55 protein-coding genes, 1 tRNA gene and 1 rRNA gene (1 of these 57 only partly in view) are annotated in these 54945 nt (G+C 66.5%); 36 read left to right on the forward strand and 21 right to left on the reverse strand.

Annotated features, from left to right (window positions below; all coding sequences use genetic code 11):
* Positions 1-19 precede the first annotated feature (19 nt).
* A 5S ribosomal RNA gene (gene rrf, locus AB4Z37_RS29190) occupies positions 20-134 on the forward strand.
* 114 nt (positions 135-248) lie between these two features.
* Here rrf and AB4Z37_RS29195 read toward each other — a convergent pair.
* On the reverse strand, positions 249-1739 hold the full coding sequence (locus AB4Z37_RS29195; RefSeq protein WP_441520221.1) for a hypothetical protein: 1491 nt from the start codon (positions 1737-1739) through the stop codon (positions 249-251).
* Positions 1740-2498: 759 nt separating this feature from the next.
* Positions 2499-2592: transfer RNA gene (locus AB4Z37_RS29200), tRNA-Ser, on the reverse strand.
* A 733-nt stretch (positions 2593-3325) separates the two neighbouring features.
* On the opposite strand from AB4Z37_RS29200, the gene AB4Z37_RS29205 reads away from it, so the two are divergent.
* Positions 3326-4894: a porin gene (locus AB4Z37_RS29205; protein WP_441520222.1), complete on the forward strand. Its 1569-nt coding sequence runs from the start codon at positions 3326-3328 to the stop codon at positions 4892-4894.
* A gap of 148 nt (positions 4895-5042) precedes the next feature.
* On the opposite strand, the gene AB4Z37_RS29210 is transcribed toward AB4Z37_RS29205, so the two are convergent.
* Genes AB4Z37_RS29210 through AB4Z37_RS29220 form a run of 3 tightly spaced genes read right to left on the reverse strand, consistent with a single transcriptional unit; the run spans position 5043 to position 10202 of the window.
* Entirely contained in the window at positions 5043-7025 is a 1983-nt protein-coding gene (locus AB4Z37_RS29210; protein WP_441520223.1) for an O-linked N-acetylglucosamine transferase, SPINDLY family protein, read from the reverse strand.
* Between the two features lie 16 nt (positions 7026-7041).
* Entirely contained in the window at positions 7042-7950 is a 909-nt protein-coding gene (locus AB4Z37_RS29215; protein WP_441520224.1) for an alpha/beta fold hydrolase, read from the reverse strand.
* A gap of 41 nt (positions 7951-7991) precedes the next feature.
* The gene (locus tag AB4Z37_RS29220) at positions 7992-10202 is read right to left on the reverse strand and encodes a lytic transglycosylase domain-containing protein (protein WP_441520225.1); all 2211 of its coding nucleotides are present in this window, start codon (positions 10200-10202) and stop codon (positions 7992-7994) included.
* A gap of 235 nt (positions 10203-10437) precedes the next feature.
* On the opposite strand from AB4Z37_RS29220, the gene dapA reads away from it, so the two are divergent.
* The 3 genes from dapA (at position 10438) to smpB (ending at position 12498) form a co-directional block, all read left to right on the forward strand.
* Positions 10438-11328 carry a 4-hydroxy-tetrahydrodipicolinate synthase gene (dapA, locus tag AB4Z37_RS29225; RefSeq protein WP_441520226.1) on the forward strand — a complete coding sequence of 297 codons (891 nt, stop codon included), beginning with the start codon at positions 10438-10440 and terminating at the stop codon, positions 11326-11328.
* Positions 11329-11539: 211 nt separating this feature from the next.
* Positions 11540-11953, forward strand: a complete 414-nt coding sequence (gene mscL, locus AB4Z37_RS29230) for a large conductance mechanosensitive channel protein MscL (protein ID WP_441520227.1) — start codon at positions 11540-11542, stop codon at positions 11951-11953.
* 71 nt (positions 11954-12024) lie between these two features.
* Positions 12025-12498, forward strand: coding sequence for an SsrA-binding protein SmpB (gene smpB, locus AB4Z37_RS29235; protein WP_441520228.1), 474 nt, complete (start codon positions 12025-12027; stop codon positions 12496-12498).
* Positions 12499-12573: 75 nt separating this feature from the next.
* Here the strand turns inward: smpB and AB4Z37_RS29240 are convergent, their stop codons facing one another.
* Both AB4Z37_RS29240 and AB4Z37_RS29245 read right to left on the reverse strand, forming a co-directional pair.
* Positions 12574-13314 carry a uracil-DNA glycosylase gene (locus AB4Z37_RS29240; protein WP_441520229.1) on the reverse strand — a complete coding sequence of 247 codons (741 nt, stop codon included), beginning with the start codon at positions 13312-13314 and terminating at the stop codon, positions 12574-12576.
* Positions 13292-13927, reverse strand: a complete 636-nt coding sequence (locus AB4Z37_RS29245) for a LabA-like NYN domain-containing protein (protein ID WP_441520230.1) — start codon at positions 13925-13927, stop codon at positions 13292-13294. The genes AB4Z37_RS29240 and AB4Z37_RS29245 overlap by 23 nt, the downstream gene beginning before the upstream one ends.
* A 343-nt stretch (positions 13928-14270) precedes the next feature.
* Between AB4Z37_RS29245 and rpoZ the strand changes: the two genes are divergently transcribed.
* The 8 genes from rpoZ to recO all read left to right on the forward strand — a co-directional run bounded on the left by rpoZ (position 14271) and on the right by recO (position 21927).
* Entirely contained in the window at positions 14271-14663 is a 393-nt protein-coding gene (gene rpoZ / locus AB4Z37_RS29250) for a DNA-directed RNA polymerase subunit omega (protein ID WP_211970662.1), read from the forward strand.
* A 182-nt stretch (positions 14664-14845) separates the two neighbouring features.
* A complete protein-coding gene (locus AB4Z37_RS29255) occupies positions 14846-17128 on the forward strand; it encodes a RelA/SpoT family protein (RefSeq protein ID WP_441520231.1) in 2283 nt (760 codons plus the stop codon).
* 24 nt (positions 17129-17152) lie between these two features.
* Positions 17153-17920 carry a pyridoxine 5'-phosphate synthase gene (locus AB4Z37_RS29260; RefSeq protein WP_441520232.1) on the forward strand — a complete coding sequence of 256 codons (768 nt, stop codon included), beginning with the start codon at positions 17153-17155 and terminating at the stop codon, positions 17918-17920.
* Positions 17917-18336 carry a holo-ACP synthase gene (gene acpS, locus AB4Z37_RS29265; RefSeq protein WP_441520233.1) on the forward strand — a complete coding sequence of 140 codons (420 nt, stop codon included), beginning with the start codon at positions 17917-17919 and terminating at the stop codon, positions 18334-18336. Before AB4Z37_RS29260 ends, acpS begins: the two co-directional genes overlap by 4 nt.
* 324 nt (positions 18337-18660) lie before the next feature.
* Positions 18661-19419 (forward strand): signal peptidase I, encoded by a 759-nt coding sequence (lepB, locus tag AB4Z37_RS29270; protein ID WP_441520234.1) that lies wholly within the window; start codon positions 18661-18663, stop codon positions 19417-19419.
* Positions 19416-20234, forward strand: coding sequence for a ribonuclease III (gene rnc, locus AB4Z37_RS29275; RefSeq protein WP_441520235.1), 819 nt, complete (start codon positions 19416-19418; stop codon positions 20232-20234). Before lepB ends, rnc begins: the two co-directional genes overlap by 4 nt.
* Positions 20224-21156: a GTPase Era gene (gene era / locus AB4Z37_RS29280; protein WP_441520236.1), complete on the forward strand. Its 933-nt coding sequence runs from the start codon at positions 20224-20226 to the stop codon at positions 21154-21156. The genes rnc and era overlap by 11 nt, the downstream gene beginning before the upstream one ends.
* A 15-nt stretch (positions 21157-21171) precedes the next feature.
* Positions 21172-21927 carry a DNA repair protein RecO gene (gene recO, locus AB4Z37_RS29285; protein ID WP_441520237.1) on the forward strand — a complete coding sequence of 252 codons (756 nt, stop codon included), beginning with the start codon at positions 21172-21174 and terminating at the stop codon, positions 21925-21927.
* Positions 21928-22017: 90 nt separating this feature from the next.
* Here the strand turns inward: recO and AB4Z37_RS29290 are convergent, their stop codons facing one another.
* Positions 22018-22314 carry a hypothetical protein gene (locus AB4Z37_RS29290; protein ID WP_441520238.1) on the reverse strand — a complete coding sequence of 99 codons (297 nt, stop codon included), beginning with the start codon at positions 22312-22314 and terminating at the stop codon, positions 22018-22020.
* A gap of 199 nt (positions 22315-22513) precedes the next feature.
* On the opposite strand from AB4Z37_RS29290, the gene parC reads away from it, so the two are divergent.
* Together parC and tsaA are read left to right on the forward strand one after the other, a co-directional pair.
* Positions 22514-24796, forward strand: a complete 2283-nt coding sequence (parC, locus tag AB4Z37_RS29295) for a DNA topoisomerase IV subunit A (RefSeq protein WP_441520239.1) — start codon at positions 22514-22516, stop codon at positions 24794-24796.
* A gap of 156 nt (positions 24797-24952) precedes the next feature.
* Entirely contained in the window at positions 24953-25450 is a 498-nt protein-coding gene (gene tsaA, locus AB4Z37_RS29300; RefSeq protein WP_441520240.1) for a tRNA (N6-threonylcarbamoyladenosine(37)-N6)-methyltransferase TrmO, read from the forward strand.
* Between the two features lie 59 nt (positions 25451-25509).
* Here the strand turns inward: tsaA and AB4Z37_RS29305 are convergent, their stop codons facing one another.
* The 4 genes from AB4Z37_RS29305 to AB4Z37_RS29320 all read right to left on the reverse strand — a co-directional run bounded on the left by AB4Z37_RS29305 (position 25510) and on the right by AB4Z37_RS29320 (position 28629).
* Positions 25510-25800 carry a DUF2798 domain-containing protein gene (locus AB4Z37_RS29305; RefSeq protein ID WP_441520241.1) on the reverse strand — a complete coding sequence of 97 codons (291 nt, stop codon included), beginning with the start codon at positions 25798-25800 and terminating at the stop codon, positions 25510-25512.
* Between the two features lie 41 nt (positions 25801-25841).
* A complete protein-coding gene (locus tag AB4Z37_RS29310; RefSeq protein ID WP_441520242.1) occupies positions 25842-26606 on the reverse strand; it encodes a class II aldolase/adducin family protein in 765 nt (254 codons plus the stop codon).
* Complete coding sequence (locus AB4Z37_RS29315; RefSeq protein WP_441520243.1) at positions 26603-27223, reverse strand: PadR family transcriptional regulator; 621 nt, start codon at positions 27221-27223, stop codon at positions 26603-26605. The genes AB4Z37_RS29310 and AB4Z37_RS29315 overlap by 4 nt, the downstream gene beginning before the upstream one ends.
* A 158-nt stretch (positions 27224-27381) precedes the next feature.
* Positions 27382-28629, reverse strand: a complete 1248-nt coding sequence (locus AB4Z37_RS29320; protein ID WP_441520244.1) for an MFS transporter — start codon at positions 28627-28629, stop codon at positions 27382-27384.
* 157 nt (positions 28630-28786) lie between these two features.
* Between AB4Z37_RS29320 and AB4Z37_RS29325 the strand changes: the two genes are divergently transcribed.
* On the forward strand, positions 28787-30163 hold the full coding sequence (locus AB4Z37_RS29325; protein ID WP_441520245.1) for an Nramp family divalent metal transporter: 1377 nt from the start codon (positions 28787-28789) through the stop codon (positions 30161-30163).
* On the opposite strand, the gene AB4Z37_RS29330 is transcribed toward AB4Z37_RS29325, so the two are convergent.
* Positions 30160-30591 (reverse strand): DUF1772 domain-containing protein, encoded by a 432-nt coding sequence (locus tag AB4Z37_RS29330; protein WP_441520246.1) that lies wholly within the window; start codon positions 30589-30591, stop codon positions 30160-30162. The genes AB4Z37_RS29325 and AB4Z37_RS29330 overlap by 4 nt on opposite strands.
* Positions 30592-30634: 43 nt before the next feature.
* The gene (locus tag AB4Z37_RS29335; protein WP_441520247.1) at positions 30635-31051 is read right to left on the reverse strand and encodes a winged helix-turn-helix transcriptional regulator; all 417 of its coding nucleotides are present in this window, start codon (positions 31049-31051) and stop codon (positions 30635-30637) included.
* A 103-nt stretch (positions 31052-31154) separates the two neighbouring features.
* Between AB4Z37_RS29335 and AB4Z37_RS29340 the strand changes: the two genes are divergently transcribed.
* Complete coding sequence (locus AB4Z37_RS29340; protein WP_441520248.1) at positions 31155-31790, forward strand: FMN-dependent NADH-azoreductase; 636 nt, start codon at positions 31155-31157, stop codon at positions 31788-31790.
* Positions 31791-32037: 247 nt separating this feature from the next.
* Here AB4Z37_RS29340 and AB4Z37_RS29345 read toward each other — a convergent pair whose 3' ends face one another.
* The 3 genes from AB4Z37_RS29345 to hemB all read right to left on the reverse strand — a co-directional run bounded on the left by AB4Z37_RS29345 (position 32038) and on the right by hemB (position 34955).
* A complete protein-coding gene (locus tag AB4Z37_RS29345) occupies positions 32038-32811 on the reverse strand; it encodes an arginyltransferase (RefSeq protein ID WP_441520249.1) in 774 nt (257 codons plus the stop codon).
* A 308-nt stretch (positions 32812-33119) separates the two neighbouring features.
* Positions 33120-33737 (reverse strand): RDD family protein, encoded by a 618-nt coding sequence (locus tag AB4Z37_RS29350; RefSeq protein ID WP_441520250.1) that lies wholly within the window; start codon positions 33735-33737, stop codon positions 33120-33122.
* 156 nt (positions 33738-33893) lie between these two features.
* A complete protein-coding gene (gene hemB / locus AB4Z37_RS29355) occupies positions 33894-34955 on the reverse strand; it encodes a porphobilinogen synthase (protein ID WP_441520251.1) in 1062 nt (353 codons plus the stop codon).
* Positions 34956-35258: 303 nt separating this feature from the next.
* On the opposite strand from hemB, the gene AB4Z37_RS29360 reads away from it, so the two are divergent.
* The 3 genes from AB4Z37_RS29360 (at position 35259) to AB4Z37_RS29370 (ending at position 37874) form a co-directional block, all read left to right on the forward strand.
* Positions 35259-35675, forward strand: a complete 417-nt coding sequence (locus tag AB4Z37_RS29360) for a DUF6163 family protein (protein WP_441520291.1) — start codon at positions 35259-35261, stop codon at positions 35673-35675.
* A gap of 476 nt (positions 35676-36151) precedes the next feature.
* Complete coding sequence (gene ldtR / locus AB4Z37_RS29365) at positions 36152-36667, forward strand: transcriptional regulator LdtR (RefSeq protein WP_441520252.1); 516 nt, start codon at positions 36152-36154, stop codon at positions 36665-36667.
* Positions 36668-36926: 259 nt separating this feature from the next.
* Positions 36927-37874: a LysR family transcriptional regulator gene (locus AB4Z37_RS29370; RefSeq protein ID WP_441520253.1), complete on the forward strand. Its 948-nt coding sequence runs from the start codon at positions 36927-36929 to the stop codon at positions 37872-37874.
* A gap of 19 nt (positions 37875-37893) precedes the next feature.
* Here AB4Z37_RS29370 and AB4Z37_RS29375 read toward each other — a convergent pair whose 3' ends face one another.
* From AB4Z37_RS29375 to AB4Z37_RS29385, 3 genes are all read right to left on the reverse strand, one after another.
* Entirely contained in the window at positions 37894-38646 is a 753-nt protein-coding gene (locus AB4Z37_RS29375) for an alpha/beta fold hydrolase (RefSeq protein ID WP_441520254.1), read from the reverse strand.
* 575 nt (positions 38647-39221) lie between these two features.
* Positions 39222-39650: a hypothetical protein gene (locus tag AB4Z37_RS29380; RefSeq protein WP_441520292.1), complete on the reverse strand. Its 429-nt coding sequence runs from the start codon at positions 39648-39650 to the stop codon at positions 39222-39224.
* A gap of 412 nt (positions 39651-40062) precedes the next feature.
* Positions 40063-40347, reverse strand: a complete 285-nt coding sequence (locus tag AB4Z37_RS29385) for a hypothetical protein (protein WP_441520255.1) — start codon at positions 40345-40347, stop codon at positions 40063-40065.
* Positions 40348-40606: 259 nt separating this feature from the next.
* Between AB4Z37_RS29385 and AB4Z37_RS29390 the strand changes: the two genes are divergently transcribed.
* The 13 genes from AB4Z37_RS29390 (at position 40607) to AB4Z37_RS29450 (ending at position 51914) form a co-directional block, all read left to right on the forward strand.
* The gene (locus AB4Z37_RS29390) at positions 40607-40993 is read left to right on the forward strand and encodes a thiol-disulfide oxidoreductase DCC family protein (protein WP_441520256.1); all 387 of its coding nucleotides are present in this window, start codon (positions 40607-40609) and stop codon (positions 40991-40993) included.
* 278 nt (positions 40994-41271) lie between these two features.
* On the forward strand, positions 41272-42573 hold the full coding sequence (glyA, locus tag AB4Z37_RS29395; protein WP_441520257.1) for a serine hydroxymethyltransferase: 1302 nt from the start codon (positions 41272-41274) through the stop codon (positions 42571-42573).
* A gap of 12 nt (positions 42574-42585) precedes the next feature.
* Complete coding sequence (gene nrdR, locus AB4Z37_RS29400) at positions 42586-43068, forward strand: transcriptional regulator NrdR (protein ID WP_441520258.1); 483 nt, start codon at positions 42586-42588, stop codon at positions 43066-43068.
* Positions 43065-44222 (forward strand): bifunctional diaminohydroxyphosphoribosylaminopyrimidine deaminase/5-amino-6-(5-phosphoribosylamino)uracil reductase RibD, encoded by a 1158-nt coding sequence (gene ribD / locus AB4Z37_RS29405; protein ID WP_441520259.1) that lies wholly within the window; start codon positions 43065-43067, stop codon positions 44220-44222. The genes nrdR and ribD overlap by 4 nt, the downstream gene beginning before the upstream one ends.
* Complete coding sequence (locus tag AB4Z37_RS29410; RefSeq protein ID WP_441520260.1) at positions 44222-44833, forward strand: riboflavin synthase; 612 nt, start codon at positions 44222-44224, stop codon at positions 44831-44833. The genes ribD and AB4Z37_RS29410 overlap by 1 nt, the downstream gene beginning before the upstream one ends.
* A 46-nt stretch (positions 44834-44879) precedes the next feature.
* Positions 44880-45479, forward strand: a complete 600-nt coding sequence (locus AB4Z37_RS29415) for a demethoxyubiquinone hydroxylase family protein (protein ID WP_441520261.1) — start codon at positions 44880-44882, stop codon at positions 45477-45479.
* Between the two features lie 107 nt (positions 45480-45586).
* The gene (gene ribH / locus AB4Z37_RS29420; protein ID WP_441520262.1) at positions 45587-46078 is read left to right on the forward strand and encodes a 6,7-dimethyl-8-ribityllumazine synthase; all 492 of its coding nucleotides are present in this window, start codon (positions 45587-45589) and stop codon (positions 46076-46078) included.
* A gap of 4 nt (positions 46079-46082) precedes the next feature.
* Positions 46083-46586, forward strand: coding sequence for a transcription antitermination factor NusB (nusB, locus tag AB4Z37_RS29425; protein ID WP_441520263.1), 504 nt, complete (start codon positions 46083-46085; stop codon positions 46584-46586).
* A gap of 3 nt (positions 46587-46589) precedes the next feature.
* Positions 46590-47591 carry a thiamine-phosphate kinase gene (gene thiL / locus AB4Z37_RS29430; protein WP_441520264.1) on the forward strand — a complete coding sequence of 334 codons (1002 nt, stop codon included), beginning with the start codon at positions 46590-46592 and terminating at the stop codon, positions 47589-47591.
* 277 nt (positions 47592-47868) lie between these two features.
* Positions 47869-49989 carry a sodium-translocating pyrophosphatase gene (locus tag AB4Z37_RS29435; RefSeq protein ID WP_441520265.1) on the forward strand — a complete coding sequence of 707 codons (2121 nt, stop codon included), beginning with the start codon at positions 47869-47871 and terminating at the stop codon, positions 49987-49989.
* A 142-nt stretch (positions 49990-50131) separates the two neighbouring features.
* Positions 50132-51097 carry a helix-turn-helix domain-containing protein gene (locus tag AB4Z37_RS29440; RefSeq protein ID WP_441520266.1) on the forward strand — a complete coding sequence of 322 codons (966 nt, stop codon included), beginning with the start codon at positions 50132-50134 and terminating at the stop codon, positions 51095-51097.
* A 126-nt stretch (positions 51098-51223) separates the two neighbouring features.
* Positions 51224-51514, forward strand: coding sequence for an HdeA/HdeB family chaperone (locus tag AB4Z37_RS29445; RefSeq protein ID WP_441520267.1), 291 nt, complete (start codon positions 51224-51226; stop codon positions 51512-51514).
* A gap of 85 nt (positions 51515-51599) precedes the next feature.
* Positions 51600-51914 carry a hypothetical protein gene (locus tag AB4Z37_RS29450; RefSeq protein WP_441520268.1) on the forward strand — a complete coding sequence of 105 codons (315 nt, stop codon included), beginning with the start codon at positions 51600-51602 and terminating at the stop codon, positions 51912-51914.
* Positions 51915-52068: 154 nt separating this feature from the next.
* Here AB4Z37_RS29450 and AB4Z37_RS29455 read toward each other — a convergent pair whose 3' ends face one another.
* Positions 52069-52620 carry an outer membrane protein assembly factor BamE gene (locus AB4Z37_RS29455; RefSeq protein WP_441520293.1) on the reverse strand — a complete coding sequence of 184 codons (552 nt, stop codon included), beginning with the start codon at positions 52618-52620 and terminating at the stop codon, positions 52069-52071.
* 74 nt (positions 52621-52694) lie between these two features.
* On the opposite strand from AB4Z37_RS29455, the gene AB4Z37_RS29460 reads away from it, so the two are divergent.
* From AB4Z37_RS29460 to plsX, 3 genes are all read left to right on the forward strand, one after another.
* The gene (locus AB4Z37_RS29460) at positions 52695-53249 is read left to right on the forward strand and encodes a ubiquinol-cytochrome C chaperone family protein (protein ID WP_441520269.1); all 555 of its coding nucleotides are present in this window, start codon (positions 52695-52697) and stop codon (positions 53247-53249) included.
* A gap of 14 nt (positions 53250-53263) precedes the next feature.
* Positions 53264-53914 (forward strand): YceD family protein, encoded by a 651-nt coding sequence (locus AB4Z37_RS29465; RefSeq protein WP_441520270.1) that lies wholly within the window; start codon positions 53264-53266, stop codon positions 53912-53914.
* Between the two features lie 183 nt (positions 53915-54097).
* Positions 54098-54945 carry the 5' portion of a phosphate acyltransferase PlsX gene (gene plsX, locus AB4Z37_RS29470; RefSeq protein ID WP_441520271.1) on the forward strand. The gene runs 214 nt beyond the window's last position, so only the first 848 of its 1062 coding nucleotides appear in the window; the start codon lies at positions 54098-54100; its stop codon lies off the right edge, out of view.

Genomic DNA, 54945 nt, shown 5'->3' on the forward strand with positions numbered 1-54945 from the left:
TGTTTCTGTCTTTCGCCGGCCTGGTGGTTCTTGCGAGGAGCCCATACCCGATCCCATTCCGAACTCGGCCGTCAAATTCCTCCGCGCCAATGGTACTATGGCTCAAGCCCTGGGAGAGTAGGTCGCTGCCAGGCCTGCAAAGGACAGACACTTCCTCTTTACGACACTCAAACAAAAACGCCGCTTCCTCACGGAAGCGGCGTTTTTGCGTTTGAACGGACATGTGCGCGGGTCCGAACTGTGCTGCGCTATTGAATGATGGCCCGTGCGCCGCGCAGCCGATCGTTCCCGTCAAAACTTACGCTGACGCTTTGCACCGCTTGCCCCGCGAACCGGGCAGGCAGCAAGAAAGCGAAGCTGCCGTCTGCCGTGGTCGTGCTGCTGCCAAGCGAGGCCTCGGTCGTGACGAGCCGAAGCATGCGGCGCTGGACCTCGTGGCCCGCCGCATCCACGAAGATGATGCCGATGCTGGCAGCCCGCTCGGCTGCCGTGCGCGCGGCGAGTGATGCGTCGAAGCGGAAGGTTGCTCCGGCCGTGGCGGGAAAACGCGCCGAGTTGGTGGCGAGGCCTTGCGCCGCGGTGACATCGATTCGCGCCGGCGGGAAATTCCGAGCGGGGCCGTCGCCCTCGCGATAGCGAGCCGCAGCGATGCTGGCGGTCACCGCTCCGGTGCAGGCCGTGCAATTCAGCTCGCGGTTGGCGCGCAACGCGAACACTGCGGCACTGGCTGTGGCCGGCACCTTGCCGGTGATGTCTTGGTGGACGACGGCGCCGGCATCGACATCGCCGAGCGCGCTCAGGGTAATGGTGGCGTGAGCGACCGGCGCTCCACGCTCGTCGAGCAGGCGCCCGCTGATGCGCGGGCCATCGCGATTGACGCCGAGGTTGCTATGCGGCTTCAGATAGTGAAGTGCGACGTTGGTCAGGGTGCCGCTCGCCGTCTCCGGCAGCAGCCGACTCGGAAATGGTTCCCAGGTCTGGAACAGCGCGTCGTCCGGCCGCAGCCCGAGCTCTGTTTCCACCTGGTCCGCATGCCGGATCGCGGCCTGCGCCCATTGCGTGTCGCTGGTCGCGGCGGGACCGGCGTTGTAGATCACGCCGAAGCGGACTTGCCGGCTCCTCAGAAAGCCGGCGAGGGACACCAGGTGATGCGTCGCCTGAGGCGACCAGCTCTCGTCGACATGAAGAAAGGCGAGGCGATCGCCCGTTGCCTTGGCGTAAGCGTCCACCCAGCCTTTGGTGGCTTCGAGGAAATCGCTGGCGTCATAGACCACTTCGACGTCGCCGATTCTGATGTTCGGAAAGATCCGTTTGGCGATCGCGACATTGGGCGCCAGATCTTGCGCGAGCTGGGCTGCGGACAGCTTGCAGGCATCAGGTCCGGTATACTGGTGGCCGTAGTAGAACGGCTCGTCCATCGCAATGTAGGCGAGGTCGCCGCCCAGCCGCTGGATGAGTGACAGCACACGCTCCACGAGGCCAGGCTCGCCATAGGCTTCCGTTGTCTCATGACAATGATCGGATACGCTGAGCATGCCGATTTCCAGGGCGAGCGCGATGTGTCGCCGGCGCAGCTCTGCGAAAATCTGTTTCAGGTCGTCCTCGCGGCCCTGCGAAGCGAATCCGGGCCCGATCTTGAACACCTGCGTCTGGCTCGCGACATTGGGCCAGGCGGCGTCGGGCCGGAACAGGTCCATGTAATCGGCGCCGGCATCCCACTTGTGCGCGGCGCGGACCACCGGATCGACGGCGGCGAGCCAGATCTCCGCCGCGCGGGCAGCCCGCGGCACGCTGCCGAGCGTCATCGCGCCGATCATCGCGAGTGTGAGACCGCGCTGCATCTTGAGCCGGCCGTTTCCTCGCATGCGTGGCCTCCCAAACAATCTCGATTGCGCCGGCATCGCGCTACTGCCTGGGCAACATCGCGAGGCAGCAGACCGCGACAGAATACATCGCGAATCTGACCGAAAATGCAGTCTCGGCTAGAAGCAGCGTTTGGGTGCTCAGATGTTTGGAGCGCGCGCATTATGGTGATCTGCGATCATCACGGCCGCGATGTTCCGCGGAGGCGTCGCGGACGGCAGAGGTGTGTTCGCTACGGCCGCTTTGGGATGGTGGCAGATGCGCGCCTTGTTCGCTCCGCGCTGCCATTGTGGTGCATGTGACGGCGCAACGGCGTCGACGCTGTCTCGCGTCGTTTCGTGCTCGTCAGGGGCGAGAGGGCAGGCGCTTCGGGACTATCAATCGTTCGCTCGCGCTCGCGGCGCGCGATCCCGGAGAAGTCCTGGGAGTGGCTTCTGGAGGCGCGTTTGCGACTGCGACGGGGGCCATGTAGGGCCGAGGATGGCCTTTCGACGCCCGCTGAACCCGTGCCGGCGCCTGCGAGGCATGATGAGTCGCCGGTCCCAGCCGGTCCGATGGGCGCCCGCAAGGACGGCAACGGCGAGCGGTGCGCGTCTGAAGCGCGCGATATTTTTCAATGATTTCAAAGAGATGGATGGCGGAGACAGAGGGATTCGAACCCTCGATAGGGCTTTACAACCCTATAACGGTTTAGCAAACCGCCGCCTTCAGCCACTCGGCCATATCTCCGTTACGGCTGCATATGCCCGACAGCTGTGGCATCTGCAAGTCGGAGATTGCGCGACCCACGTCTTAATTGTCGATCGCGGTGATCGAATTGCCTTGCCATTCCATGGCGTTGAAACGTGGCATGGCGTCGCCCGGATCTCTGGAACCCGATGACAGGGGGCTTCTCCGGGAACGGGCCTGTCGCGGCGCCATTTGGCGCACGAGCGGGGAGGGCGCGGACCCCACCCGTTCCCGGCGACAGGGATGGAACCCGATGCTCCACCGGCATCCGCCCGGCACCGGAAGAGCGGCGATTAAGGCAGCGATTCTGCCATTTGATTCGACCTCAAACGGTGCAGCGCGCGTGCGCGGCGGTGGACAGCCCAATTGTGGCATCTGAGCAGGTGCACATCGGGCTTCAAAAAATGCGCAGTTAAATCAATGAATTACGGGCGTGGTTTGTCAGCGTCTGCGTGTTATTTGTGCAACACATCTCCAAAAACGGCGGCGCCGGGCCGTTTATAGGGCGGTCCTTTGTTGCCTGTGCAGAGGCGTTAGGTAATTGTCGTGGTGCGACGGAGGGGGGCATCCCGAGGTCGTCCCGTCTAGATGTTTCGCTGAAGTCCCTCGCGTTATGCGGGAGTGTCCGAAAGCGCGAGGCAACCAGGCGGTCAGCGGGGACAGGGAACCACCCAGAGTGTTTTCAGCACGACGGAACTGGAACTCTCCCTATAGAGCAAACTTGGAGGTTTACATGAAGATGGTTAAGAGCCTCATGCTCGGCACCGCGGCGGGTTTCGTCGCGCTGTCCGGAGCTCAGGCGGCCGATCTTCCCGTCAAGGCCAAAGCGGTCGAGTACGTGAAGATCTGCTCCCTCTACGGCGCGGGCTTCTACTACATCCCGGGCACCGACACCTGCATCCGCATCGGCGGTGCGCTGCGTTTGGACACCTCGTTCAACGGCACCACCTATGACGTGCCGTTCTGGCAGGGCAGCACCGGCGGTGCCAACGCCTACAACCGCAACTACTTCACGACCCGCGAGCGTCTGAACCTGTTCATCGATACGCGCACCGCCACTGAATACGGCGTTGTTCGTACCTATGCCAACTTGCAGTTCGACTTCGCTCAGGGCCGCGAGAGCCTGGCGGGCGGCTACATGGAGAACGACTTCCTGTTCATCCAGTTCGCCGGCTTCACCTTCGGTAAGGCGGTGTCGCAGTTCGATCCGCAGTGGGCGCTCGCCAAGCCGTGGATCGCCTCGGGCGTGCTCGGTGGCTCGAACAACGCGACCGGTATCCCGCAGCTCGCCTACACCGCTTCGTTCGGTAACGGCGTGTCGGCGACGATCTCGCTCGAAGACGCTCAGCCCTACCGTTCGGCCGGTGTCGTGAACGCCACCGCGGGCCTCCTCGGTCCGTTCGGCGCCAACATCGCCGCCAGCGGCCTGCAGAACGCCTTCTACGGCGCTGCGTCGAACACCTTCCTGGGCAACACCCAGGCTGGCGACCACGTGCCGGATATCGTTGCCAACCTGCGCCTCGACCAGGCCTGGGGTTCGCTGCACTTCGGCGCTGCTGCGCATGAAGTTCACGGCACCTACTACACCAGCTCCAACAGCGACAGCGGCCGTCCGTCGTCGGCCTGGGGCTATGCCTTCACCGGCGCTTTCGAGCTGAAGAACCTGCCGACCGGCGTGGGCGACAGCTTGAAGGTTGAGGCGAGCTACGCCAAGGGCGCTGCCAAGTACGTCTGGGGCGGCACCGTGGACACCACCGGTGGTGGTCGTTTCGCCAAGATCGGTTCGGGCGTGGGCTCCGCGGGCAGCATGGCGTTCGGCTATGTGCTTGATGGCGTCTACACCGGCACCAATTCGGGCAACGGTTCGAGCATCGACCTGAGCTCGGCCTGGGAAGTCAGTGCTTACTTCGAGCACTACTGGAACCCGGCCTGGCGGACCTCGGTGTTCGGTTCGTACACCTCGATCACCTACGGTTCGGCTGGCAATGCGGCGCTCCTCGCTGCGGCGAACGGCGCGGGCTTCCTGTCGAATACGGCGACCGGCGCGGTCACCGGCTCGTTCCTCGGCACCAACACCGGCAACTTCAACTTCGCGGTTGCTCAGGTTGGTACGCGTACGGCCTGGACCCCCGTTCAGAACCTGACTCTGTCGGCTGAGTTCGTCTACAGCCGCCTGATCCAGAACCAGAACGGCGTCTACACCACCGCTGGTGGTATCCCGGGCGTTTCGGCCGGCAACACCTTCGAGATGAAGAACCAGAACCTCTACAACGGTTCGGTTCAGATCCTGCGCAGCTTCTGATCGTCATCGTCTAACGACGATCGAGATCACGGCTCAGCCCCCGGCGGTTCTCCGCCGGGGGTTTTTCTTTGGCTGGACTGTTGTCTTCGGCGGGCAAGGGAAACGTCGATCGTCATCGCGGCGTGCTTCGTTTCGAAGATTGGGGTCTTCAGCCGGGGACGGCGATATGGTCCGGCGCCAGTCCGGCTTGCCGGCGCTGCATCATTGCAATGAACGCCGCCTCGAGATGGCGCGTGAACTGCGCGGTGTCGAACAGCGGCGTGGTCAGGCGGTTGTCTGCGAGCTTGTCTCTGAGCGCGGCCAGGCGCGCGGGCTCGCGCGCCAGTGCGATGGCAAGGCTCTCGTAGTCGTCGAGGCTCGCCGTGACCAGCTCCGGCAGGCCGACAGCCTCCAACAGGCTCGTGGCCACCCGGCCGGCGAAGGTGGTGCCGCGGCAGGTGAGCAGCGGCAGGCCGGCCCACAGGGCATCGCTCGCGGTCGTATGGGCGTTGTAGGGCAGGGTGTCGAGGAAGAGATCCGCGCAGCGGTGCCGGGCAAGATGCTCCGCCGGTGGCGCGCGGTCCGCGAATACCAGGCGGCTGCCGTCGACGCCGCGCGCCTCGGCTTCACGCCGTAGATTGGCTGCGGCCTGCGGATGGTCGGCCAGCAGCCACAGCACGCTGCCATCGACTTGCGCCAGGATCTTCATCCAGCGATCGAACACCTCCGGTGTGATCTTGTAGGCGTTGTTGAAGCAGCAGAACACGACGCCGGTGGCCGGCAGGCCGCAATCGACACGGTCGACGCCGGCTGCGGCGATCGTGCGCGCGCGGTCGTTGGCCTGGTAGCAATGGGGCAGGGTGACGACCTTCTCGGCATAGAAAGCGCGTTCGGCTTCCGGCAGCACGTAGCGGTCGGCGACGATGTAGTCGACGTAGGGTGCACCCAGCGTGCCCGGAAAGCCGAGATAATTGACCTGCAGCGCTGCGGCCCGCCGTGCGAACACCCGCGTGCGCTCGTCGCCGAAATAGCCGTTGAGGTTGACCAGCACGTCGATGCCGGCCGCACGGATCGCCGCGACCGCTTCGGGATCGCCAAGGCCGCGGATCGGCAGGACGCGATGGACGGCCCGCTCGATCCGCCGGCGGGTGTCGCTGCCGTCGTCCCAGCCATTGTCGATGGCGGTGATCTCGAAACGGCTGGGGTCATGATGCTCGAGCACGCCGACCAGCAGCAGGGATGTCGCCTGCTGGCGAAACTCGCCCGAGAGATAGCCGACCCGGATCCGGCCGTCGCTTGCCGGCGACGGCGCCGCGGTGGGGGCGGCGGCGGCCGGAAATCGCAGAGCGCTGAACAGCGCGGCGCATTGCTGCAGGCTGGCCGGTGAGGTCGCAAGGCCCTGCCAGCCGAATGGCTCGATCGCCGGCTTGCCGGCGGCGAGATCGCGCTCCACCTCGACGGTCAACGCGGCAACGCCACGCCAGTCGCAGGCCAGCATCTTCTCGTGCAGCAGGCTGCCCTTGAGGAACGGCAGATCCGGGGCGATCTGCAGGGCCGCCGTATAGGCGCGCACCGCTTCGTCGTGGCGCTGCAACTGGTGCAGCACGAACGCCTGTCCGAACCACGCCTCCGCAAGCCGCGGCTGCAGCGCCAGCGCCTCGCCGTAAGCTTGCAGCGCAGCGTCGTACTGCCTGAGCTCCGCCAGTGCCTTGCCCTTGTTGAACAGCGCGCCGGCATGGCGGGGATGGATCGCGAGGGCTCGGTCGAAGTCGCTGATCGCCCCGGGATGATCCTTCAGCTCGTTGCGGACGGTACCGCGGTTGTTCCAGGTGTCGGCGTTGGCTGCGTTGAGCGCCAGCGCCTGGCTGAAACGCTCCTGGGCTTCTTCTGGTCGCCCGAGCGCCTTCAGCACCAGCCCGTAGTTGTAGAATGTCGCATCCGAGGTGGCGTTCAGCTTCAGCGCGGTCTGCAGGTACGGCTCGGCCTCGCGGTATTTCTTCTGGGCCGTGAGCACGACGGCGAGCACGTTGAGGCCGCCGAGATGGCGCGCCTCCTTGCGCAGCAGCTGGCGCAGGGACCGTTCGGCGTCATCGAGGCGGCCCTGCTGGAAGGCTGCGAGCGCGCGTTGGAACAGCTCTGTGCTGGTGGCCATGGTGCGTCAGCGGTCGTCAGGCCGCACCGGCGGCGATGCGGTCGCAGCGGGCGCAGAAGGCGGCAATCCGCGACTGGCTCGGCCGGTCGCCAAGCAGCGGCGCGTGCCCCTGATCGGCAACCGTGACGAGGTCGAGATCGGGGCGCCGCGCAGCCACGGCACGCACAGTGTCATGGCTCAGCAGGTCCGACAGGCCGCCATGAACCAGCATCAGCGGATGTGGCCGCAGGGCGTCGAACGCCTCCCACAGCGCTGGAAGCGGGGTCTGCGGATCGAGGCCGGCGAGCGTCTGCGCCAGCGCCGGATCGTAGGTCTGGGTGAAGCGGCCATCATGCTCGCGCCAGGAGCGTTGCGCCCAGGCGCGCCAGTCGTCATCGCCGAGCGATGGGAAATCGCGGCCGAACATCTCCTTGATGCCGTGCGCAGCGTCAGCCCATGACAACGGCTGGGGACGTTCGCCGACATAGCCCTTGATGCGCAGCAGGCCGGCCATCTCCAGCACGGGACCGATGTCGTTGAGGACGACGCCGGCGAGCAGCGGCGAGCCCGTCGCCGCCATGGTCATTGCGATCAGGCCGCCGCGCGACGTGCCGACCACGATGGCGCGGTCGATGCCGAGATGGGCCGCGATTGCCAGCACGTCGCCCATTTCCACCGGCACCGCATAGTTGGCGACATTGGCGTCGTGGCCGGACAGGCCGCGGCCGCGATAGTCGACGGCGACGACGCGGCGCGGTGCCTGCGCATCGGATGCGAGCGCCTGTGCCAGCGCGTCGAAATCCGCCGTGGTGCGGGTCAGGCCGGGCAGGCACAGCACCGGCAGCGTGTCCGCATCCGGCCGCGGGTTCGCAGGAACGGTTTCGCGGGCGTGCAGTTGCAGGCCATCGGCCGACACGCAGAACACATCACGGGACTGGACGGGCATGGGCGAGGGGATCTCGGGGTCGAGGGGATGATCCCCTCACTTTAGTCCACCCCGCCGCCGCGGCGCAAATCGGCCTCGATCTGCAGCCGCGAACCGCCGCCGAAGCGAGCGCGGTAGACCTGCAGGTTCTCCATCACCCGCTGCACATAGTTGCGGGTTTCGGAGAACGGGATCAGCTCGACCCAGTCGACCGCGTCGACCTTGGGGTCGCGGGGATCGCCATAGCGCTCGATCCATTTGCGCACGCTGCCGCGGCCGGCATTGTAGCCGGCGAAGGTCAGGATGTAGGAGCCGCGATAATCCTCGATCAGGCCGCCGAGTTCGGCGGCGCCGAGCGAAGCGTTGTAGGAGGGATCCGACAAGAGGCGCCGCTGATCGAAGGTCTCGCCGTATTTCTTGGTTACATATTTGCCGGCCGCCGGCGTCACCTGCAGCAGGCCCATGGCGTTGGCGCTGGAGACGACCTTCTGGTTGAAGGCGCTTTCCTGCCGCGCGATCGCAAACACCACGCTGCGCTCGACGTCGGGCCCGATGGTCTTGTAGCGCGGAATGCCGGAGACCGGATAGGCATAGTGGTCGAACGGCAGGCCGCGATTGAGCGCCGCCTTGCCGACCAGCAGCATGCCGCGGGCGTCCTCGTTGCGCTGGGCGAGCTCGCACAGCGCAGCCAGCCCCTCGGGATCGTCGGCGCGCTCGCCCATCTCGGCGAGGATCGGCACCGCGATCTCGCCTTCGTCGAGTGCGTACAGCAGCTCGACCGCGCGCACGATCTCGAGGCGATCGGCGCCGCGGGAGCGGGACGGCGCCTCGCGCAGGCCGAGTTGCGGCAGGCCGAGCTTGGCGCGCGCCAGCTGACCATAATAGCTGGTCGATTGCGCCGCTGCCGACTGGTAGGCCGCACGCGCCTCCTGGCTGCGCCCCATCGCCTCCGCCGCGCGACCCTGCCAGTAGCCGGCGCGGGCGAGCGCGGTCGGGTTGCTGCTGCCCACTCCGATACGCGCGAAGTGCTGGGCCGCGGTGGCCGGATCATTGAGGAAGCGCAGCGCGATCCAGCCGGCGGTGAACTCCTGCTCGGTCTTGTAGATGTCGCGTGCGGGCAGCGCGGCGTCGCGGGCGATGAGGTAGGCGTTGCGGTTGTCGCCCTCGTCGAGCAGCTTGCGGGCGAGGAGCCGCCGTTCGACCCACCACTCATCGAGATTGATCAGCCGCGCCGGATCGCGCGGCGCTGAGAGCATCAGCTGGGCGGCCTCGGCGAACTTCTCCTCGCGCCGCAGCAGCTGGATGCGGCTGAAGATGAAGCCGGGATCGCTGTGCAGGTCGCGTGGCACGGCTTCCAGCAGCGCCCTAGCGTTGTCGGCCTTGCGGTTGGAGGCAAGGCGCGCGCGCGCCAGCGTCACATAGGCCGAGCCGAGCCGCTGCGCCGCACGCAGCGCGGTGTCGGCGTCGTTGGCATAGAGCGCGAAGTCCATCCGCGCCTTGTGGTCGCCGCCGGTGATCAGCGCGCCAAACAGGTCGAGCGCGGTGGCCTCGGTGTCGCCGGACATGGTGTCGTTGCGCCAGGCGTCGCGGACCAGTTGCTCGGCGCCGCGGCGATCGCCGCGTCCCAGCAGCACGCGCGCCAGCGCCAGCTTGCCTTTGGCGGACACCGGCTCCTCGCTCGCGAACCACGTCGCGACGGCGGCGTCGTCGCGCTTGTCGTCCCACAGCGCAGCTTCACCCCGGCGGCGCAGGAAGCTGAGGCTCGGCCAGCTCGGATTGGCGGCGATGAAGGCGCGGTAGCGCTCGGCCGAGGCGCCGTTGTTGTCGCTGCGCAGGATGATCCACTCGGCGAGCTTGCGTGCCACGGAATCGCCGATTGTGCCGGCGATCTGCGTCGCGCCGGCCGGATCCTTCTTGCTGCGGATCTGCTCGATGACGTTCTCGACCGCCTCGGCGTCGGCCTGCGGTGTCGCGGCGCTTGCCGACATCGCGAGCGGCGCGTGCGGCTTGCGCGGGCTTGTTGCGGCACGGCCGGCGGACTGCGCCGGCGTGATCGTCGCCGGCGCGGCGCGGCCGGCTTCGACCTTGGCGGGGGTCGGCTGCGCGATTGTGCCGCGGGGGATCGGGCGCGGCCGCGGCAGCGGCACGGCGGAGGCGGCTTCGCACACCACCAGCGGCGCGGCGGTGATAAGAAGCGTCGCGGCCAGCAGGCGCGCGCCGCGATGAGACAGAAAAAGGGATTGCGGGGCGGATGCACGGGCCAATGGCGTCACCTTGAGCCTCAATGGCGAATCACGCTTACGCTCTCAGGGAACGTTGTATTTCATTGAGTTTTTCGACAAAACATTAAATATGTTAGCATGTCGTTATCGCCTCGCACCGCGGCGAAATCACGGCCTTGCCGGGCGGTCTTCACTGGCATAGACCCGGTTCCAGAACCGGCCCGGCCCCGGGCCTTGAATTCAACCTGCAATTGATGAAGCCGCCAAAAACGGCCGGAGAGAGATGATGGCTGCCAAGACGAATTTTCGGGGGTCTTACACCGCGTTGGTCACGCCGTTCAAAAATGGCGCGCTCGACGAGGCGGGCTTCCGTGCATTCGTGAACTGGCAGATCGCGGAGGGAACCCATGGGTTGGTGCCGGTGGGCACCACCGGCGAGAGCCCGACGCTGAGCCATGATGAGCATCGCCGTGTGGTGGAGTGGTGCATCGAGGAGGCCAAGGGCCGCGTGCCCGTGATCGCGGGCGCCGGCTCGAACTGCACCGCCGAAGCGATCGAGCTCGCCCAGCATGCGGAGAGCGCCGGTGCGAGCGGCGTGCTGGTGGTGACGCCGTACTACAACAAGCCGACCCAGGAAGGGCTCTACCAGCACTTCAAGGCGATCAACGATGCGATCGGCATTCCGATCATCATCTACAACATTCCCGGTCGCTCGGTGATCGACATGTCGGTCGACACCATGAAGCGGCTGTTCGAGCTCAAGAACATCACCGGCGTGAAGGACGCGACCGCCAATCCGGTGCGAGTGTCGCAGCAGCGCGCCGCGCTCGGAGAGGGCTTCAACCAGTTGTCGGGCGAGGACGCCACCGCGCTCGCCTTCAACGCCCATGGCGGTCACGGCTGCATCTCCGTGACCTCCAATGTCGCGCCGCGGCTGTGCTCGGAGTTTCAGAAGGCCTGTCAGCGCGGCGACTATGCCGAGGCGCTCAAGCTGCACGACAAGCTGATGCCGCTGCATACCAACCTGTTCATCGAGACCAACCCGTCGCCGGCGAAGTACGCGCTGTCGCTGCTCGGCAAGATGAGCGCGGACGTGCGCCTGCCGATGGTGCCGGTGTCGGACGCCACCAGAGCCGCGGTGCGCAGCGCCATGGTCCACGCCGGGCTGCTGAACTGATCCGCTGATTTCGCGGGCGCTGCCGTGCGAGGGGGGTGCGAAAATTTATCATATAAAACAATGCATTAATCCAGTTTTCAGCTGCATTGTTCGAGGTCGGCGCGGAAAACCCGACAAAACCGGATTCCCCTTTTCCGGATCATGTTTTACGGTTTCAGCCACGGCGCGAAAGTCGTTCGCGCCGGTGTGACCGTGACAGGGAGGCCCGCCCGTGCTGAAGGAATTCCGTGAGTTCGCCATGAAAGGCAACGTCGTCGACCTTGCGGTCGGCGTCATCATCGGCGCGGCGTTCGGCGCCATCGTCACGTCGATGGTCGGCGACATCATCATGCCGATCGTCGGCGCGATCACTGGCGGTCTCGATTTCTCGAACTACTTCACGGCGCTGTCGGCCAAGGTCACGGCAACCAACCTCGCGGATGCCAAGAAGCAGGGCGCCGTGCTGGCCTGGGGCAACTTCCTGACGCTGGTGCTGAACTTCATGATCATCGCCTTCGTGCTGTTCGTGGTGATCCGACTGATGAACCAGCTGAAACGGCAGGATGCGCCGGCGGCCCCGACCGGGCCGACCAAGGATCAGGAGCTGTTGACCGAGATCCGCGACCTGCTCAAGCAGAAGGCGTAAGGGCGAGAAGCGTCATTGAGAGAGCTGGTGCGGACGATCGGCGTCCGCACCCGGCTTGAAAGTATTGAGAGATGAGTGAGCAGAACAAGCGGCCGGTGAAGATCGTGGCTGAGAACCGCAAGGCGCGGTTCAACTACGCGATCGAGGATACTTTCGAGGCCGGCATTTCGCTGACCGGCACCGAGGTCAAGTCGATCCGCGGCGGCAAGGCGACGATCGCCGAGTCGTACGCGGATCCGCGCGCCGGCGAGATCTGGCTCGTCAACGCCAACATCCCCGAATATCTGCAGGCCAACCGCTTCAACCACGAGCCGCGGCGGCCACGCAAGCTTCTGCTGCACAAGCGCCAGATCAACAAGCTGATCGGTGCCGTGGAGCGCGAGGGCATGACCCTCATCCCGCTGAAGATCTATTTCAACGAGCAGGGCCGCGCCAAGCTCGAGCTTGCGCTGGCCAAGGGCAAGAAGCTGCACGACAAGCGCGAGAGCGAGAAGAAACGCGACTGGAGCCGCGAGAAGGGGCGCCTGCTGCGCGCCCGTGGCTGACGGTTACGGGACTATATTCCCAGAAGTTGACGAGGAGGATGCGGCTGCGGCCGAAAGGCGCAGCCGCTGCGTGCGTTATTTCGCGTCGAGATGCTCCCGCACCCGGGCGAACACGGCTCTGAACATCTGCGGCGTCAGCACGCGGGTGTTCGTGTTGTAGCGGGAGCAGTGATAGCTGTCGAACAGCCTGAAGGCGCCGACCTGGTGCTCGGCGCCATGGCTGAATGGGGCATCGGCGGCGCGGACGCCGAAGGCCTTCAGCGTCGAATCATGGGCGACACGGCCGAGCAGCACGACCGCGCGCAGCCGCGGCATCTCATCGCGGACGGCGGTGAGGAACTGGCGGCAGGTCCTGATCTCGATGGGCAGCGGCTTGTTCTGCGGCGGCACGCAGCGCACCGCGTTGCCGATGCGGCAGTCGATCAGCCGCAAGCTGTCGTCGGGACGGGCCTCGTAGGTCCCTTCGGCGAAGCCATACGCATGCAGCGTGTCGTAGAGCAGGTCGCCGGCGTAATCGCCGGTGAAGGGACGGCCGGTGCGATTCGCGCCCTGCAGTCCAGGTGCGAGGCCGATGATCAGGAGTGCCGCGTCGCGGTCGCCGAAGGGTGCGACCGGACCATTGAACCAGTGCGGCTCACGCGCGCGGATGTCGTTGCGGAAGTCGGCGAGGCGGGGGCAGAGGGGGCAGTCGTGGCCGGGCTCCGTGGAGCCCGGGCCGTGGGCATTGACCGGTGTGCGGGCAGGATGGACCGCAGGGCCGGCGGATATCCGCCGGCTCCGCTCAGTGGCCGTTTCAGTCGTCGAATTCTTCCTCATCAGCCTTGGGCGCGATCGTGCTGCGATGCAGGAACTGCGGGGTGTGGCGCGGCTCGCGGTGCTCACGCGGAGCGGGACGCTCCGACGGGTCGCGGCCGATCTTGGACTGCAGCTCCACCAGATCGGTAAACACATCGGCCTGCCGACGCAACTCGTCTGCGATCATCGGCGGCTGGCTGGCAATGGTGGAAATCACGGTGACGCGGACGCCGCGGCGCTGCACCGCCTCGACGAGGGAGCGGAAGTCGCCGTCGCCGGAGAACAGCACCATCTGGTCGATGTGCTCGGCGAGCTCCATGGCGTCGACCGCGAGCTCGATGTCCATGTTGCCCTTGACCTTGCGGCGGCCGGTCTGGTCGACGAACTCCTTGGTGGCCTTGGTGACGACGGTGTAGCCGTTGTAGTCCAGCCAGTCGATCAACGGCCTGATCGACGAGTATTCCTGATCCTCGATGATGGCGGTGTAGTAGAACGCGCGGACCAGCGTCCCCCGGCTTTGAAATTCGCGCAGCAATCGCTTGTAGTCGATATCGAACCCGAGCGTCTTGGCGGTAGCGTAGAGATTGGCGCCGTCGATGAATAGCGCGATCTTGTTGGAGGAGGCAGAAGGCATCAGTTGTGGTCCCGCTTTTTTGTCGTTCTGGGTGTGCATTGGCGCAGCCCCACCGGCCGCGCGCAACCGGTCAGGTCTTGGAAAACTTCCAGGTTGAATCCATTTGCGTTAACCAATCCGAGGCTGCGAAATCAGCGCCAAGCGACGGACCATGATCAAGCAATGAAGCCTTTTGGTGTCCATGCGACCAATCGCTCACCAAAAACCCAGTCTAGCAGAGCCGCCGCTCAGGCTCCAGCTTGGCGAGAATCTGAAAAATTGCTGCTTGCGAATTGAGGCTCGCCACTATACCTAGCGTCCATAAATCTGAAGATTTTGGACCCAATTAACGGAGCGACAGTCGATGGCTCGCGTCACCGTGGAAGACTGCATTGACAAGGTCGACAACCGGTTCGACCTGGTTTTGTTGGCCGCGCATCGGGCGCGGATGATCTCGTCCGGTTCGCAGCTCACCGTCGATCGCGACAACGACAAGAATCCCGTTGTTTCGCTGCGCGAAATCGCCGAGCGGACGATCTCGCCGGAGGACCTGCGCGAGGAACTCGTGCATTCGCTGCAGAAGTTCGTCGAGGTGGACGAGCCCGAGCCGGACACCGTGCCGCTGATCGGCTCGGCTGGCGCCAGCGTCGATGCCGACGACACCGAGGTCGCCGTCGAGCGCATGACCGAGGAAGAGCTGCTCAAGGGCCTGGAAGGGCTGGCTCCTCCGGAGGAGCAGCCCGAAGAGGAAGAATAAGCCGACGCGTCCGCGAACCGGGCCGTTGCGCCAAACCTGCCAAAGGCCCGGATCGTGATCCGGGCCTTTTGCATTTCACCGTTGCATTTATTGACGTTTTTTGAGGTTTTGTTGCGCTAAGGTCGAACGATCGACACAATGAAATCGTCGGGTTCCACGACGGAACCCCTTGAGGTTGGAAGATGGCGTATTGGCGCCGTAACGCACGTCAGATGGAAGCCGCGGCCGGGGGCGTCGCCGCGGCGCCGGCGCTTGCGCCGGCCGCAAAGCCCCCCAAACGGTCCCCGACCCGGATGATGCGCCAGTACGATCTGGTGGAGCGGGTGAGGGCCTACAATCCCGACACCGACGAGGATCTGCTGAACCGGGCCTATGTCTACGCCATGGTTGCCCATGGCGAGCAGACGCGGGCGTCGGGAGATCCCTACTTCACGCATCCGCTCGAGGTCGCGGCGATTCTCACCGACCTCAAGCTCGACGATGCAACCATCGTTGCGGCGCTGCTGCACGACACCATCGAAGACACCGAGGCGACCCGCACCGAGATCGACCAGATCTTTGGCCATGAGATCGGCGCGCTGGTCGAGGGCCTCACCAAGCTGAAGCGCCTGGAGCTGGTGTCGCGCGAGGCCAAGCAGGCCGAGAACCTGCGCAAGCTGCTGCTGGCGGTCGCCAACGACGTCCGCGTGCTGCTGGTGAAGCTCGCCGACCGGCTGCACAACATGCGTACCCTCGAGTTCGTGCCGCCGGCGTCGCGCCGCCGCATCGCCGAGGAGACCATCGACATCTATGCGCCGCTTGCCGGCCGCATGGGCATGCACGAGATGCGCGAGGAGCTCGAGGACCTGTCGTTCCGCGAGCTCGATCCCGAGGCCTATGCGGTGGTCAACGGCCGACTCAGCGGGCTGGCCGACCGCAACCGCAACCTGATCGGCGAGATCGAGGCACAGCTCACCGCCAACCTCACCAAGAACGGCATCGCCGCCGGTGTCATCGGCCGGCGCAAGCGGCCGTTTTCGATCTGGACCAAGATGGAGCGCAAGTCGGTCGGCTTCGAGCAGTTGTCCGACATCTTCGGCTTCCGCGTCATCGTCGGCACGGTCGAGGACTGCTACCGCGCGCTCGGCATCGTGCACACGGTGTGGCCGGTGGTGCCAGGCCGTTTCAAGGACTACATCTCGACGCCGAAGCAGAACGACTACCGCTCGATCCACACCACCGTGATCGGTCCGGGCAACCAGCGTGTCGAGCTGCAGATCCGCACCGAGAACATGGACCGCATCGCCGAGTACGGCATCGCCGCGCATGCCTTCTACAAGGAGGGCGTGGGCTCGCCGACCGAAATGCTCAACCGCGAGTCCAACGCGTTCGCCTGGCTGCGCCACACCATCGAGGTGCTGGCGGAGAGTGCCAACCCGGAGGAATTCCTCGAGCACACCAAGCTCGAATTGTTCCATGACCAGGTGTTCTGCTTTACGCCGAAAGGCAAACTGATCGCGCTGCCGCGCAAGGCCAACGTCATCGACTTCGCCTATGCGGTGCACACCGACGTCGGCAACAGCGCGGTCGGCTGCAAGATCAACGGCAAGTTCTCACCGCTGTCGTCGGAACTGCAGAACGGCGACGAGGTCGAGGTGCTGACCTCGCGCGCCCAGTCGGCGCCGCCGTCGGCCTGGGAATCGCTCGCCGTCACCGGCAAGGCGCGCGCGGCGATCCGGCGCGCCACCCGTGCCGCGGTGCGTGACCAGTATGCCGGCCTCGGCCGGCGCATCGTCGAGCGGCTGTTCATGCGCGCCAAGATCGCCTACGACGACGACAAGCTGAAGGGCGCGCTGCCGCGCCTGGCCCGCACCTCGATCGAGGATGTGATGGCCGCCGTCGGCCGCGGCGAGATGAAGGCCTCCAACGTCGCCCGCGCCATGTACCCGGACTACAAGGAGGAGCGGCTCGGGGCGTTCGGCGCCAAGAAGGACGGCGCGGCGAAGCCGAAATCGGCCGAGGGGCCGGCCAAGGCCGCGATCCCGATCCGCGGCATCAACAGCGACCTGCCGGTCAAGTTCGCGCCGAATGGCGGCGCGGTGCCGGGCGACCGCATCGTTGGCATCGTCACGCCGGGCGAGGGGATCACGATCTATCCGATCCAGTCGCCGGCGCTGAAGGACTTCGAGGACATGCCCGAGCGCTGGCTCGACGTGCGCTGGGACGTCGACGAGAGCACGCCGCAGCGCTTCCCGGCGCGGCTGTTCGTGCAGAACGTCAACGAGCCAGGCAGCCTTGCGCAGATCGCGACCGTGATCGCCGAGCATGACGGCAACATCGACAACATTTCGATGAGCCGCCGCTCGCCCGACTTCACCGAGCTGACCATCGATCTCGAGGTCTACGATCTCAAGCATCTCAGCGCGATCATCGCCCAGCTCCGCGCCAAGGCGGTGGTGGCGAAGGTCGAGCGCGTCAACGGCTAGAGTTCAGCTTCACAGGTTCCTGCCATGCCCACCGTTCGTTCGCTGCGCCTCGGCGTCAATGTCGACCACGTCGCCACGCTGCGCAATGCGCGCGGCGGCTGTCTGCCCGATCCGGTGCGCGCCGCGCTGCTGGCGATCGAGGCTGGCGCCGACGGCATTACCGCGCATCTGCGCGAGGATCGCCGTCACATTCGCGACGACGATATGGCGCGACTGAAGGCCGAGATCTCCAGGCCGTTGAATTTCGAGATGGCGGCGACGGAGGAGATGGTGCGAATCGCGCTGGCGACGAAGCCGCACGCCGTCTGCCTCGTGCCGGAGCGGCGCGAGGAGGTGACCACCGAAGGCGGCCTTGACGTGGTCGGGCAGCACAATGCTCTCGCGCCCGTCATCGCCCGCTTCAACGACGCCGGCATCCGCGTGTCGCTGTTCATCGCCGCCGATCCCCGCCAGATCGAGACGGCGGCGCGGCTGCAGGCGCCGGTGATCGAGATCCACACCGGCGCCTGGTGCCATGCGGTGATCGACGGCAAGCAGGATGTCGCCGAGGCGGAATGGCAGCGCATCGTCGACGGCGCTGCGCTGGCGCAGTCTGCGGGCCTCGAGGTGCATGCCGGCCATGGCCTCGACTATGCGACCGCCGAGACCATTTCGGGCCTGCCGCAGATCGTCGAATTGAATATCGGTCACTTCATGATGGGCGAGGCGATCTTCGTCGGTCTCGGCGAGACGGTGCAGGCGATGCGGGCGGCGATGATCCGCGGCCGCCGCAATGTCGGGCTCACGGCATGATCATCGGCATCGGGTCGGACCTGATCGATATCCGCCGCATCGAGAAGGTGATCGAGCGCCACGGCGAGCGCTTCCTCGACCGCATCTTCACCGATGCCGAGCGCGCCAAGGCCGAGCGGCGCGCCAAATCCCCCAAGATGGTGGTGGCGACCTACGCCAAGCGATTCGCCGCCAAGGAAGCCTGCAGCAAGGCGCTCGGCACCGGCATCCGCCAGGGTGTGTGGTGGCGGGACATGGGGGTGGTCAACCTGCCGGGCGGGCGGCCGACCATGAACCTGACCGGCGGGGCCAAGGCGCGGCTGGATACATTGGTTCCGGCCGGGTTCCAGCCGCGGATCGACCTGTCGATTACCGACGACTGGCCGCTCGCCCAGGCCTTCGTGGTCATCTCGGCGGTCCCGTCCGGCCAGCCCTGACGGCATGCGGCCGAGGTCGCTTCCAAACTAAAAATGACAGGATTGTCAGGTAATTAGCAAGTTTTTGCGGGTTTCTTGATTGCGCGGTGGCGGGCAACCGTCTACAACGCGCGCGGGCGCTGTTGTGTGGTGATTTGTGGTGGTTCGGAAATTCCCTTTGCGTCCTGGTTCCGCCGGGAGGGGCATTTCCGAACCCGCCACAGGGTACACAAATTGATCTGGTGAGGTTGCGACGCTGTCGGACGTCGCAGGCATGGCCGGGTGGGCGCAGGCGCAGGACACCAGAGCGGGCCGTTGTCGGCTCCCACAGGAACAAGAGCGGCGATGAGCGTGACATCCGGGACCAAGAGCGAAGGCGGCGTTGGCGAGACCGTCAAAGTCGTCATTCATGCACTGATCATCGCGCTGGTGATCCGCACCTTCCTGTTCCAGCCCTTCAACATCCCGTCGGGCTCGATGAAGGCGACGCTGCTGGTCGGCGACTACCTGTTCGTCTCGAAATACTCCTACGGCTACAGCCACTATTCGATCCCGCTGTCGCCGCCGCTGTTTTCCGGCCGCATCTTCGGCTCCAATCCGGATCGCGGCGACATCGTCGTCTTCCGCCTGCCCAAGGACGACACCACCGACTACATCAAGCGTGTCATCGGCCTGCCGGGCGACCGAATCCAGATGAAGGACGGCCTGCTCCACATCAACGACAAGCCGGTGCAGCGCGAGCGCCTGTCGGACTTCGTCGGCGAGGACCCCTGCGGCTCCGACGTCACCGCCAAGGTCAAGCGCTGGAAGGAGACGCTGCCGAACGGCGTCAGCTACGAGACCCTCGACTGCGTCGACAACGGCTTCTACGACAACACCAACGTCTACACGGTGCCGCCCGGCCATTTCTTCATGATGGGCGACAACCGCGACAATTCCACCGACAGCCGCGTGCTGTCCGCGGTCGGCTACGTGCCGCAGGAGAACCTCATCGGCCGCGCGCAGATGATCTTCTTCTCGATCGCGGAAGGCGAGCAGGCCTGGCAGATCTGGCGCTGGCCGTTCGCGGTGCGCTGGAATCGCATCTTCCACATCGTGCGATGAGTGACGATACCCCGCTCATTCCGCCTGCCGCCGATGTCGACGATCCTGCTGGCCTGAGCAACGACAAGCCGGCGGCGGCGCCGGCCAAGAAGCCGCGCCGTCGTGTCAGCGCCAAGGTCGCCGCCAAGGCGATCGAGGAGCGCATCGGCCATGCCTTTGCCGATCCGGCGCTGCTTGCGACCGCCTTCACCCATGTCTCGGCGCTGAAGTCGGCACGCAACCGCACCGAGAGCTATCAGCGTCTCGAATTCCTCGGCGACCACGTGCTCGGCCTGATCGTGTCCGACATGCTGTACCGGGCGTTTCCGAAGGCCGACGAGGGCGAGCTGTCCAAGCGCCTCGCCGATCTCGTGCGCAAGGAGACCTGCGCCGACGTCGCCAAGGGGCTCGGACTGCACGAGGCGATCAAGCTCGGCACCGTCGGCGCCGGCGTCGGCGAGCGCTTGCGCAAGTCCGTGCTCGGCGACATCTGCGAGGCGGTGATCGGCGCGGTCTTCCTCGACGGCGGGTATGCCGCCGCGGCGCAGTTCGTCGAGACCAACTGGACCGAGCGCATGCGCAAGCCGCTGCGGCCGCTGCGCGACGCCAAGACGGTGCTGCAGGAGTGGGCGCAGGGGCAGGGGCTGCCGACGCCGCTCTACCGCGAGGTCGAGCGCACCGGTCCCCATCATGATCCGCAATTCCGCGTTGCCGTCGAACTGCCCGGGCTCGCGCCCGCCGAAGGCATCGGCGGCAGCAAGCGCGCCGCCGAGAAGGTGGCGGCGCTGGCGATGCTCAAACGAGAAGGCGTGCCGAGTGGCAACAATGACGGCTGATCCGACCGGCGAGGACAATGGCGCGGGCGGCGAGACCCGCTGCGGCTTCGTCGCGTTGATCGGAGCCCCGAACGTCGGCAAGTCGACGCTGGTCAACGCGCTGGTCGGCTCCAAGGTGACGATCGTGTCGCGCAAGGTGCAGACGACGCGCGCGCTGATCCGCGGCATCGTGGTCGAGGACCGTTCGCAGATCATCCTGGTCGACACGCCCGGCATCTTCGCGCCGCGTCGCCGGCTCGATCGTGCCATGGTTTCGACCGCATGGAGCGGGGCGCATGACGCCGATCTCGTCTGCGCGCTGCTCGACGCTCGCGCCGGCCTCGACGAGGAGGCCGACGCCATTTTCAAGAAGCTCGACAGCGTCGGCCATCCCAAGATTCTGGTGATCAACAAGGTCGATATCGTCGCGCGCGACAAGCTGCTGGCGCTGGCGCAGGCGGCCAACGAGCGCTTGGCGTTCGAGCAGACCTTCATGGTGTCGGCGCTGTCCGGCGATGGCGTCGACGACCTGCGGCGGGCGCTCGCGGCCGCGGTGCCGGCGGGGCCGTTCCACTATCCCGAGGACCAGATGTCGGATGCGCCGATGCGGCATCTGGCGGCGGAAATCACCCGCGAGAAGATCTACCGCAACCTGCACCAGGAGCTGCCGTACCAGTCCACGGTCGAGACCGAGACCTGGACCGAGCGAAAGGGGGCGGTGCGGATCGAGCAGACGATCTATGTCGAGCGCGAGAGCCAGCGCAAGATCGTGCTCGGCAAGGGCGGCGCGACCATCAAGGCGATCGGTGCCGAGGCGCGCAAGGAGATTTCCGAGATCGTCGGCCAGCCGGTGCACCTGTTCCTGTTCGTCAAGGTGCGCGACGGCTGGGGCGACGATCCCGAGCGCTATCGCGAGATGGGGCTGGAATTCCCCAAGGAATGAGCGTTTGCTGGCCGCATGGAATGGACCGATGAAGGCATCGTTCTGGGCGTGCGCCGGCACGGTGAGGCCAACGCCGTCGTCGAGCTGCTGACGCGCTCGCACGGTCGCCATCTCGGTCTCGTGCGCGGCGGTGCCGGCGCACGGATGCGCCCGGTGCTGCAGCCCGGCAATACAGTCAGCGCGATCTGGCGCGCACGGCTCGACGAGCATCTCGGCTACTATCAGCTCGACGGCATCCAGCTCCGCGCGGCCACCATGCTGGCGGCGTCGCACGCGGCCTACGGCATCACTCATCTCGCCGCGGTCGCCCGGCTGCTGCCGGAGCGCGATCCGCACGAGGACATCTACGAGATGCTGGAGGCGATCCTCGATGACTTCGAGGAGGCGGGCCATGCCGGCGTGCACACCGTGCGGTTCGAGCTTGCGATGCTGACCGAGCTCGGCTTCGGCCTTGATCTTGGCAACTGCGCCGCGACCGGCGTCACCCACGACCTGATCTATGTGTCGCCGAAGTCCGGCAATGCGGTGTCACGGCAGGCGGGCGACCCCTGGCGTGATCGGCTGCTGCGGCTGCCGGCGTTCCTGCGTGAGGATGCAACTGTGGAGGTCGGCTGGTCTGACGCCGATCTGCTGGATGGCTTCAAGCTGACCGGCCTGTTCCTGCTGCGCCATGTGCTGGAGCCGCGCGGCCAGGGGCACTCCGACGCGCGCGAGGGCTTTATCGCCGCGGTCATGCGCGGCCGCGCGCGGCTGGCCTCCGGCGGCGCTTGAGGACGGTCTCATTAGACAACAGGCCGGCAACGGCCGGCCTGAGGGCGCGCGCCGGCCTGCTGGATGCGGGCCGGGAAATGCCGGGTCGGCTCAGTAGTAGCCGTAGTAGCGCGGGCGGGGACGCCAGCCGCCATAGTAGCCGTAGCCTGGGCCGTAATACCCACCACCATAGCCCGGGCCATAGCCATAGCCCGGGACCACATCGACGCAGCGACGGACCCAGTTCCAGCCGTTCCACACCCGGGTGCAACGCAGATAGACCTGCTCCGTCGCCGCCGGAGCGGCGAGACCGCTGTTCAGCGGCATGGCTTCGGCGCGGCTGCCGGCCATCAGCCCGGCGCCCGCCAGTGCCGCGACGGCTGCGGCGGCAAACATGAAACGACGCATCTTTTCCTCCTCCTGATCCAGCCGCCCGCCGGGGGGACGCCGTCGGGCTGGTCGACAATAGCCCGGAACCGGGATGTCTGACACTGACGGTTCCGTAATGCTGCGAGCAAGCCGATTTTATGGCACGGCCAACCAGAACAGCGGATGTCTGAAAAATTCATTTCTTGTTCATTGACGACGCAGCGGTTAACCCCGTCCCATGGGAAAAAGAGTGATTCCGCCTGAACCGGCCCCGGTCGAAGACGTCGCCCTGCGCGAGGCGCTGGAAGAGCGCTACCTGGCGTATGCGCTGTCGACCATCATGCACCGGGCGCTGCCGGACGCCCGTGACGGCCTGAAGCCCGTCCATCGCCGCATCCTCTATGGCATGCGGCTGCTGCGCCTCGATCCGGGCGCGACCTTCAAGAAGTCCGCCAAGATCGTCGGCGACGTCATGGGCAGTTTCCATCCCCATGGCGACCAGTCGATCTACGACGCGCTGGTGCGTCTCGCCCAGGATTTCGCCGCGCGCTACCCGCTGGTCGACGGCCAGGGCAACTTCGGCAATATCGACGGCGACAACCCCGCCGCCTACCGTTACACCGAAGCGCGCATGACCGACGTCGCGCGCCTGCTGCTCGAGGGCATCGACGAGGACGCGGTCGAGTTTCGCCCGAACTACGACGGCCAGGCGAAGGAGCCGGCGGTGCTGCCCGGCGGCTTCCCGAACCTGCTCGCCAACGGCGCGCAGGGCATCGCGGTCGGCATGGCCACTGCGATCCCGCCGCACAATGCCGCCGAGCTCTGCGACGCCGCGCTGCATCTCATCGAGAAGCCGGACGCCAAGTCCAAGGCGCTGCTGCGCTGGATCAAGGGCCCGGACTTCCCGACCGGCGGCATCATCATCGATTCCAAGGACAGCATTGCGGAGGCCTATACCACTGGCCGCGGCTCGTTCCGCACCCGCGCCAAGTGGCACCAGGAAGAGGGCGCCCGCGGCACCTGGACGGTGGTGGTCACGGAAATTCCGTGGCTGGTGCAGAAGTCGCGCCTGATCGAGAAGATCGCCGAGCTGCTCAACGACCGCAAGCTGCCGCTGGTCGGCGACATTCGCGACGAGTCCGCCGAGGACGTCCGCATCGTCATCGAGCCGAAGACGCGGGCGGTCGATCCGGCGCTGCTGATGGAATCGCTGTTCAAGCTCACCGAGCTCGAAAGCCGCATTCCGCTCAATCTCAACGTGCTGGTGAAGGGCCGCATCCCCAAGGTGCTGGGCCTTGCGGAAGCGCTGCGCGAGTGGCTCGACCATCTGCGCGACGTGCTGCTGCGCCGCTCCAACTACCGCAAGCAGCAGATCGAGCATCGCCTCGAGGTGCTCGGCGGCTACCTGATCGCCTATCTCAACCTCGACAAGGTCATCAAGATCATCCGCACCGAGGACGAGCCGAAGCCCGTGCTGATGAAGGCTTTCTCGCTCACTGAGATCCAGGCCGAGGCCATCCTCAACATGCGCCTGCGCTCGCTGCGCAAGCTCGAGGAGATGGAGATCCGCCGCGAGGACAAGGACCTGCGCACCGAGCTCAAGGGCATCGAGGGCATCCTCGCCTCGGAGGCCAAGCAGTGGGCCAAGGTCGGCGAGCAGGTGCGCACCGTGCGCGACATGTTCGGCCCGAAGACGCCGCTCGGCAAGCGCCGCACGACGTTCGCGGATGCGCCGGAGCACGACCTCGCCGCGATGGAAGAGGCGCTGGTCGAGCGTGAGCCGATCACGGTGGTGGTGTCTGACAAGGGCTGGGTCCGCACGCTGAAGGGGCAGGTCGCCGATCTCTCCAACCTGACGTTCAAGACCGACGACCGCCTTGGCTATGCGTTCTTCGCCGAGACCACCTCGAAGCTGCTGCTGTTCGCCACCAACGGCCGCTTCTACACGCTCGACGCCGCCAAGCTGCCCGGCGGCCGCGGCCATGGCGACCCGATCCGCATGTTCATCGACATGGAGCAGGACGCGTCCATCGTGTCGCTGTTCGTCTCCTCCGGCGGGCGCAAGTTCCTGGTCGCGGGCCATGACGGCCAGGGCTTCATCGTCAACGAGGACGACTGCCTCGGCAACACTCGCAAGGGCAAGCAGGTGCTGAACGTCACGCCGCCGAACGAGGCGCGCGCCTTGACGACGGTCGACGGCGACACCGTCGCGGTGATCGGCGACAACCGCAAGATGCTGGTGTTCCCGCTCGACCAGGTGCCGGAGATGGCGCGTGGCCGCGGCGTGCGGCTGCAGCGCTACAAGGATGGCGGCCTGTCCGATGTCGTCACCTTCAATCTCAAGCAAGGCCTGACCTGGAAGGACTCCGCTGGTCGCGAGTTCAGCGTCAGCGCCAGGGAGCTCGCCGACTGGCGCGGCGCCCGTTCCGATGCCGGCCGCCTGCCGCCGAAGGGCTTTCCGAAGTCCAACAAGTTCGGCAAGACCATCGAGCCGCCGCCACCGCCCGAGCCGGCGTCCTGACGGCCGCCCGTTACATCATCGCATCCCTTCATGCCCGGCCTTGCGCCGGGCATGTGCGTTTTGAGAGGCGAGCGATCGAGATGCGACACACTGATTTGCGTGCGACGGGCAGGCGGCGCTAGATTTCCCATCTGGAATGACGGGAAGGACATCGCGATGGTCCGCGAGAACGAAATCCGCGAGGGCGAGGTGGTGGTGGAGTTGCCGCCGCCGACCGATGCCGGCCTGATTTTTATCGGCCGCATTCGTACGCCCTGGAACTCGCGACTGGAGACGCCGCGGCAGGGCCGCCAGGACGGGCCGGTGTGCCGCATCGAGATCTTCGATCCGTGGGTGCCGGCGCTGAAAGGGCTTGATCTCTACGGGGAGGTCGAGGTGATCTACTGGCTGCATCAATCGCGCCGGGATCTCGTGCTGCAGAGCCCGGCGAGCGACAAGACGACCCGTGGCACGTTTTCGCTGCGCTCGCCGGTGCGGCCCAATCCGCTGGGCACGTCGATCGCCAAGCTCGTCGGCATCGAGGGATCGACCGTGCTGGTGCGTGGCCTCGATTGTCTCGACGGCACGCCGCTCGTCGATCTCAAGCCGGACCGTTGCGCGTTCACGCCGATCGCTCCGCCACAGCCCGGTGATTTCGAGGTCGGCGACCATTGACACGGCGGCATTCGACACCGTGAACACGAGATGCGCGCGGGCGTCGCGGCGCGGTGGTGTCAGGACCGGTGGGCGTAGGCGTCCGGCTCGAGGCGGATGATGATCCGCCGGATCATCGGCAGGGCGGCGCACAGCACCGGCAGCGCGATCATCCAGGACATGATCCATGCGACCAGCCAGCGCAGCAGATAACCCTCGCGCAGGCCGAAGCCGACGGTGGTCGAGACGGCCGCGGTCACCAGCGACATGATGAGGGACAGCAGCACCGCGGCAACGATGGTGGCGTAGCGGCGCGGCAGGTTGGCGGGGTCGAAGGCCGACGGCGCGAGGCGCGTGGTATCGATGGCCACGGGCACGGAGCCCGTGGGCGGAAGGTGGGTCGAAAGAGTGTTCATGGGTCTGTGTGGTGTTGAGTAATGTTGATGGGATGAGCCAGGCCACGCCTGTAGAACGCCCAGAATGTCGCGAGCAGCGTGTCGTCGAGGATCTGCGCCTGCTTGGCGGCGATCTCGGCCGCCGGTGTCGCGGCGTAGGGAAGTCCGGTGGCCAGCAGGGCGAGTTGTGAGCGGCAGGCGCGCTCCAGGAACACGCCGGTCAGCGTGCAGGCCGCGATGGAGCGGCCGACGAAGGCGATGCCGTGGTTGCGCATCAGCACCGACGATGCGTCGCCAAGCGTATGCGCGAGCGCGGCGCCGAGCTGCGGGGTGTCGATGAGGCCGGTGGTGTCGTTGAAGCGCGGAACGCGCGGACCGAGATAGACCGCCTCGTTGGTGACGGCGCGGAGCTCGACGTCGAGCGCGGAAAACGCAGTGGCGTGGAAGGGATGGCTGTGGCCGACGACACTGATGTCCGGCCTTGCGCGCAGGATCTCTGTGTGCAGCGGCCATTCCTTGTGGAGACGGCCGTCGCCGGCGAGGCGTCGACCGTCGAAGTCGATCAGCACGAAGTCGCTGGGATCTCGCACCTCGCCGAGGCCGATGCCCGAGCGCTTCAGCCACACGCCGCGGCCATCGGGATCGCGCAGCGACAGATGGCCGAGGGGCATGTCGGCGTGGCCCTGCTGGTGCAGGATGCGGCAGCCGCTGGCGAGTTGAAGCAGGTCGCGGGCGAGGGCGTCCGCGATCGGTGGTGCGCCGGCTGCCGCGCTGTCAGTCATTTCACGTCCTCGATCGCGACCGCGGCGGCGTCGAGCGCGGCGGCGATGGCGCGGACCTGTTCGGGTGTCAGCGGTCCCCGCGACTGGCGCAGTTGCAGCGCGAGCCGCAGGTTCTCCATGGCGCGGACGAGCTGTGGCGCGGGTCCGGGCCGTTCCGCGGCGCTTGCCGCCTTGAGGCGGGCCAGCACCTCGTCGACGATGGTCTTGTTCTCTTCGAGATAGGCGCGCCCGGCGTCGGTGATCTCGTAGAGCTTGCGCGGGCCGTCCGGGGCGGTGACCGTGGCGAGGCCCATTTCCTGGAGCAGGGTGAGGGTCGGATAGACCACGCCCGGGCTCGGGCTGTAGGCGCCGCCGAGGGTCTCCTCGATGTCCTTGATCACCTCGTAGCCGTGGCGCGGACGCTCGGCGATCAGGTGCAGGATCAGGAAGCGAAGCTCGCCATGGCCGAACAACCGTCCGCCACGCCGGCCGCGTCCACGGCCAAAACCATGTTCGCCACGGCCGAAGCCGCCGTCGTGTTCCTCGCCGCGGTGGTGCCGTCCGTGCCGGCGATGTCCGTGCTCCGCGTCCTCGTGAAAGCCTTCGTGCCGATGCCGGCCGCCAAATCGATGTCTCATGTGTCTTCTCGCTATAATTTAGATATATCGAAATATGATCTAGATAGCACAAAAGTCAAGGCCCCCGCGAGCCGCTGCACGCGGGGGCCAGTTGGAAACGGGGAAATCGCAGCGGGATCCGCTGGTTAGTGCGTGCGCAAGGGGATGCGGCCGGCCGCTTACGGCCGTCCGGCGGCCGCCTCGCCCGCATCCACCATCGCCGGCTGGCGGAGCAGGCCGACGGCAGGGGACAGCAGGATGACCAGCGCCTGCAGGCCGAAGCCGGCGACGGCGAGGCACAGGCACGCTTCGGCGCCATAGACGGCACCGACGATTGCGCCGATCGCTGCGCCGAGCGGGCGTGCGCCCCAGCTCATGATGTTGATCGCCGAGACGCGGCCGAGCAGGCGTGCGGGCGTCACCGCCTGGCGCAGCGTCGTGGTGCTGATCACCCACAGGATCGGGCCAGCGCCGAGAAGGAAGAAGCCGAGCCAGGCGACCGGCGCCAGCGGCACGACAATGGTCAGCGCCAGGATCGCGGCGGCGAGAAAGCCGGAGACAGGGCCGAGCGCGATCACCGTGCCGAACGACAGGCGCGCGAGGATGCGTGTCGCCAGGAGCGCGCCAATGATCATGCCGACGCCGTACATGCCGAGCGTGACGCCGACGCCGGACGCGGAGAGCTGCAGGTGCCGCACCGCGTAGGGCACGAACACCGCCAGCACCAGGAACGACGAGCTGTTGAAGATGAACTGGGTGATGAACACCGGCCGCAGCAGCGTGTGGGTGAACACGAACGCCGCACCTTCGCGGATGTCCTGCAGCGGATGGCGTTGTGCGGCCGGCGGTCGCGCCGGCTCGGCGACGCCCGACAGCGTCACCACCGCAATCGCCGACAGCGCGGCGGCGACTCCGAACGCCGGCGCGGCGCCGACAAAGCCGACCAGCGCGCCGCCGAGCGCGGGACCGGCGGCGAATGCCACGGTGCGCGCGAGCTCGATGCGGGCGTTGGCGGCGGCGAGCGCGTCCGCGCCGACGAGGGCCGGCACCAGCGCCGGCGCAGCGACGCTGTAGACCACGGTGCCGCACACCGAGACGAAGCCGAACAGCGCGAGCAGCGGCATGCTGAGCGAGCGAGTGGCGATCAATGCGAGGATGACGACCAGCGCGGCGGCGCGCAGCGCCTCGGCGCCGGCCATCAGCCAGCGCCGTGACATGCGGTCGGCGAGCAGGCCAGCGGGGATCGCAAACAGCACGAAGGGCAGGGTGAGCGCGGTCTGCAGCACGCCGGTCTCGCCTTCGCTGACGCCGAGCAGCAGCACGGCGACGATGGGCGCAGCGGCGAGCGCAATCTGCTCGGCGGACTGGGCGGCGAGGTTCGACCAGGCGAGGCGGTTGAAGGCGGGAGGTAGTGATGGCTTGGGCATGATTCCAGGTCCTGCGGGGGGAACTGGTCCAGGCTTAGGCCTCGCACCGGGGGGCGACCCACCCGTTTCCGGACGAACGGCGACGGAAAACGGGTGGCGAGCTAGATGCAGTTGCAAATTAGTTGCAATTAGTTTCGGCCTATGCTGTTCTCCGAGCATGGATGCGAAAACACCTTTTCCTGCGCCGGTGCCGTCGGCGAGCGGTCCGGAGCAAGCGGGCGGCTGGCGTGCCGCGCGGGGTGAGCCGTCGCTCGCCAACGTGTTCGGCTCGGTGCGGGTGGCGAAGGGCGGCTCGTTCTGGCGCAAGCTGCTGGCCTTCCTTGGCCCCGGTTATCTCGTGGCCGTCGGCTACATGGATCCGGGCAACTGGGCGACCTCGCTCGCCGGCGGCTCGAAGTTCGGCTATGCGCTGCTCGCGGTCGCGCTGATCTCCAACATCATGGCCATCGTGCTGCAGGCACTGTGCACGCGGCTCGGCGTCGGCTCGGGGCGCGACCTCGCGCAGGCCTGCCGTGACGCCTATCCGTCCTGGGTGGCCTGGCCGCTGTGGCTGTTCGCCGAGATCGCGATCGGCGCCACCGATCTCGCCGAGATCATCGGCACCGCTATCGGCCTCAACCTGCTGTTCGGCATTCCCCTCGAGATCGGCGTGCTGATCACCGCGGCGGACGTGTTCGTGATCCTCACCCTGCAGGCGCTCGGCTTCCGCTATGTCGAGGCGTTCGTGGTCGCGCTGCTCGGCGTCATCGCCGCATGCTTTGCGGTGCAGATCGCCATGGCCGATCCGGACTGGGGCGCGGTGATCCGCGGCTTCGCGCCGACCATCGAGATCGTCTCCAACCGCGACATGCTGTATCTCGCGCTTGGCATCCTCGGCGCCACGGTGATGCCGCACAATCTCTACCTGCATTCGGGCCTGGTGCAGACCCGCGGCTATGGCCAGAGCGAGGCGGAGAAGCGCGAGGCGATCAGGCTCTCGACCATCGATTCCACCGTCGCGCTGTGCCTTGCGCTGACCATCAATGCCTCGATCCTGATCCTCGCGGCAGCGACCTTCCACAAGGCGGGCAGGACCGACGTCGCCGAGCTTGACCAGGCGCATGCCTTCCTGTCGCCGCTGCTGGGGTCGACGCTGGCGCCGTCGCTGTTCGGCATCGCGCTCTTGTGCTGCGGCCTCAACTCGACGGTGACCGCGACGCTGTCCGGCCAGATCGTGATGGAGGGCTTCATCCACATCAAGGTCGCGCCCTGGCTGCGGCGGATGATCACCCGCATGATTGCCATCGTGCCGGCGGCGCTGGTCACGCTGTGGTATGGCGAGAAGGGCACCGCGCAGCTCCTGATCCTCAGTCAGGTGGTGCTGAGCCTGCAGCTGCCGTTCGCCATCGTGCCGCTGGTGATGTTCACCGCGAGCCGCGCCAAGATGGGCGTGTTCGTCGCGCCGCGCTGGCTGACCGCGGCCGCAACGCTGATCGCCGCCATCATCATCGTGCTCAACGCCAAGCTGGTGTTCGACTTCGTGACCGGCGGCTAGCTTGCGAGCACCCACAGGTCGGCGATGACAGCGGCAACGCCGAGCGCGGTGCGCACCGCGTGCAGCCGTCCCCAGGACGCGATGAGGGCGCGGGAGGCCGCGCCGGCCTCGGTCTCGGGGATGGCTTTCAGGCGATTGTTGGTGGGCAGCATGGCGAACAGGGTCCACGGCCAGTTGGCGAGCATCAGCACGGCGCCGAGCGCCCAGCGGGCGTCGCCCTCGACCCACCACGCGGCGAGCGCCAGCAGGCCGGAGATGATCGCAAGGCTCGCCTGCATGGCGAGCCCGCGGGCGTAGCTCGGCTTCCATTCGGCCAGCAAGGCCCGGTCGTCCAGCCGGAGGCGGGCCGGCTGCTCGGCGACGTTGATGTAGAACGCGGCGCCGGCGAAGGCGGCGGCGGTGGTCAGCGCGAGGTATCCAGCCAGCATGATGCGTCCTCCGTGAAGCGGTGTGCGCGGCGCCGTCGTCGTGTCAGTCGCTCTTGCTGCGGGTGTCGAAGGCCTGCCGTGCCTGCTCGATGTCGGTCATGTTGTCGAACGCCCATTCGCCGAGTGCCTTGACCGGCTCGGCCAGCGAACGGCCTAGGTCGGTAAGGGCATAGTCCACCCGCGGCGGAATGGTCGGGTAAATGGTCCTGGTCACGAGGCCATCGCGCTCGAGGCCGCGCAGCGTCAGCGTCAGCATCCGCTGCGAGATGCCGTCGACGGTGCGCTTGAGCTCGTTGAAGCGTCGCGGGCCGCCCTGCAGCAGCATGATCACCAGCACGCTCCACTTGTCGCCGACCCGGGCGAGGACCGTGCCGACCGCCCGGCAATCCTCGATCCGGTGGGGAAGCTCAGGGGCGGTCACATCGGTGTGCGTGGGTTTCGTGGCTGTGCGCGAGGTCAAGGGCTGTTCCCAGGTTCAGAAAATGTGCCTTCTTGCGGGAAGTAAGCACAGTCACTCATATAGTCCAGGGCACAAAATTATACCAAAACTCAAAAGGTGACTAATGAGCGAGACCACGAAACTGCTGCACATCGACGCCAGCATTCTGGGCGGCCATTCGGTGTCGCGGCAGCTGTCCGCGGCGGTGGTGGACCGGCTGCGGGCGACCCATCCGGACCTCGCGGTGACCTACCGCGACATCGGCAGCGCGCCGCCGTCCCATCTGTCGGCAGTCCATCTCGCCGCGGCCCACGGTGCCGCCGTCGAGACCGAGGCGCTGGCGCGGGATCTGGCCGAGGGCCAGGCGGTGCTGGACGAGTTCCTGGCGGCCGACATCGTGGTGATCGGCGCGCCGATGTACAACTTCACGATCCCAAGCCAGCTCAAGGCCTGGATCGACCGCATCCTGGTCGCCGGCAAGACGTTTCGTTATTCGGCGACCGGCGTGGAGGGCCTGGCGGGCGGCAAGCGGGTGATCGTCGCGGTCTCGCGCGGCGGCTTCTATGGGGCCGACACGCCGATGGCGGCGGGCGAACACCTCGACACCTACCTGCGCTGGGTGTTCGGCTTCATCGGCATCACCGCGCCGGAGATCATCGTCGCGGAGGGGATCCAGGTCAGCCCGGAGCATCGCGCGAAGGCCCTCGCCGGCGCGCTGGACACCGCCAGCCGCCTTCAGGCGCTGCCGCAGGTGGCGTGAGCGATATCTCAGGAAGTTCCTGTAGATTGCTGATTTTTATGATGAAATGACCGTTCATGATGCGTCGTTGCCGGGCTTGACCCGGCAATCCAGCCTCCTTGCCTTATGGCACGACCGTTAAAGCTGGATCACCGGGTCTCGGCGCTGGCGCGCCGCCCGGTGATGACGCGGAGAGGGTCAAAGTGCAGGTGCTTTGGACAGGCCAGCAGAGCGGGGTCGGCGAGGCGGCGTTCGACCGTCGGCACGCTCAGTCCTGCGGCTCCGCCGCGCCGCCGCCGGCATCGATGCGCAGCCAGCCGCTGGGGGCGAGGCGCTGCTGCGGCAGGAAGCGGCCCTTGTAGTCCATCTTCTTGGAGCCTTCGATCCAGTAGCCGAGGTAGACATAAGGCAGCCCCATCCGCCGCGCCCGGGAGATGTGGTCGAGGATCATGTAGGTGCCGAGCGAGCGGTCGTGCTCGGTCGGCTCGAAGAACGAGTAGACCATCGACAGCCCGTCGCTGAGGATGTCGGTCAGCGCCACCGCGATCAGGCGCTCGCCGCGGCCGGTGATGCCGCTGTCGGGGCCGCGGGTGCGGTACTCGATCAGCCGGGTCTGGACATGGGTGTCCTCCACCATCATCGCGTAGTCGAGCACCGTCATGTCGGCCATGCCGCCATGGCGATGGCGCTCGTCGAGATAGGCGCGGAACACCGAATACTGCTCAGACGTCGGCGCCGCCGCCCGCAACTCGCCAACGATATCGCTGTTGCGCGCCAGGACCTTGCGGAAGTTGCGGGACGGGCGGAATTCATTGGCGATCACCCGCACCGAGACGCAGGCCCGGCAGTTGTCGCAGGCCGGGCGATAGGCGATCGACTGGCTGCGGCGAAAGCCGCCATGGGTCAGGAGGTCGTTGAGGTCGCCGGCCTTGTCGCCCACCAGGTGGGTGAACACTTTCCGCTCATGACGTCCCGGCAGGTAGGGGCACGGCGAGGGCGCCGTCAGGTAGAACTGCGGGGTGTCGCGGGAGTGTTGCGTCACGGAATCTCGTCAGCCTCCGCCGAGAGCACTTTTCCAGCGAAGTGGATCGCGATTCGCGTGAACAAAATGCTCTACTTCGACAATACTGCAACCGCCGGTTCCGGTTCCGGTCTGGGAACCGGGGCCCGGACCTGACGCCCGGCCACGGACGGCCTCRCTTCCAAGGCGGGCCGCGGGACCCGCCAAGCTTCCAAGGCGGGCCGCGGGGCCCGCCAAGCTTCCAAGGCGGGGCCGCAGGGGCCCGCCAAGCCATGATCCCATGATCGCCGCCGGACCGCTGACGGTCAACGGAAGTTTCGCGTCACCGCTCAGACAGTGCGCATCGGCCGGGTGGCGACGCCGTAGGACGAGCGGTTGATGACCACGGTGCCGAGCACGATGTCGTGCAGCAGGCGCTTGCGGCCATTGAACAGGCCGACCACCAGCACCAGCGGGCTCAGCACCGAGATCGACACCCAGAACAGCACGGCATGGACGGCGCCGAGTACGAAATAGCCGGGCTCGCCGTACCAGGTGCGCAGCTGCAGATCCATCGCCCGCATGCCGACGGTCGCCGAGTGCGGGCCGCCGAGCGAGCTGCCGTAATAGACCAGCGCCCAGATCACCGAGGCCGGCCACACCAGCCAGAACAGCGCCCAGCCGAGGCCGAGCGTGATCAGGCCGAACACGGCCACGAAGACGTAGGCCAGCGCCACCGGGATCGCGAGCACGACGAGGTCGATCAGGAATGCGAACACGCGCCGCAACAGCACGCCGCGGAACAGCTCCGGCTGCGTGACGGGGTCATAGGCGTGGGGCCGCGCCTCGAATCCGCCGGGGCTGCGCCAGGTTGAATCCTGTCTCGAATCCCGATTTGAATTCCAGGCCGAATCCTGCCGCGCGCCGTCGGCGCGCCAGTTGCCGTTACCCTGAGATTGATCCGACATCGCTCATCCCTCCGACGGCGCAACACATGGCGATGCGCCATTTCCGGCACAAGAGGGAGACACGGGGCTCCCCGGCAAGTTCCCTGCGACAAGACGCGCAGATTTTACGGCGCCATTGTGGCGAAATGGTCGTCAGATGCGGCGCCGCCGCGCCGGTCAGCGATGGCCGGCCAGCATCGCCGCGATCTGCGGTGCGAAGTAGGTCAGCACGCCGTCGGCGCCGGCGCGCTTGAACGCGGTGAGGCTCTCGAGCATCGCGCGGTCGCCGTCGATCCAGCCATTGGCGGCGGCGCCGGCGATCATCGCGTATTCGCCGGACACCTGGTAGGCGAAGGTCGGCATGCCGAAGGTGTCCTTCACCCGCCGCACGATGTCGAGGTAGGGCAGGCCCGGCTTCACCATCACCATGTCGGCGCCCTCGGCGATGTCGAGCTCGACCTCGCGCAGCGCCTCGTCGGAATTGGCCGGGTCCATCTGGTAGGTGCGCTTGTCGCCGGTCAGCGTCTTCGACGAGCCGATGGCGTCACGGAACGGGCCGTAGAACGCCGAGGCGTACTTGGCGGCATAGGCCATGATCTGCACGTCGAGCAGCCCGGCATGGTCGAGCGCCTCGCGAATCGCGGCGACGCGGCCGTCCATCATGTCGGAGGGAGCGATGATGTCGCAGCCGGCCTCGGCCTGCACCAGCGCCTGCTTGACCAGGACCGCCACGGTCTCGTCGTTGAGGATCACGCCGTCGCGCAGCAGGCCGTCATGGCCGTGGCTGGTGAACGGATCGAGCGCGACGTCGCAGAGCACGCCGATGTCGGGGAATGCCGTCTTGATGGCGCGGGTGGCGCGGCACACCAGGTTGTCGGCGTTGAGCGCCTCGCTGCCGGTGTCGTCGCGCAGCGACGGGTCGGTGAACGGAAACAGGGCGATGCAGGGGATACCGAGCTTGGCGGCGCGTTCGGCATCGCGCACCACCTGGTCGACGCTGAGGCGGTCGACACCCGGCATCGAGGCCACCGGCTGGCGCTTGTTGTCGCCGTCGATGACGAACATCGGCCAGATCAGGTCGTCGGTGGTGACCACGTTCTCCCGCACCATGCGGCGAGCCCATTCGGCCTTGCGGTTGCGGCGCGGCCGGATCGTGAGGTCGAGCGACGGTGCGGCGGTGCCCGTCTCCCGGCGCGCTTCGCCGCGCATCTCGATGGGCCGTCCGAACTTGATCGCCATGATCTGGTCTCCCTTGAACTTTTGCAGACTTAGCATCCCGCGCCGCGGCCGTCACCGCATTCGCCGGGCGGGCCGTGGCGAGACGGGCGGGCCGCCGAATCCCGTTGATGGGGGTTCCAGGCCCCGCATGGGGAATTCCTGAACCGGTCTTCAGTTGATATAGATGGGCCGATGGTCGCTCCCATGGACATATTGTCCATGGGGCCGATGCGGCCGGCAATGCGAGACGCTAATAGCAAGTCAATGGCAAGCCTGATGAGCGATCCGACCGGCCAAGATCGCGCCACGCGCGACGCGACGCCGATGATGTCAGCCATCACGGCGGGCGTCAGCGAATCCGGCGATGGCGCCTGGACGCGGCGGCTGGTGATCTTCCTGCGCGTCATGGCGGTGCTCGCCATCGCCAAGGGCCTCTACCACTGGGCGCAGGTCACTGGCTTCGTCGGCGGCGAGGACGAGGCGTTCGAGAACCAGACGCTGCCGTGGCAGACGGCCACCATCTATTTTGCCGTCATCGAGCTCGTGGCCGCGGTCGGGCTGTGGCTGGCGACGCCGTGGGGCGCGGTGGTGTGGCTGACCTCGGTGGTGTCGATGGCGGTGATCGAGCTGATGTTTCAGAACATCTATGGCGGCAGCATTGCGATCGTCGTCGTCGAGGGCGTGCTGCTGCTCGGCTATCTCGCGCTCGCCTGGATGGCCGCGATGGAGCGGCCGCCATAGCCCGCAGGCGAGGGCGCTGCCATTTTCGCAGCGCGTCGCGTTGTTTTGGAGGGCTGTCTCGAAATGACACTGAACGCGCTGCGGCGCACAGTATTTTCATCACGTCGTTGATCGCAGGCCGTTGACGGCCGGACGTCGCCGAACCGGTTCATTTAAAATCCCATCGACCTATAGTTATCGATCGTTGAACGGGTCTGGGGACAGGTCTTACCGCAATCTTTCGAATTTGAACGGTCCTGTTCCGGAACGCGACAGCGCGCGCGACGAAGCGTGAACAGGGCCTCCATTTGCTCAATCAATCATTACAAAACGCCCTGATTTTGCTGGCTTAATCGACGATTCACTCTCTCAAATTCATGATCTCTTTATGGTGTTGTTTAAGCTGATCTTCAAAAGCGACCCTTACGTTGGCGCTATCAGACGAGACAAAAGTTTCGTCGAATAAGTCGATAAAAACGACGACAGGGGAAAGTGTCATGATCAAAGCCGTAGCGACGGCGGTCGAGCCCGTTGAACGCGATGCCGGCAAGCCGGCCATCCAGTCGCTCTACCTCGAAGCCCTGACTCTGGTGGAGCGGCTGCATCGCCGCCTGCTCGACGTCATCAAGGACGAGTTCGATCGCCGTGGCCGCTCCGACATCAACTCGGTGCAGGCGCTGCTGCTCTACAACATCGGCGACAAGGAGCTGACCGCCGGCGAGCTGCGCACCCGCGGCTACTATCTCGGCTCCAACGTGTCGTACAATCTCAAGAAACTCGTCGAGATGGGCTTCCTCGATCACCAGCGTTCGCGCGTCGATCGCCGTTCGGTCCGCATCCGCCTCACGGCGCAGGGCCAGGAGATCCGCCGCATCGTCGAGGCGCTGTACCAGAAGCACGTCAAGACCGTGGAGCTGGTCGGCGGCATCTCGAACGAGGAGTTCGCGGGCCTCAACAAGTCGCTGCACCGCCTCGAGCGGTTCTGGACCGACCAGATCCTGTATCGTCTCTGAGCGCAGGTTGTCTTCCGACAGATCGGGCACGGCGGCATCAGACCGCCGGCCCCACACAACAACAACAATTTCCCCTTCTTGCGCGCCGATCCGGTTCTCCGGGTCGGCGTTTTTTTGCGCGTGCCGGCGAGGCGGCGCCGCGTGATCCGAACAGCGGTCGTCCTTGTGGTGCCCGCCGCTCTTTTCAGATCTGAACCGGCTGGGTTAACATGACAGCTTACCGTCAAGTCCGTCTCTATCTGCCTGCTTTGAGCCCGCGATGAATCTGAGACAGTTGGCCTACTTCCGCGCGGTGGTCGAACACCAGTCGTTGGCCGCGGCGGCCGACGTCTTGCGGGTCGCACAACCCAATCTGAGCATGGCGATCAAGCAGCTCGAGACGGAGTGGGGCATCTCGCTGTTCGAGCGCGCCGGGCGCGGCCTCACCGTGACCGAAACCGGCAGGGCGCTCTACGAGCGGGCAGCCGAGCTCCTCAGCGGCGCATCGGCGCTCGATCAGGAAATGCGGGCGATCGGGCGAGGCTTTACCGCGCGCTTGCGGGTCGGCTTCACGCAGGTGTCGATCGAGATCATCACGGAAATGGTGGCCCGGATCCGCGAGGAAGGCGTCGCCGTCAGCTTTTCGCTCCAGCAGGGCGAGCCGCAGCTGCTGGAGATGATGGTCGAGGCACGGCAACTGGATTTCGCTGTCACCCACATGCCGGTGGCGAATTCCGGGCTCGGCGTCGAGGCATTGGCGCCGTTGTCGATCGTCCTGCTGTGCCGCGAAGGCGACGACCGCTGGCGGACGGGCGACGAGATCACGCCCGCCGCGCTTGCCGATGTGCCGCTTGTCCTGCTGCGCCGGCGATCGGGGGGCGGCATCTATGAGCGGATCATGGAGGCTTTCACCGCCGCCGGCGTGTCCTGTTCTGTCGTCGCCGATTCGACCGATATCTCGGCGATCTACACCTTGGTCGAGCGCCATGTCGGGCTTGGACTGCTGCCGGTTCATGCCATGCACAAGCCGCGTCCGGGATTTGCGATGCATGCGGTGGCTCTGCTCCCCACACCGGAGCGGCTGGCGCTGATCTATCCGCGTGGCCGCCGCCAGCTTCCCGCGATGCAGCGGGCGATGGATCTGTGTCGCGCAATTCTCCGGTCTGGGGAGATCGTCGAGCCGGGATCTGCGCCACGCTCCTGCGGCGCAGATCTGACCATGCCCTGATCGACGACCTCGCATTCCTCTACTTCGCGTCCTTGGCGGCCTGCTCGATCAGCTTGGCGACCGCGTGAGGCTGCGACATGTAGATGGAGTGGCTGCCCTTCACCTCGATCGTCGTGCTGCCGGCGCGCTTGGCCATGAAGCGTTCCAGGTCGGGATTGATCATGCGGTCTTCGGTCGCGACCGCGTACCAGCTCGGCTTGTTGTGCCAGGCGGCGTTGGTGATCGGGGTGCCGAACCCCGTGACGCTGATCGGCACCTGGGAAATCGCCATGAAGCGGGCTTCCTTTGCGGGGAGGTCTGCCGCGAAATCGGCGTGGAATGCCTTCGGGTCGACGATCACATAGCCTTCGCCAGCGGGGATCGCGCTGTTCGCCGCCGGCGGCATTTGCTTGAGCAGGCCGCCGAGCGCCTCCCCCGTGTCGGGCTGGAAGGCTGCGATGTAGACCAGACCGCGCACCTGCGGCTCGTTGCCGGCCTGGGTGATGACCGCACCGCCGTAGCTGTGGCCGACCAGGATCAACGGCGCGTTGACGCGCTCGATGATGCGCTTGGTGGCGGCGGCATCGTCGGCCAGCGAGGTTTCCGGCTCCTGCACGATCGAAACCGAATATCCATCGTGCTCGAGGATGTCGGCGACCGCGCGCCAGCCCGAGCCGTCGGCGAACGCGCCGTGGACCAGGACGACATTCTTGATCGGTTCGGCTGACACCGCCGCAGACATGCCCAGGGCGAGCGCGGCAACGGCAACGGATGCAGTGAGGAGACGTTTCATGGCTGTTTCCTTATCTGGCTTTGCTGCCAGGCTGTGCTGACAAGGCAGCTGGTTGGGACAAAGCTCCGCCGGCCGCTCCGAACGGAGCTGCTGAAGCGAGCGGTGAAGCGGGAGAGGTGCCGCTAGGGAGGAAAAGCTCCTTCTGGCGGCGCGGTTTCCCCATCATCGCGGATGGGAAAGGTTGCGAACAAAGCGCGAAGAGTTGCGTCTGCTCGGTGAAGGTTGTCGCCTCCGACCGCCACCTCGCCGAGGAGCGTCAGCTCGGGCCAGCTGTGCAGCGCTGCCGAAATGATCCGGATGGCGCCGTTGTGATCAGCGGGGGCCCGGTCCGTGAGGGGGGCCCGGACGGCCTCGATGCGCGAGGAGTTGAGGTGGGAGGAGGTGTTTTTCATGACCCGTACGATGATGCATAATTCATTATCGGGCCAATACATCATGCATTATAATTCATATGAAAATCATAATAGTTGCACGCGAAGCTAATCAGGGTCGGCAGGCCGAAACGCTCCGGTCGTTGAGAGGCGGAAGGCGCGGGGACACCGCAAGCCGAGCGCGGCTTTGTTCGTCAGACCGGATCAGGCCGGGGCGGCGGCGACATAGGGAATGCTGGAGATGACAACGGCGAGCTGAACGGCGTTGCCGAGCATGCCGCCCCAGTGCAGCTGACGCAGCCGGCGCGGGGCATCGGCGTCACCGGCCTCGCGGTCACGAAGGCCAGCATCCATCTGGCGCAGGAACCAGCGGCGCGATGCGATCGTCAAGGCTGCGATCAGGCTGATGCCGACGGTGAGGGCGAGACGGCCATCCAGCGCAACGACAATGGTCGCGAGGACTGCGGCGACGCTCAGTGTCAGGAAATAGCCGTTGAACATCGCGCGGAGCAGCAGGCCGACGGGCTGGATATCCAGCTTCACCAGCAAAAACGCCGGCGCCGCGAGCAGGAGGTAGCCCATCGGAAACAGCAAAATGACAGCGGCGAACAGCACGACCGAATCCGGCATCATGTTCCACCCTTGATTTTGCCAGCCGGAACGGAGCGTCCGGTGGTGTTTTTTGCGAGTGTCTACCGGAGATATGTTCGGCGCTATTGGGCTTTGGTCGGACGTCGTTGGGGCCGCTGCGCTGCACAACATATCGCTTGCAATACTTGTGATGACTTCCAAGACGAGCGGAGCTGTTGACCGCATCTCGAACGGTCTCAACAAGTTGCTGCACCGGCTCGAGCGGTTCTGGACCCACCAGATCCTGTATCGCGCTCTGAGCGCAGGTTTTCCTTTCAACAGATCGGGCACGGCGGCGACAGACCGCCGGCCCCAAGCAACAACAATTTCCGCTTCTCTCACGCCGATCCGGTTCTCCGGTGCAGCTTTTTTTGAGTGCAGCGGAAAGGTGAAAAATGCCGTTTGATCTTGACGATCATCTCCGAGGCCAAGGAACGACTGGATCACCGCCGCTGAAGACGGTTTCATCATGCGTCGCTGCAAATGCTGCTTGAGAAAGCGAAAGATAAGTCGTGTAGATCTGATCTGGTCCGACATTCGTAAAGAAGTGTGCGATGGCGCTGACCTGTGCGCGATTGTTGCCGCCGAAAATATAGAAATCACCCACGTTGAAGGGATAAGGGGCAGGCATCGGGATTGGCTGCGCGATTGTCTTTCCACTTGCGGAATCGATTAATTGAAATTGATATTTTGCGACCATGATTTTCTCCTCGCTAATGGTGTGTTCTCGCGCCGAAGGATGAGGTCGGACACTGAACTCCTTGAGCGTAGCGAATGTCTGGAATGGCAGAAAGGACGATATCCGCGCCTGGCGTATCGCAACGGCTATCGCACCAGAATGTTTCTGATGCGATTTCGAGCTTGCGATGGTTGGCAAGAGACTTCGGTTTCGCGGCGCTCATCCCGGTCGTATTCTCTGACTTGATCGACGAAGGCCGGGCTTTAATGTTCAGCCCATCATGACCGCCCCACTCCCCAAACTCACCGTCTGGTACAACACTCGCTGCCCGGTCTGTAACGCCGGCATCGATTGGCAGCGCAACCGTCTCGTGCAGGCAGCGCGGGCAGGGGCGATTGAATTCCGTGACATCAATCTCGAACCGGATGCGCTGGTGCGGTTCGGCGCCAATGTCGAGGACATCCGCCGCCGGCTGCATGGGGTGGACGCCGACGGGCGCCTTTACGTCGGGGCGGACTGTGCGGCGGCGATCTGGCTGCGCACACCGGGGGACGCGTGGCTCGGGCGGCTCGCCGGCCTGCCGGTGGTCGGGTCGCTGGCGCGGTTCGGCTACGACCGCTTCGCGGACATCCTCTATGCCTGGAACCGGCGCAAGGGGCACTGGTAGAGGGCGCCGGTGAGGCTGCCGGCGGGTGCATCGGACCGGGGCGGGCGCGGGCAAGCCGCGGATGAACAGCCAAGCGCGTTCCAACCGCGCTTCGGCCGGTCCCGGGCCGCTCCGGGATCGGTCCCGGACCGCCATATGTGGTATAAATAGCTGTTCTGCGGCACTGGAACTTGGCCGCCCGGCGACGATGTGCTAAGCCCCGAGCGCTGTTTCCGACCACCCCTCGTGACCGTTCGCGCCCGCACCGACAGGCCGCGGCGGTGGAGACTTTTCCGCCTATGAGCTCGTCTGCCAAGCCTGCCACCCCCACCGACTCGTTCTTCAATGCGACCCTCGCCGAGGCCGATCCGGAAATCGCCGCCGCCATCAAGGGCGAGCTCGGTCGTCAGCAGCACGAGATCGAGCTGATCGCATCGGAAAACATCGTCAGCCGCGCCGTGCTCGAGGCGCAGGGCTCGGTGATGACCAACAAGTATGCGGAAGGCTATCCGGGCGCGCGCTACTATGGCGGCTGCGAGTTCGTCGACATCGCCGAGAACCTCGCCATCGAGCGTGCCAAGAAGCTGTTCGGCGCGGGCTTCGCCAACGTGCAGCCGAACTCCGGCAGCCAGATGAACCAGGCTGTGTTCCTGGCGCTGCTGCAGCCGGGCGACACCTTCATGGGCCTCGACCTCGCCGCCGGCGGCCACCTGACCCACGGCTCGCCCGTCAACATGTCGGGCCGCTGGTTCAAGGCCGCGCACTACACCGTGCGCCGCGAGGACCAGATCATCGATATGGACGCGGTCGCCAAGCAGGCCGAAGAGGTCAAGCCGAAGCTGATCATCGCCGGCGGCTCGGCCTATTCGCGGTCCTGGGACTTCAAGCGCTTCCGTGAGATCGCCGACAGCGTCGGAGCCTACCTGCTGGTGGACATGGCGCACTTCGCCGGCCTCGTCGCCGGTGGTGTGCATGCCTCGCCCGTGCCCTATGCCCACGTCACCACCACCACCACCCACAAGTCGCTGCGCGGCCCGCGTGGCGGCCTGATCCTGAGCAACGACGAGGCCATCGCCAAGAAGCTCAACTCGGCGATCTTCCCGGGGCTGCAGGGCGGCCCGCTGATGCATGTCATCGCGGCGAAGGCGGTGGCGCTGGCCGAAGCGCTGCGGCCGGAGTTCAAGGTCTATGCGAAGAACGTCGTGGAGAACGCCAGGGCGCTGGCGGAGACGCTGCGCGCCAACGGCTTCGACATTGTCTCGGGCGGCACCGACAACCACCTGATGCTGGTGGACCTGCGGCCCAAGGGCCTCAAGGGCAACATCTCCGAGAAGGCCTTGGTGCGCTCGGCCATCACCTGCAACAAGAACGGCGTGCCGTTCGATCCGGAGAAGCCGTTCGTCACCTCGGGCATCCGTTTGGGCACCCCGGCGGCGACCACCCGCGGCTTCGGCGTCGCCGAATTCAAGCAGGTCGGCGCGATGATCTCCGAGGTGCTCAACGCGGTCGCGCAGTCGGGCGACGGCCAGGCGCCGCTGGTCGAGGCGGCGATCAAGGAGCGGGTGCGCCAGCTCACCGATCGCTTCCCGATCTACAGTTAAGGGCACGGGCGCATGCGCTGTCCGAGTTGCAATAGTCTCGATACGCAGGTCAAGGATTCACGGCCGACCGAAGATTCGTCCGTGATCCGCCGGCGGCGCGTGTGCATGGCCTGCAATTTCCGCTTCACCACCTTCGAGCGCGTGCAACTGCGCGAGCTCACGGTGATCAAGCGCAATGGCCGCCGGGTGCCGTTCGACCGCGACAAGCTCGTCCGCTCGCTGCAGATCAGTCTGCGCAAGCGGCCGGTCGACCCCGAGCGTGTCGAGAAGATGGTCTCCACCATCGTGCGTGAACTGGAAAGCGGCGGCGAGGCGGAGGTGTCGTCGGAAGCGATCGGCGAGATCGTGATGGAGCACCTGCGCGAGCTCGACGACGTCGCCTATGTGCGCTTCGCCTCGGTCTATCGCAATTTCCGCGAGGCCAAGGATTTTGAGGCCGTGCTCGGCGAGCTCTCGAGCGACGACGACCCGCGCGCGCTGCTCCTGCGAAAATGATCTTCCGCATCCTGGAAACCAAGGTCGCGGGTGAGCTCGCGCAGGCCAGGAGCGCCAGCAGGGAAGCCGACGAGCGCTACATGCAGCTGGCGCTGGCGTTGGGCCGGCGCGGCCTCGGCCGCACGTGGCCGAACCCGGCGGTCGGTGCGGTGGTGGTCAAGGACGGTATCATTGTCGGGCGGGGCTGGACCGCGCCCGGCGGCCGGCCCCATGCGGAGCCGCAGGCGCTGCAGCGCGCGGGGGCCGCGGCGCGCGGCGCCACGCTTTATGTCACCCTCGAGCCATGCTCCCACCACGGCAAGACGCCGCCCTGTGCGGACGCCATCGTCGCCGCCGGCATCGTCCGCGTCGTGAGCGCGATCGAGGATCCCAATCCGGACGTGGCAGGCCAGGGCCATGCGCGGCTGCGCGCCGCCGGCATCAAGGTCGATGTCGGCCTCGGGGCGGAGGAGGCGGCGCGGGACCATGCCGGGCATTTCCGCTGCGTCCGCGACAGCCGGCCCCATGTCATCCTCAAGCTCGCGGTGTCCCGGGACGACCGCATCGCGAGCGCCGGCCACCAGCCGGTCGCGATCACCGGCGAGGCCGCGCAGGCGCGGGTGCACCTGTTGCGGGCGCAGAACGACGCCATCCTGATCGGCGTCGGCACCGCGCGTGCGGACGATCCGCTGCTCACCTGCCGGCTGCCCGGCATGGTGGCGCGCTCGCCGGTGCGGGTGGTGCTCGATACCCATCTGCGGCTGAAGCCGGCGAGCCGCCTTGCCGCATCGGCCCGCCAGACCCCGCTGTGGGTGCTGACCGGTGCCGCCGCGGAAGCTCCGGCCGCCGCCATTCTCGGCGCCGAAGGCGCGCAGGTGATCCGCCTCGCCACTGGTCCCGCCGGGCTCGCGCTCGACGCCGTGCTGCGAGAGCTGGCGAAGCGCGGCATCACCCGCCTGATGGTGGAGGGCGGCGCGCAAGTCGCGGCCTCCTTCGTCAGCGCCGGCCTCGTCGACGAGGTCTGGCTGCTGCGCGGGCCACAGACCATCGGCGACGATGGCGTCGCCGCACTGCACACCCTGCCACTGTCGACCATCACGGCGTCGCCGGCGTGGCGCGTGCGCCGCACCGAGACGCTGCAATCCGACCTTCTCACGATTTACGAGCGAAACTGATGTTCACAGGTATCATCACCGACGTCGGCGAGATCAGCCGTTTCTCGCCCACCGCCCAGGGCCAGCTGCACCGGTTGCGGATCGCCTGCCGCTACGACCAGAGCACCATCGCCGACGGCGCCTCGATCGCCTGCAACGGCGTCTGCCTCACGGTGGTCGGCTCCGGCGTCGCCGACGGCCAGACCTGGTTCGACGTCGACGCTGCGGCCGAGACGCTGCGCATGACCACGGCACAGCACTGGCAGCAGGGCACCCGCCTCAATCTCGAGCGCGCGCTCAAGATCGGCGACGAGCTCGGCGGGCACATCGTCGCCGGCCACGCCGACGGCATCGCCACCATCGTCGCCCGCGACGACCTGCCGGACATGGCGCGGTTTGAGCTGCGCGCGCCGCGCGAGCTGGCGCGCTTCATCGCGCCGAAGGGCTCGATCACCCTCGACGGCGTGTCGCTGACCGTCAACACCGTCGCCGACGACCAGTTCTCGGTTCTGATCATTCCGCACACGCTGACCGTGACCACGCTCGGCCGCTGGCGGCAGGGCCAGGAGATCAATATCGAGGTCGACCTGATGGCCCGCTACGCCGCGCGGCTGACCGAGATGCGGGCATAGATCGCGAACCTCGCGGCAACGCGAAAACAGAACCCGGGGGCGGCAGATGTTGCGAGACGCCGGCACCCGGGAGCCTGTCGATCCGCGCGACGCCCTGACCATCGCCCGGATCGTTCGCGTCAACCATGCCGGCGAGTTCGGAGCGATCCGGATCTATTCCGCCCAGATCGCCGTCGCCCGCTGGTTCTGGCCGGATTGTGTCGCGGCCCTGACCGAGATGCGCAGACACGAGCGCACCCATTGCGCAATGTTTCGGGCGGCGATGTCGTCCCGCCGATCGCGTCCATGCCGCGTGATGCAGCTCTGGAGCTGGGGTGGCTGGCTGCTCGGCCTTGTCACGGCGCTGCTCGGTCGCCAGGGCATCTGGGCCTGCACGGCCGCCGTCGAGGCCACGGTGCATCGCCATCTCGACGACCAACTGCACTTTCTCTGCGATCGGGATGCCGAGCTGCATGGCATCGTCCTCTCGATCCGTGCGGAGGAAATCGCCCACCTGCATCATGCCGAAGAACAGTTGCGGGCCCCGGGCAGGGGAGTACGATTGCTACGCACGATCATTGCGATCGCGACGGATGGTCTGATCTGGTTGTCGACCTGGGGTGATTCACAGCGGATGGCATGGGCACTGAAGTCGGCAAAATCCTGAAAGTCGCGTGTTCTCAGAGGGTTTGCAGTGCAATATTGGCTTGGCTTCCGGGGCCGGTGCGACTAAAACCCCCGGCACCCCTGACGACCGACATGGATTGAACACCGATGGCCGACGCCCGCCGCGCCCCGCTGAAAGACCAGACCGACATTCGCGGCGCCCGCGCGCTGATCGTGGAAGCGCGCTTCTACGACGACATCCAGGACGCGCTGCTCGACGGCGCCCGCGTGGAACTCGAGGCCGCGGGCTTGACGCGCGACGTCATCACCGTGCCCGGCGCGCTGGAGATTCCGGCGGCGATCGCGATCGCGCTCGATGCCGCGGAGAAGGCCGGCAAGCCCTATGACGCCGTCATCGCGCTCGGCTGCGTGGTGCGCGGCGACACCATCCATTTCGAGATCGTGTCGATGGAATCCTCGCGCGCGCTGATGGACCTTGCGGTCGCGCGCCGCATTCCGCTCGGCAACGGCATCATCACCGTCAACACCGACGAGCAGGCCTGGGCGCGGGCGCGCCGCGGCGAGCTCGACAAGGGCGGCGACGCGGCACGGGCCGCGCTGGCGATGCTGCGCATCAAGCGCCGTCTGGCGAAGGCCTGACGCCATGGCCGATTCCAAACCAGCGCCGAAGAAGGACGAGCCCAAGAAGGCCAACCGGCGCGGCGCCGCGCGGCTCGCGGCCGTGCAGGCGCTCTACCAGATGGACATCGCCGGCGCCGGCCTCAACGACATCTTCGCCGAGTTCGAGAGCCACTGGCTCGGCAACGAGATCGAGGGCGACACCTATCTGCCCGCCGAGGCGGCGTTCTTCCGCGACGTGGTGTCCGGCGTGGTCAACGACCAGGCGCGGATCGATCCGCTGCTCGACGACATGCTGAACAAGGGCTGGCCGCTGCAGCGCATCGACGCCATCCTGCGCGCGGTGCTGCGCGCCGGCGCCTATGAGCTCGAGCACCGCAAGGACGTGCCGGCCCGCGTCGTCATCAAGGAGTATGTCGACGTCGCCAACGCCTTCGTCGACCGCGACGAGACCGGCCTCGTCAACGCCGTGCTGGACCAGATTGGCCGCCAGTTCCGCGCCGAAGAGTTCACCCGGACCGGCGGCTAGGCAATGGGTGCGCCCGGATCGGCCAGCTCCGGTGAGGATTCGCTGATCGCGCGCTACTTTCGTCCGCTGGCGACCGACCCCGGTGCCTTCAACCTCGTCGACGACGCCGCCGTGCTCGCCGCCGGCGGCGATGACCTCGTGGTGACCACCGACGCGGTGGTCGAGGGCGTGCATTTCCTGCCCTCCGATCCGCCGGACACCATCGCGCGCAAGGCGCTGCGGGTGAACCTGTCCGATCTTGCGGCGAAGGGCGCCGTGCCCGCCGGCTTCGTCCTGACACTGGCGCTGCGCGACGCGGCGGATGCGTGGCTGTCGCCATTCGCGGCGGCGCTCGGCGAGGACGCTGTCGCATTCGGTTGCCCGGTGCTCGGCGGCGACACCGTGTCGACGCCCGGGCCGCTGATGATCTCGATCACCGCGTTCGGCCGCGTGCCGCAAGGCGCCATGGTCCGCCGTGACCGTGCGCAGGCCGGCGATCGCATCTTTGTTTCCGGCACCATCGGCGACGCGGCGCTCGGCCTCGATGTGCTGCGTGGCGGAAAATCCGCCGCCGCGCTCGCGGCCGATCCGTCGGCCGCCGCGGTGCTCGCCGCGCGCTATCGCGTGCCGCAGCCGCGCAATGCGCTGGCGCTCGCCGTGCGCGCACATGCCAGCGCTGCCATGGACGTCTCCGACGGGCTCGCCGGCGATCTCGCCAAGCTCTGTGCCGCGTCCGCCGTGTCGGCGCAGGTCGCGGCGGACGCGGTGCCGCTGTCGGCGCCGGCCCGCGCGGTGCTCGCTGCGGGAGCGGCGAGCCGCGAAACGATTCTCTCCGGCGGCGACGATTATGAGATTCTCTGTACCGTTCCGCCGGACGGCAGCGCCGCATTCTCCGCGGCCGCCGCTGCCGCGGGTGTCGCCGTCACGGCGATCGGAACGGTGGGCGCAGGCACTGCCCCGCCGATCTTCTTCGACGGGCAGGGCGCCCCGATTGTGCTGTCACGGCTGTCCTACAGCCATTTTTGAGCGGCCTTGCGCCTGTCGGCCCGTGTGCCGGCGCCCGGCGCGCACGGCCATTTTCGAGCGCTCTGGCGCGCCGCAGTTAGACCTTGGACCAATTGTGGAGCGAATCGGAGCGCGGCCCGCCCGGTGGCGTTGCACCGCCTATGTGATTTTGGCATGCTTCGTGTCGAATTAAGGCAGCGACCTGCCTTGCGGCAGGCCTGCCTTATTTTTTGACGCCCATCCTTCGGGGAAAACAACGGGCGTCATGGGGAAACACATAAGGATCGAGGCTGCATTCATGACTACTTTGTGGGTGATTGTGCTCGCCGGGGCACTCTCCATCGTCTACGCCATCTGGGCGACCTCGTCGGTGCTGGGGGCCGACGCAGGCAATGCGCGCATGCAGGAAATCGCTGCTGCAGTGCGTGAAGGCGCTCAGGCCTATCTGCGCCGCCAGTACACCACCATCGCCATCGTCGGCGTCGTGATCTTCCTGCTGCTGGCCTATTTCCTCGGCGTGCTCGTCGCGGTGGGCTTCCTGATCGGTGCGATCCTGTCGGGAGCCGCCGGCTTCATCGGCATGAACGTCTCGGTCCGCGCCAACGTGCGCACCGCCCAGGCGGCGACCAAGTCGCTCGCCGGCGGCCTCGAGCTCGCCTTCAAGGCGGGCGCGATCACCGGCCTCCTGGTGGCCGGCCTCGCGCTGCTCGGCGTGACGCTGTATTTCGGCTACCTGACCGAGATCCTCAAGCTCACGCCCAACAGCCGCACGGTCGTCGACGCGCTGGTGGCGCTCGGCTTCGGCGCCTCGCTGATCTCGATCTTCGCCCGTCTCGGCGGCGGCATCTTCACCAAGGGCGCCGACGTCGGCGGCGACCTCGTCGGCAAGGTCGAAGCCGGCATTCCCGAGGACGATCCGCGCAACCCGGCGACCATCGCCGACAACGTCGGCGACAATGTCGGCGACTGCGCCGGCATGGCCGCCGACCTGTTCGAGACCTATGCGGTGACCGCGGTCGCCACCATGGTGCTCGCGGCGATCTTCTTCGCCAAGTCGCCGCTGCTCACCAACATGATGACACTGCCGCTCGCCATCGGCGGCATCTGCATCATCACCTCGATCATCGGCACCTTCTTCGTGAAGCTCGGCGCCAGCCAGTCGATCATGGGGGCGCTGTACAAGGGGCTGATCGCCACCGGCGTGCTGTCGCTGGTCGGTGTCGGCCTCGTGATCAACCACCTGGTCGGCTTCGGCCCGCTCGCGGGCGTCAGCTACAGCGGCCTTGCCCTGTTCGAGTGCGGCGTCGTCGGCCTCGCGGTCACCGGCCTGATCATCTGGATCACCGAGTACTACACCGGCACCGACTATCGTCCGGTGAAGTCGATCGCGCAGTCCTCGGTCACCGGCCATGGCACCAACGTGATCCAGGGCCTTGCGATCTCGATGGAGGCGACCGCGCTGCCTGCGATCGTCATCATCGCCGGCATCCTGATCACCCACAGCCTCGCCGGCCTGTTCGGCATCGCCATCGCCACCACCACCATGCTCGCGCTCGCCGGCATGATCGTGGCGCTCGACGCCTTCGGCCCGGTCACCGACAATGCCGGCGGCATCGCCGAGATGGCGGGATTGCCCAAGGAGGTGCGCAAGTCGACCGATGCGCTCGATGCGGTCGGCAACACCACCAAGGCGGTGACCAAGGGCTACGCCATCGGCTCCGCCGGTCTCGGCGCGCTGGTGCTGTTCGCCGCCTACAACGAGGACCTCAAGTACTTCGTCGCCAATGCGGCGCCGAACTCATACTTCCAGGGCGTCGCGCCTGACTTCTCGCTGAACAACCCGTATGTCGTGGTCGGCCTCTTGTTCGGTGGCCTGCTGCCCTACCTGTTCGGCGCGATGGGCATGACGGCGGTCGGCCGAGCGGCCGGCGCCATCGTCGAGGAGGTGCGCCGCCAGTTCCGCGAGAAGCCCGGCATCATGCAGGGCAAGGACAAGCCTGATTACGGCAAGGCCGTCGACTTGCTGACCAAGGCGGCGATCAAGGAGATGATCATCCCCTCGCTGCTGCCGGTGCTGTCGCCGATCGTCGTCTACTTCCTGATCTACGTCATCGCCGGCGGCGGCGCCGCCGGCAAGTCGGCGGCGTTCTCGGCGGTTGGCGCCATGCTGCTCGGCGTCATCGTCACCGGCCTGTTCGTCGCGATTTCGATGACTTCGGGCGGCGGCGCCTGGGACAACGCCAAGAAGTACATCGAGGACGGCCATTTCGGCGGCAAGGGCTCGGACGCCCACAAGGCGGCCGTGACCGGCGACACCGTCGGCGATCCCTACAAGGACACGGCGGGCCCCGCCGTGAACCCGATGATCAAGATCACCAATATCGTGGCGCTGCTGCTGCTCGCGATCCTGGCGCACTGATCCCGGAGGCCTGAACCAAACGGGGCCCGTGGCGCTGCGCCACGGGCCCTCTCTTTTGAATTTCGCGCCATGATTGCTTAAACTTGGCGTCAGCATTGCCACGGTGGCGCGCGCTGCCGTTGTTGGGGAAGGGGGACGCGCCATGCCCATCTGGTCGACTGATGCGCTGCCGCCCGCAGAGCGTTTTGCCTACTGGCGCGAGGTGCGCGCCAAGCATCTGTTCGGGGTGTCCGCCGAGCTCGAGGTGGACCAGCGCGCCGCCTTCCGCGGCGAGTTCTCGGCCGAGCCTCTCGCCGCGGCCACGCTGGTGGAAATGCATGCCTCGCCCTACTGGGTGCGGCGCACCGGCGAGGACATCTCGCGCGCGCCGGGCAACAGCGTCTGCATCTACCAGCAGCTCGGCGGGGCGGCCTGGTTCGGCACGAGCCGGAAAACCGAGTTCACCGTCGCCGCCGGGGCCGTCGCCACCAGCCATACGGACTTGCCCTATGCCACGCGCCCGACCACCGAGGCGGGCTTCCATCTGCGCATCCTGAAGATTCCCTTCACCATCTGCGTCCCGTTCGTTCGGCGCGACGGCGATCTGTCGCCGCAGCTGGTCGGCAACGAGCGGCGGCTGAGCTCGCTGCTGTCCGCCTGCTTCCCGGCGTTCCTCAACCAGGCCGCAACCCTGACGGAGGCGGATCTCGACGCCGCCGTGGTGGCGCTGGCGCAGATCGCGCTCGGCGTGCGCGGGCTGCTCGCGCCCACCGACGAGGCGCTGCGGCTTGCGGTTCGCCAGGTGCGGCTGATCCAGGCGAGGGACCTGATCAGCCAGAACTTCCGGCGCGGCGACCTGACCCCGGCGCGGATCGCCGCGATGCTGGAGATTTCGGTCCGCCAGCTGCACCTGCTGTTCGAGCCGACGGGCACGACCGTGGCCCGCCATCTGACGGCGCTGCGCCTCGCCCACGCCCAGGCGCTGCTCGCCGAAGCACCGGCGCGGCCGGTCTCGGGGGTGGCGTTCGCCTCGGGCTTCGACAGCCTGGCGACGTTCTACCGCCTGTTCCGCAATGCCTTCGGCATGGCGCCGATCGAGTATCGGCAGTCGGTGAGTGGGGTACGCTAACCGCCGGCTTGCTTCGTCCCGTTCGTTTTTTTGCGGCCGGCACCCAGCTCGCTGCGCTCGTTGAGACGACTCTGTCGTCGAACCCCGCTAGGTTGCCGCCCGCTGTGTTAGGCAACGAGGGGCGTCATGAAGCGCACTATTTTTCTGGTATCCGTGGCCATGGTTCTGTCGGCGACCGCAAGTCGGGCGGAAACGATCGATCTGGCGACGCTGAGCTGCAAGCAGTTTCTGGAGAGCGGCGAGGACAGCATCAAGATGGTGCTGACCTGGATGGACGGCTGGTACAAGGGCGACAGCAACGAGGCGATCATCGACACCACCGTGTTCCTCGAGAACGCCAAGAAGTTCGGCGCGTTCTGTGCCACCAACCCGAACATCAGCATCGTCAACGCGGCCGAGAAGATTCTCGGAAAGTAGTCCGGTCATCGGGCCCTGATGGACGTCATCCCGTGGGGCAGCGCACGGTTGCCGCGCTGCCCGCACGAATTGTTGCGTTGCATCAATGTATGGCCACCGGCGGCTGGCTTCCGTCAGTTGGCAGTTTGATGACAAACGCAGCGGTTGCTCACGAAATAAAATCCGCGCGGCGATGGAAACCGTGTCGGGGTCTGCAAGTTATGATGGCGCGTTCAGCAGGGAGCACGCGACCATGGGGACCGACAATCGCGATCCGTTCGAGCAGGGCAAGCTGGCGAAAATCAATCGCCCGCGCGAACACGAACAAGGCCCGCGCAATCCTTATCCGGAAGGCTCCGAGCAGCATCAGCGCTGGGAAGCGGGTTACAAGTTCGTGCAGCAGGGGCTGGCCGCGGTCTGACGCGGCGCCGGCACATCCTTGAGACCGGCACATCCTGTGATCAGCCGAGCGATGATCAGGTGAGGCATGTTCAGTTGAGGCCGCACGGCGGGCGCCCCGGGCGCGCCGCCGCCGTCGTGTTGTGGCCGCGCATCCCCGCGGCGCGGTCAGCCGATCAGTGGAACGACAGCAGCTTGAACAGCGGCGTCAGGTAGCTCATCTCCTGGCCGGAGGTCGGCGTGGTGCGGCTGATGAAATCGAAGATCTTGCCGTCCTTCAGGCCGTAATTGGCGAGCCGGGTGACATGCCGGTTCTTGTCGAAATACACCGCGATGACCCGCTGATCGACGATCTGCTGGTTCATGAAGGCGATCTTCCGCTCGGCGCGCTGGGAGATGTAATAGAAGACTTCACCGTTCAGCGTCGCGACGGTGGAGGGGGTGCCGAGCACGATCAGCACCTGATCCTGGCTGGCGCCGATCGGGATCTGCTCCAGCGCGCCTTCGGGCATGATGTAGCCCTTCTGGTACTGCTCCTGGAATGCACCGCAGCCGGTCAGGGCCACGCAGGCCGCGGTGGCGGCGAGCACGAGGCCGAGCAGACGGGCGGGGCTGCGCGAGAGGCGGCCGTGCGGCTGCCGGAGGGCGGCGGTCTCGTCCGCGCGGGCGACGTCGTTCGACAAGGTCTTCAATTCGGTCATTCCGGGGCTCGCCCCGTCCTCTTGCATCACGCGGGGCATTGACGTACCGGGCAGGGCGCTGCCTTGACAAGACCCTTTGGGATCACCCCGCGGAACCGGTAATGCTTTGGCCCTTCAAACGCTTTCTGAATCCCCAGACGCCGTTGCGCGGCACCATTGAGGCCATCTATGGCATGATCGTGGCGCAGGCACGAGAACCGCTGTTTTATCAAGCACTCCACGTGCCCGACACAGTTAATGGCCGCTTCGACATGATCGTCCTGCATTTGTGGCTCGTGCTGCGGCCGCTGCGGGCGGCGGAGGGCGGCGCGGTGCCCCCCGAGGGCCTGGGGCAGGGCCTGTTCGATCGCTTCTGCAGCGACATGGATGCGAATCTACGGGAGATGGGTGTCGGGGACCTGACGGTGCCCAAGCGCATGCAGAAATTCGGCGAGGCGTTCTATGGCCGTACCGCAGCCTACGACAAGGCGTTCGCCGCCGGGCGCGGCGCCATGGCGGACGCGCTCGCCCGTAATGTGCTGAACACCACCGATCCGGCACTGGCCGCCGGCCTGTGCCAATATGTCGAGGCAGCCGCGACCCGGCTCGACGCCCTCGACGGCGCCGCGCTGCAGGCCGGTGCCTTTCGTTTCCCGGCCCCGCAGGGGCCGGCATGACCCGCGAGAAAGACATGACACGCGACAAGGACTTCAAGCGCGACAAAGATGCCAGGCGCGAGAAAGATGCGCGCGGTGCCGCGGCCCATCCCTGGAGCGTCCGCATCGCCGTGGACGAGATTCCCGAAGCCGGCCAGCATGCCGCGCTCAGCGCCGACGCGGCCCAGCGCGCCGCCATGGCCGGGCTCGCCGGCCTCAGGGATATCGCCGAGGCCAAGGCCAGCTTCGACCTGCGTCCCGCCGGGCGCGGGCGGATCCATGTCACGGGGCGGGTGAGCGGCCGCATCGGCCAGACCTGCGTCGTGACCCTCGAGCCGCTGGAGAGCACGATCGACGAGCCGGTCGACCTGCTGTTCGCCCCCGAGGACCAGGTCGCGGCCATCATCAAGGCGATGGAGCAGGAGGCGGAAGCAACGGATGAGGAGCCGGACCCGCCGGAGGCGATCACCGACGGGACCATCGATCTCGGTCAGCTGGCTGCCGACGTGCTGTTCCTGGGAATTGATCCCTATCCGCGTAAACCCGGCGTGGTGTTCGAGCCGCTGGTGACCGCCGAGGACCCGGAAAGCCATCCGTTTGCGGCGCTCAAGGCCCTCAAGGATGCGCCGTCGGCCAAGCCGTCCGCCGGCAAAGGGCCCAAAAACGACACCGAAGCCGGCGATTAGGGCAAGCCAACGAAATGCAAGGCGGAATCGCGCCCCCAAAACCCGCGTCAAGAGTTGTATAGGGGCGCGGACAGGGTATTGTCGCGGCCCGCGAGGGCCATTCAAGGCTCCGCGGCGCTGCCCAGGCGGCGAAGGCTCAAGGCGCCACTCTTAGGGGCGCAAACATCGGATTGCCGGGACGTTATGCCTCAAAAGGTTCGAATCGCGCTGGACGCCATGGGGGGCGATTTCGGTGCGTCCGTGGTCGTTCCAGGGGCTGCGATCTCGCTGACGCGACATCCCGATAGTGAGTTCGTGCTGTTCGGCGACAGTGCGCTGATTGGCCGCGAGCTCGACGCCCTGCCGGCGCTCAAGGCGGTGTCGCGGGTGGTGCACACCGACGTCGCCATCAGCGGAAGCGAGAAGCCGAGCCAGGCGCTGCGCCGCGGCCGCAAGACGTCGTCGATGTGGCTGGCGATCGACGCAGTGAAGAAGGGCGAGGCCGATGTCGCCATCTCCGCCGGCAACACCGGCGCGCTGATGGCGATGGCGCGGCTGCACCTGCGCATGCTGCCGGGCATCGATCGGCCGGCGCTCAGCGCGGTGTGGCCGACGCTGCGCGGCGAATCCATCGTGCTCGATGTCGGCGCCTCGATCGGCGCCGACGCCCAGCACCTCGCGACGCTCGCGATCATGGGCAGCGCCATGGCACGCGTGCTGTTCGATCTCGAGCGGCCGACCGTCGGCCTGCTCAATATCGGCGTCGAGGAAGTGAAGGGGGTCGAGGAGGTGCGCGAGGCGGCTGAGCTGCTGCGCGCGCTGAACCTGCCGCAGATGGATTTCATCGGCTTCGTCGAGGGCGACGGCATCGGCAAGGGCGCCGCCGACGTCATCGTCACCGAAGGCTTCACCGGTAACATCGCCCTGAAGACCGCCGAGGGCACCGCGCGGCAGTTCGGAGAGTACCTGCGCAGCGCCATGACGCGCACCTGGAGCTCCAAGCTCGGTGCGCTGATGGCGCGCGGCGCGTTCCGCGCGCTTCGCGAAAAAGT

Source organism: Bradyrhizobium sp. 2TAF24 (genome assembly GCF_052115025.1).
In the GTDB taxonomy this organism is placed as follows: domain Bacteria; phylum Pseudomonadota; class Alphaproteobacteria; order Rhizobiales; family Xanthobacteraceae; genus Bradyrhizobium_A.

Bases quoted from the DNA above. Each gene is read 5' to 3' on its own strand.
- AB4Z37_RS29205 (WP_441520222.1), top strand. From the start codon at position 3,326: ATGAAGATGGTTAAGAGCCTCATGCTCGGCACCGCGGCGGGTTTCGTC.
- AB4Z37_RS29210 (WP_441520223.1), bottom strand. From the start codon at position 7,025: ATGGCCACCAGCACAGAGCTGTTCCAACGCGCGCTCGCAGCCTTCCAG.
- AB4Z37_RS29215 (WP_441520224.1), bottom strand. From the start codon at position 7,950: ATGCCCGTCCAGTCCCGTGATGTGTTCTGCGTGTCGGCCGATGGCCTG.
- dapA (WP_441520226.1), top strand. From the start codon at position 10,438: ATGGCTGCCAAGACGAATTTTCGGGGGTCTTACACCGCGTTGGTCACG.
- smpB (WP_441520228.1), top strand. From the start codon at position 12,025: ATGAGTGAGCAGAACAAGCGGCCGGTGAAGATCGTGGCTGAGAACCGC.
- AB4Z37_RS29240 (WP_441520229.1), bottom strand. From the start codon at position 13,314: ATGAGGAAGAATTCGACGACTGAAACGGCCACTGAGCGGAGCCGGCGG.
- AB4Z37_RS29245 (WP_441520230.1), bottom strand. From the start codon at position 13,927: ATGCCTTCTGCCTCCTCCAACAAGATCGCGCTATTCATCGACGGCGCC.
- rpoZ (WP_211970662.1), top strand. From the start codon at position 14,271: ATGGCTCGCGTCACCGTGGAAGACTGCATTGACAAGGTCGACAACCGG.
- AB4Z37_RS29255 (WP_441520231.1), top strand. From the start codon at position 14,846: ATGGCGTATTGGCGCCGTAACGCACGTCAGATGGAAGCCGCGGCCGGG.
- AB4Z37_RS29260 (WP_441520232.1), top strand. From the start codon at position 17,153: ATGCCCACCGTTCGTTCGCTGCGCCTCGGCGTCAATGTCGACCACGTC.
- acpS (WP_441520233.1), top strand. From the start codon at position 17,917: ATGATCATCGGCATCGGGTCGGACCTGATCGATATCCGCCGCATCGAG.
- lepB (WP_441520234.1), top strand. From the start codon at position 18,661: ATGAGCGTGACATCCGGGACCAAGAGCGAAGGCGGCGTTGGCGAGACC.
- rnc (WP_441520235.1), top strand. From the start codon at position 19,416: ATGAGTGACGATACCCCGCTCATTCCGCCTGCCGCCGATGTCGACGAT.
- era (WP_441520236.1), top strand. From the start codon at position 20,224: ATGACGGCTGATCCGACCGGCGAGGACAATGGCGCGGGCGGCGAGACC.
- recO (WP_441520237.1), top strand. From the start codon at position 21,172: ATGGAATGGACCGATGAAGGCATCGTTCTGGGCGTGCGCCGGCACGGT.
- AB4Z37_RS29290 (WP_441520238.1), bottom strand. From the start codon at position 22,314: ATGCGTCGTTTCATGTTTGCCGCCGCAGCCGTCGCGGCACTGGCGGGC.
- parC (WP_441520239.1), top strand. From the start codon at position 22,514: ATGGGAAAAAGAGTGATTCCGCCTGAACCGGCCCCGGTCGAAGACGTC.
- tsaA (WP_441520240.1), top strand. From the start codon at position 24,953: ATGGTCCGCGAGAACGAAATCCGCGAGGGCGAGGTGGTGGTGGAGTTG.
- AB4Z37_RS29310 (WP_441520242.1), bottom strand. From the start codon at position 26,606: ATGACTGACAGCGCGGCAGCCGGCGCACCACCGATCGCGGACGCCCTC.
- AB4Z37_RS29315 (WP_441520243.1), bottom strand. From the start codon at position 27,223: ATGAGACATCGATTTGGCGGCCGGCATCGGCACGAAGGCTTTCACGAG.
- AB4Z37_RS29320 (WP_441520244.1), bottom strand. From the start codon at position 28,629: ATGCCCAAGCCATCACTACCTCCCGCCTTCAACCGCCTCGCCTGGTCG.
- AB4Z37_RS29325 (WP_441520245.1), top strand. From the start codon at position 28,787: ATGGATGCGAAAACACCTTTTCCTGCGCCGGTGCCGTCGGCGAGCGGT.
- AB4Z37_RS29330 (WP_441520246.1), bottom strand. From the start codon at position 30,591: ATGCTGGCTGGATACCTCGCGCTGACCACCGCCGCCGCCTTCGCCGGC.
- AB4Z37_RS29340 (WP_441520248.1), top strand. From the start codon at position 31,155: ATGAGCGAGACCACGAAACTGCTGCACATCGACGCCAGCATTCTGGGC.
- AB4Z37_RS29350 (WP_441520250.1), bottom strand. From the start codon at position 33,737: ATGTCGGATCAATCTCAGGGTAACGGCAACTGGCGCGCCGACGGCGCG.
- hemB (WP_441520251.1), bottom strand. From the start codon at position 34,955: ATGGCGATCAAGTTCGGACGGCCCATCGAGATGCGCGGCGAAGCGCGC.
- AB4Z37_RS29360 (WP_441520291.1), top strand. From the start codon at position 35,259: ATGATGTCAGCCATCACGGCGGGCGTCAGCGAATCCGGCGATGGCGCC.
- ldtR (WP_441520252.1), top strand. From the start codon at position 36,152: ATGATCAAAGCCGTAGCGACGGCGGTCGAGCCCGTTGAACGCGATGCC.
- AB4Z37_RS29370 (WP_441520253.1), top strand. From the start codon at position 36,927: ATGAATCTGAGACAGTTGGCCTACTTCCGCGCGGTGGTCGAACACCAG.
- AB4Z37_RS29375 (WP_441520254.1), bottom strand. From the start codon at position 38,646: ATGAAACGTCTCCTCACTGCATCCGTTGCCGTTGCCGCGCTCGCCCTG.
- AB4Z37_RS29380 (WP_441520292.1), bottom strand. From the start codon at position 39,650: ATGATGCCGGATTCGGTCGTGCTGTTCGCCGCTGTCATTTTGCTGTTT.
- AB4Z37_RS29385 (WP_441520255.1), bottom strand. From the start codon at position 40,347: ATGGTCGCAAAATATCAATTTCAATTAATCGATTCCGCAAGTGGAAAG.
- AB4Z37_RS29390 (WP_441520256.1), top strand. From the start codon at position 40,607: ATGACCGCCCCACTCCCCAAACTCACCGTCTGGTACAACACTCGCTGC.
- glyA (WP_441520257.1), top strand. From the start codon at position 41,272: ATGAGCTCGTCTGCCAAGCCTGCCACCCCCACCGACTCGTTCTTCAAT.
- nrdR (WP_441520258.1), top strand. From the start codon at position 42,586: ATGCGCTGTCCGAGTTGCAATAGTCTCGATACGCAGGTCAAGGATTCA.
- ribD (WP_441520259.1), top strand. From the start codon at position 43,065: ATGATCTTCCGCATCCTGGAAACCAAGGTCGCGGGTGAGCTCGCGCAG.
- AB4Z37_RS29410 (WP_441520260.1), top strand. From the start codon at position 44,222: ATGTTCACAGGTATCATCACCGACGTCGGCGAGATCAGCCGTTTCTCG.
- AB4Z37_RS29415 (WP_441520261.1), top strand. From the start codon at position 44,880: ATGTTGCGAGACGCCGGCACCCGGGAGCCTGTCGATCCGCGCGACGCC.
- ribH (WP_441520262.1), top strand. From the start codon at position 45,587: ATGGCCGACGCCCGCCGCGCCCCGCTGAAAGACCAGACCGACATTCGC.
- nusB (WP_441520263.1), top strand. From the start codon at position 46,083: ATGGCCGATTCCAAACCAGCGCCGAAGAAGGACGAGCCCAAGAAGGCC.
- thiL (WP_441520264.1), top strand. From the start codon at position 46,590: ATGGGTGCGCCCGGATCGGCCAGCTCCGGTGAGGATTCGCTGATCGCG.
- AB4Z37_RS29435 (WP_441520265.1), top strand. From the start codon at position 47,869: ATGACTACTTTGTGGGTGATTGTGCTCGCCGGGGCACTCTCCATCGTC.
- AB4Z37_RS29440 (WP_441520266.1), top strand. From the start codon at position 50,132: ATGCCCATCTGGTCGACTGATGCGCTGCCGCCCGCAGAGCGTTTTGCC.
- AB4Z37_RS29445 (WP_441520267.1), top strand. From the start codon at position 51,224: ATGAAGCGCACTATTTTTCTGGTATCCGTGGCCATGGTTCTGTCGGCG.
- AB4Z37_RS29450 (WP_441520268.1), top strand. From the start codon at position 51,600: ATGTATGGCCACCGGCGGCTGGCTTCCGTCAGTTGGCAGTTTGATGAC.
- AB4Z37_RS29455 (WP_441520293.1), bottom strand. From the start codon at position 52,620: ATGCAAGAGGACGGGGCGAGCCCCGGAATGACCGAATTGAAGACCTTG.
- AB4Z37_RS29460 (WP_441520269.1), top strand. From the start codon at position 52,695: ATGCTTTGGCCCTTCAAACGCTTTCTGAATCCCCAGACGCCGTTGCGC.
- AB4Z37_RS29465 (WP_441520270.1), top strand. From the start codon at position 53,264: ATGACACGCGACAAGGACTTCAAGCGCGACAAAGATGCCAGGCGCGAG.